Genomic DNA, 57,671 nt, shown 5'->3' on the forward strand with positions numbered 1-57,671 from the left:
AGATTCCGCTTCTAGACTTAAAGGGCAAAGCATACGGTCTTATTGGTATGAGTATGGATATCACCCATATAAAACAAAAAGAAGATCAACTACAGGATTTAATCAATGTAACCGCAATACAGAACAAAAAGCTCATAAACTTTGCGCACATTGTTTCTCACAATTTAAGATCCCACACTGCCAATTTTTCTATGCTTTTAGAATTTCTTGTTAAAGAAAAAGAAGAACAGGAGAAAAAGAGAATCATGAAAATGTTGTCTCATGCTTCTGATAATCTCTTAGATACATTGGAAAATTTAAATGAAGTTGTGGACATAAGTACCAACGTCAACCTAGATAAGAAATCTTTAAATCTTAATGACAACATTCTTAAGGTTCAGCAAAACTTAGCCGGTTTCTTAGTAAAACATAAAGTAGAATTCAATAATTCTGTTCCAAAAAAATTATCAGTAATGAGTGTTCCTGCTTACTTGGAAAGTATTATTCTAAACTTAATTACCAATGCCGTAAAGTATAGCAAGCCAAAAGAAAATCCCACCATCACTCTAAGTGCTCAAAAACAAGAAAAAAGTGTTGTTTTCAGCATAAGTGATAGTGGAATGGGTATAGATCTAAATAGATACGGAGGTAAAATTTTTGGAATGTATAAAACCTTTCATAAAAACAAAGATGCTAGAGGTCTCGGTCTATATATTATAAAGAATCAGGTAGAGGCGATGGGTGGCAATATAACCGTAACTAGTGAAATAAATAAAGGTACTACATTCAATGTTTATTTTAATGAAGAAGATTAATAGCATATTTATTATAGATGATGATCCTATAACTATTTTCGGTATAAAAAAAATGCTGAAAACCACTGTCATTTGTAAAGACATTAAGGACTTTGAAAATGGAAAAACAGCATTGGAAGGGTTAAAAGAAAGGATTAAAAAAGGAGCTTCCATACCAGAAGTTATTTTTTTAGATATTAACATGCCGATTATGGATGGATGGGAGTTCTTGGAGGAATTTGTGGAAATGGATATTAAGGAAAAAATAATCATTAATGTAATTACATCTTCCATTGATCCATTAGATTACAAGAGATGGAATGACTTTAGGTTAAAATCCTTGCACTATCTTAATTTCAAAAACAAACCCATCTACAAGATTGAAGCTACAGACCTAAATAGAATCAATATGGCATCATAATTATTTTATTGTCTATTTTTATGGTAGGAAAGAAATTTTCGCAAAGTTATTTTCAATTAGCATTCCACAACCTTGAAGTATTTTATTTTTCTGATAGTACCAATGTTCTTTTTATCCTGTGAAACCCAAACACAAGATAAAATTGCCTCCTACCAAACATTTTATGAAACTTCGCAAGGAAAAGAGACTCCCACGTACCAAGAAACAATTGCGTTTTATATAAAGTTGGCTAAAGATTTTCCTGAAATCAATATCCAGACTTTAGGACAAACGGATAGTGGGTATCCCTTGCATATGGTCACCTTTAATCCTGATGGAGATTTTAATTTTGAGAACGTACGTAAGGAAAAGGCCATTGTCCTAATTAATAATGGTATCCATCCTGGAGAAAGTGATGGTATTGATGCTACCATGCTCCTTTACCGTGATTTAGCCACAAAAAAACTATCACATCCTAAAAACACAGTTTTAGTAACTATTCCTATTTATAATATTGGTGGAGCCTTGTATAGAAATTCTACCACTAGAGCAAATCAAAATGGACCATCTGAATACGGTTTTCGCGGAAATGCGCTAAACTATGACCTGAACAGGGATTTTGTAAAAATGGATACTAAAAACGCAAAAACCTTTACGCAGATTTTTCATTTAGTAAAACCTGATGTTTTTATTGACAACCATGTAAGCAACGGGGCAGATTATCAATACACATTAACACATCTTTTTACACAACATAATAAGATGGGCGGAAAGCTAGGCAACTATCTTCATAAAGAATTCATGCCGCAAGTGGAAAAATCATTAGCAGAAAAAGATTTGGACATAACACCTTACGTAAATGTGTTCAACAGGCCACCAGAATTCGGTTTTAGCCAATTTATGGATCATCCCAGATATTCAACAGGGTATACCACTCTTTGGAGCACTTTAGGTTTAATGGTGGAAACCCACATGCTAAAACCTTATAAAAATAGGGTTGAAGGTACTTATGAGCTTATGCAAAGTATGATATCCGTTGCTGAAAAGGAATATGAAACCATAAAAACGATGCGCAAAGAGACTTTGGAGGAGAATCCGAAGGCTTCAGAATATTATTTTAATTGGCAAGTGGATACTACCCAAACATCAACATTGAATTTTAAAGGGTATGAAGCTGAACGAATACAAAGCGAAGTAACAGGTTTGTGGAGGTTAAAATATGACCAAACCAAGCCTTTTACCAAAGAGACTACTTATTACAACTACTACTTTCCACAAGACACAGTTTCCGTTCCTGCCGCTTACCTAATAAAACAAAGTTGGCAAAAAATAATGGATAGGCTGGATGCTAATAAAATTCAATATTTTAAGATAGAGAAAGATACGGTTCTGACGGTGGAATCCTATAAAATTTTGGATTACAATACCAGAGAAAACCCGTATGAAGGACACTACCTTCATTACAATACCGAAGTTGGGGAAAGTATGATTAAGGTTGCCTTCAGAGCTGGGGATTTTGTAGTTCCAACAAATCAAGAGGGTATCCGGTATATTTTGGAAACACTTGAACCCCAAGGAGCAGATTCCTTTTTTAATTGGAATTTCTTTGACACCGTTCTTCAACAAAAAGAAGGGTTTTCCCCGTATGTTTTTGAAGATGTGGCTTTGGATATGCTGAAAAAGGATTCCGTACTTCGTGGTAACTTTCTACTTAAAAAGGAGGTTGACCCAGAGTTTTCCAAAGACTGGTACGCCCAATTAGATTGGATTTATCAACGCTCAAAATACAAAGAAGAACCTTATTTAAGATACCCCGTATATCGTGTTGTAAAAGGTAGTAGGGCTTCTACTATTCTTGGTCAGTAATAGACCATCCCTCAAATAATACTTTAATATTGAAGTATGAGTTTTTCAAAGCCTTTTTAGCTTTTTTGGGACCTTTCCATTTCACTTTCATAATACCTTCCTCTTTCTGCCCAACCAATTTGCCATCATAAGTGGTATACATAGCAAACCAATGTACCTGCTTTAAACGATATTCTCCGTTCCTTCTAAAAACATGGTATGTGGTTCGTAAGAACTTGTCAATAACCAAGTCTCGCACACCTGTTTCCTCTTCTACCTCTCTAATAGCAGCCTTTTCAATAGATTCACCCTTATCAACTTTGCCTTTAGGCAAGTCCCATTTATCATTTCTATAAATGAATAGAATCTTGCCTTTTGGATTTGTTACAAATCCTCCGCCAGCTACCACCACCGGAAGCTTATGCATAAAAACATCAAGCATTTTTTCTTCATCGGGGTGGTATATGTAAGCCTCTTTCAACCTGCCCTTTGACAAGGAATCAATAGCCATTAGTATAGAATCACCATCCAAAGAAAAGAGGTTCCCATTAGAATTCTCTTGACGCTCATTTGTTAAAATCAGTGGGGACTCATTAACAAAAACTTTATACATTTGCGCAATGGTTTTAAACAAGGACACTGCAAAGAAAACAGCCGAACTTCTGCTACAAATTAATGCAATTAAGTTGGAACCAGAAAATCCATTTACTTGGGCTTCTGGTTGGAAATCCCCTATCTATTGCGATAATAGAGTCATGCTCTCTTATCCTAAAATAAGAAGTTATGTTGGTGAAGAGATGGCAAAACAAGTGGAAACATTGTATGGAAAACCAGATGTTATTGCTGGAGTTGCTACCGGAGCTATAGGCATTGGCGTTTTAGTTGCCGAGGCAATGGGACTGCCATTTATCTATGTTCGCCCAGAACCAAAATCACACGGAAGACAGAATCAGATTGAAGGTTATTTGGAACCAGGACAAAGTGTGGTGGTCATTGAGGACTTAATAAGTACCGGAAAAAGCAGTCTAAATGCAGTAAAAGCATTAAAGGCCCAGCAAGCCAACGTGCTGGGTATGATTGCTATTTTTACTTATGGATTTGCAACTGCGACCGACAATTTTTCAAATGAAAATGTTGAGCTCCACACCTTATCAGATTATGATCATTTGATTGAACAAGCTTCTGAAACCAATTATATAAAAGAATCTCATCTACAAACCTTATTGCAGTGGAAATCAAATCCTCAGCAATGGAAATAATCTTACACTATGCATATTGAAGTCCCCAAAAAGAAAGTGGCCAAAAGTGATAAAGAAGTTTTTGATTTTTTAAGTGACATCAAGAATTTTAAAACCTTAATGCCTGATAATATTGACAAATTTGAGGTTTTAGATGAAAAGACCTTCAAATTTGCTTTAAAGGGCATGCCAGAAATAATTCTAAGATTAAAAGAACAGTTTCCTAACGAGAAGGTTGTACTTGGTGCAGCCAGTGATAAGTTACCATTTACATTGACTGGAAACATAGAAGCTTTAAGTGATAATGAAAGTGAAGTAGGTCTTAGTTTTGAAGGGGAATTTAACGCCATGATGGCCATGATGATAAAAACTCCCATTACCAATTTCATGGAGACGCTCTCGTCGAATTTGGATAAAATAAGCTAGTATAACAGCGATACTTCTTTTAACCCGAACTCCTTAAATATTTTATCTTCTAACTCTAAGACCAGTTTTCCCTCTGGTGAGATACCACGGATAAACCCCATGAACAATTGTCCTTCCATATTCTTAAAAGTTGAAGGCTTATCCTTTCTAAAAAGTAACGCTAAATAAGAGGGCAATAGTTGTGAAACTGATTTTCCTTCAATTTCGATAAGATAGTATTTCAACCTTTCCAAAATTTTGTTTAGCAGTTCATCAAGGTCAAAATACTTTCCGGTTAAAGACTTCAGTGATGCGACTTTTTCCAAGTTTTCGTAATATGTTTGATTCACATTTAGACCTATTCCAATAATGGAATTTTGAATCAACTGCCCTTTAAGAACATTTTCTATTAAAATGCCACAAATTTTAGAAGAACCTGACATAATGTCGTTGGGCCATTTCACCTTTAAATCTGGTATGGACAACTCCCTCAAAACATCACATATTGCAAGAGAAATACAAATATTTAAGCTGAACTGATGAATAACCTCAAAGGATTTAAACTTCTTCAACACACTAAAAGTCAAGTTTTTACCATCTTCAGACTGCCAGGTAGTTCCCATTTGCCCCCTACCTTTTAACTGGCTTTTGGCCACAACCACGGTAAAATCACCCAAGGTTTTAGACTGTATCAAATCTTTTAAATAGAGATTTGTAGAGTCCGTGGCATCAAGTTTGATTATTTGTGATAGTTCTCCCAAAGTGGTGCGTCCAATGTTATGTTAAAAACTAGGGCTAAGAAAACAAAAAAAATATAACTTTGTAGAAATTAAAATTTTTGAATGCAGAAAACGAAAGCTAGCGCAGATGAACTGATTGCCTTAATATTACATGGAATAGAAGAAGTTAAAGGAGTTGACATAAATCTACTTGATCTTAGGGAAATTGAAAATACAGTTTGTGACTATTTTATTATCTGCAATGGTACTTCTAACACGCATGTAAACGCAATTGTTTCTTCCATCCAAAAAACTGTCAGTAAAGCTATACAAGATAAGCCCTGGCATGTTGAAGGTTCTGAAAACGCAGAATGGATTTTGATGGACTATGTAAATGTTGTTGTTCATGTATTTCAAAAACACATTAGGGAATTCTACGACATAGAAGGGCTTTGGGGTGACGCTAAAGTAACAATGGTGGAGAGCAGCTACAATTCTTAAAAAAAATGGCAAAAGACAACAACAATTCTAATACCCCTAAGAAACCTCGTTTTAGTTCCTGGTGGATTTACGGTGTGGTAATCGCATTAATTATTGGTTTTCAATTCTTTGGAGGCAACAGTTTCTCCAGTACAGAAAAAACCACGACCTCGGAACTACAGGAGTATTTAAGAAATGGGGACATTTCTGAAATCCTGATTATAACCAACGCAAGACAGGCTAAAGTTTTCTTAACTGAGGAAGCACTGCAAAAAGATGTGCACAAAAATGTTTCTGAGAAACCTTTTAATTTTTCGGCAGGAAAAATTCCCCAGTACACTTTGGATTATGGAGACCTTCAGAATTTTGAAGATGAAATAAAAAGTATCAAAAAAGAAAATAATCTTGATACGATTGTTGATTTTGATACAGAGTCAAACGTTTTAGGAGAGTTATTGCTCTCATTACTTCCATTTGCACTAATTATAGGTATTTGGATCTACCTGATGCGAAGAATGTCTGGCGGCGCCGGTGGTGGTGCCGGAGGTCAGATTTTCAATATTGGAAAATCAAAAGCAAAACTGTTTGATGAAAAAACAGATACTAGAACCTCGTTCAAAGATGTTGCTGGGCTTGAAGGAGCAAAAGAAGAGGTGCAAGAAATTGTGGAATTCCTTAAGCACCCAGATAAATACACATCACTTGGAGGAAAAATACCTAAAGGAGCCTTATTGGTAGGACCTCCAGGTACAGGTAAAACTCTACTGGCCAAAGCAGTGGCTGGGGAGGCAAAAGTTCCATTTTTCTCTCTATCTGGTTCAGATTTTGTTGAGATGTTTGTGGGTGTAGGTGCATCACGTGTACGAGACCTTTTTAAGCAAGCCAAGGATAAATCACCTGCCATTATTTTTATTGATGAAATTGATGCCATAGGTCGTGCCAGGGGTAAAAACAACTTTACAGGTTCCAATGATGAACGCGAAAACACGCTCAATCAATTATTAACCGAAATGGATGGTTTTGGCACCAATACCAATGTCATTGTCCTGGCTGCCACCAACCGTGCTGATGTATTGGACAAGGCATTAATGCGTGCAGGTCGTTTTGACCGTCAAATCTATGTAGACCTTCCAGACATAAGAGAACGAAAGGAAATCTTTGAGGTTCACCTGCGTCCTATTAAAACTGCGGAGACGCTTGATTTGGATTTTCTTGCCAAACAAACACCTGGTTTCTCTGGGGCCGATATCGCAAATGTTTGTAATGAAGCAGCATTGATTGCAGCTAGAAAAGAGAAAAAAGCGGTAAACAAACAAGATTTCCTAGATGCTGTTGATAGAATTGTAGGTGGTCTTGAAAAGAAAAATAAAATCATAACGGTTGAAGAGAAAAAGACCATTGCATATCATGAAGCTGGCCATGCTACGGTAAGCTGGATGTTAGAGCATGCGGCCCCATTGGTAAAGGTGACAATTGTTCCTAGAGGCCAATCTCTTGGAGCCGCTTGGTACTTGCCAGAAGAACGTTTAATTGTTCGTCCAGAGCAAATGTTAGACGAGATGTGCGCAACCATGGGAGGACGAGCTGCGGAACGTGTTATTTTCGACAAAATATCTACAGGTGCCCTTAGTGATTTGGAAAAAGTAACCAAACAAGCAAGAGCTATGGTTACCATATATGGGCTTAATGAGCAACTTGGAAACATTACCTATTATGATTCTTCCGGGAACAATGAATATGGTTTTACAAAGCCATATAGTGAGGAAACAGCCCAGAAAATAGATGAAGAAATATCAAAAATCATAGAAGAGCAATACCAGCGGGCCATAAAATTATTAGCTGATAACAAGGATAAACTTACAGAGCTTGCCGATAGACTTTTAGAAAAAGAAGTTATCTTTAAAGATGATTTAGAAAAGATTTTTGGAAAAAGACCATTCGAAAAAGAAGAATTGGAAACTGCTGATTAAATTCAAATTCCAAAAATAACTTCGAATGACTAAATGTTGCTGATAGCGTAAATGGGAGTTTTTGATAAACTTTTTGGAGGTGGTAAAAAGGTTTCCAAGGAAACAGTGGAAACCCGTGGAGATCATATGCCTGACTTAAAGATTCCCGTTGATGAAAAATTCACCATATACTTCAAAAAAAATGGAGGTAAGTTCATTTATTGCGAAGATGATGCCGAAATTTCTGAAGCCTTAAAGAGCATAGTTTCTGAGAACGATTGGCAAAGTCATTTGTTCTATACTCTTGACCAACGACTACAAAGTCGTTTTTCTTCTGAAAAAATCGAGTTTACAGAAAACCGAAAAGAGAGTGATATTTTCTTTACGACCTGCGAACATTTGATTGCTCATAATGGTTCTATTTTGGTATGTTCAAATCAAATCAAAGAAAAAAAGCTTGATGAACTCCCTTCCAATCTAATCGTCTTTGCCACTACCAGTCAATTAGTGGATTCTATTAGTGAAGCATTAAAGGTCATCAAAGAGAAATATCGAAAAAATATCCCTAATAATATTACAACCCTAAAACACTTCCAACCTACCCCAGAAAACAAAAATGATTTCCTATCCTACGGAAGTGCTTCAAAAAATGTATATCTTTTACTCCTAGAAGATTACTAACCACATGAAAGAAATTCTAAGGCGCTCTATTACAGGGGTCATCTATGTGATGCTACTGATGGGAGCTGTTTTTTTAAACTCAGATGCTTTTGATTTTCTTTTTATGACCTTTGGTTTGGCTTGTTTATATGAGTTCAAAAAAATTGTTCGCCTAAAAGGGTATTACATATTTGTTGCTTATTTGGCTCTTTGGTGGGCTTTCATATACCTAGTTCATGATACCACCATTATCACCATACTCATGATACTGACCATCACAGTAGATTTAGCTCTTTTGGCCTTTTTATTCTCTAAAAAAGCAAAGCAGTTTACTGAGTTTCAAAAGTTTATTATTGCTGTTTTTTACATTGGTGGCGGGTGTATATTTTTAACGATGATTCCCTACAAGCAAAATGATTTTGCCAAATTTCTTATTATGGGCATTTTTATTTTGATATGGGTAAATGACACTTTTGCCTATTTGGTTGGGCGATCTATTGGACAGACAAAATTATATTCTGCAGTTTCTCCTAAAAAAACCATTGAAGGTTCTTTAGGAGGTCTTATTTTTGCATTGGTAGCAGCATATATTTTGTCCCAATATGAAACTACGAACCTTAAAACACTGGAATGGTTAATTCTGGCGGTTGTAATTGTAATTGCAGGTAGCCTAGGAGATTTATTGGAATCCAAGTTTAAAAGAATTGCAGGTGTAAAGGATAGTGGTGCAATATTGCCGGGACATGGCGGTATTTGGGATAGATTGGACAGTTTGGTATTTGCAGCTCCTTTTGCATATTTGGTACTTAATATATTTTCGTATGTTTCATAAAGAGGGTCAAAAAATTATAATCACAGCCTTTTTCATAGTGGTTGCCATTATCCTTGCTGCACATTTTTATGTAGCTATTGAATGGGTAAAGTTGGCAGTACAAATTGTCTCACTTGTAGCGTTGATTTTAATATTACAGTTCTTTAGAAATCCCAAAAGACCGGTAACCCCCACTTTTGATGAAATACTTGCCCCTGTTGATGGCAAAGTTGTTGTAATAGAAGAGGTAGAAGAACCTGAATATTTTAAGGACAAGCGTAAACAAGTTTCTATATTCATGTCCCCCCTAAATGTCCATGTTACGCGTTATGCCGCAAGTGGAACGGTCACCTATTCAAAATATCACCCGGGTAAATATTTGGTTGCTTGGCATCCAAAATCTAGTACCGAAAATGAGCGTACTACCGTAATATTGCACACTCCAAAATTTGGAGAGATAGGCTATAGGCAAATTGCCGGTGCAGTTGCACGTCGTATTGTAAATTACGCCGAGGAAGGTGAACAAGTTTCCCAAGGACAAGATGCCGGTTTTATTAAATTTGGCTCTAGAGTAGATTTGTTTTTACCATTGGATTGCGATATCGCTGTAAAATTGGACCAAAAAGTGGTCGGAGCAAAAACCTGTATAGCATCTATTCGGAAAAAAGATGACTGACGGGGCCAAATTACATAAACAGTTTGAAGAAGCAGTTGCATACGTAAATAGCTACACAGAACCTTTACCCGCAGATCTCTTGCTAAAATTATACGCATATTTTAAGGTAGCCAACAAGAATTTTGGAAATCCTGGCAGCAAAACCCCACTAATCAATGCATTTAAGGCCAACGCCATGATTCAAGCCCAAAATATCAGTATTGAAGAGGCTATGCAAGGTTATATTGATCTAGTAAATAAAGAGGTAAGAAAATTAAAATAACCTTTTCTCTCTAGATAATTTATAGTCATAAAAAAGCTGGAAGAAAAATCTTCCAGCTTAATCCAACCTAACCTAATTTATGGAATAGACACTATTGAGGTTGAATCTCAACTGTGATAATATTATACCCTCCTCTTGGATCTCCAACATAAACAACACCTGCTGGGTTATTATATGCTCCTTTACCAAATTGCACATCGGTAAGGAAAGTTCCATCACTAGGGCCTACTCTTCTAACAATGTTATTAGAATCGTCGGCACCTGTATCCGGTCCACCTTGTCTTGGGGCCTGATCAGTACCAAATCCAGTAATTTGATCAATTTCAGTTCCAGAGTCGAATAAATAAGACTTCTCACTTGCGCCAAAACCAGAAGCTGGAACACCATTATCATCCCATAATGGGTAACCGGCATTGTTATATGCTATAAACCAATCATTAGTATCAACAAACATCGTTGCAAAACCAAATTTAAAATCTTGACCTTCAGGCACTGTTAAGCTAAAAGTTAAGCTTTCTCCCGGACCTACATTAGAAGTTTGATCACTAGCTGCTACTGGAATTCCAAGATTAGTTAAATACTCGAGAGCTACAGCATTGTTACCATCTTCAGCGATTTCTTCAAGACCGTTTGAAGGATTGTTTACTTCTCCTTGCAATACAAAAGGATCTCTTTCACCATTAAAAGCATATACTACACCTGGAGAGAATACTGTACGAGTCGAAGTTAAACGTAATGGACCACTACTTCCTTCTTCCTTATAAAAACTGTACAATGCTGTTGGATCACCATCTTCGGCAATTCCCTCAAGACCTTCACCTCTATCAACTTCGCCTAAAGCGAACAAAGGAGCATCATTTGCATGTAATGCAACGATACCAGGAGTTACCACAAAATTAGCCGCATTAATTGCTGTAATGGTCAATGTAAATGTACCCGCTGACTGTCCATCACCACTAGCATATGTTAAGTATGCAGTCAAGTAGTCGCTACCTCTCATTCCACCGCGATCAACAAGGCGAATTAAGTTATTAGAATCTGCAGGACCTACATTGGCACCAGCTGGAGGGAAATACGTAGGTTCATTATCAACCTCAGTACCTAAATCATACAGCACTAGTTGATCCGCAATATCCACGCCATTTAGAGCAGTTCCATTTTCCCATAGGTTGATTCCTGCTAAATCCTCCGGAGCCAAAAACCAATCATTACTATTACCCATCATGGTCACTGGGGTAATTTTTGTGCCAGGTACAGCTGGAAATGAAATTTGATAAAAGTCGTTATCTTGAGTCAATGGCACTCCATCAGTAAGTATTCCTCCGCTATTTCTTTCTGTAAAAGTATGTACATTAAATATTTTGGCAGCATTGGTGATCGTTACATTAAATGTAGTTGTTCTAGCAGCCGCATCATTAGATTCACCCAAAGAAGGAATAGTTTCTTCTGTCCAATCTGTAGAAGCATCTCCTTCGCCATCATACTCAATACTAGCAGACTCACCTACGGTAGGCACGAAATCACTAGCCGTCCAAATACCAGCTTCAACAGCTACATTTTCTCTTGGACTACCAGCTTCTCCCCACTGTACGAAATCCACAATAGCATCTGAACTACCAAAACTATCGTTAGAGTATAAACCAAGGCCATCAGCGTCATCCATATCAAATGGTAACACTAAAAATTCACCAGCAGGTAATTCAACTGTACCGCTTACTGGAGTAAGGTTTCCTATTTGTGCATATCTACCAGGACCTAAGCATAACCAATAAGAGCTTAAATCTACGGCTACATTGCCGTTATTGTACACCTCTACTTGATCAAGGTTACCATACTGCACCTCATTAAGCACAATAGATCTTTTCATTGCATCTGGCATGCTCAAAACATTCTCAGCTCCAATAGTCACTGTAGTAGTTTCTGCCCAGTTGGCAACACCATTACCAGTACCATCATAAATAATGCTGTAGTTTTCATTGCCCATTACTGGCACAAAGTCACCTGCAGTCCATAGATTGGCTTCAACTGCTACATTCTCGCGGGCATTGCCTCCAGCACCCCATTGAACAAAATCAACAATTGCGCTTGCGCTACCAAATTCATTTGTGGAATAAAGACCTAATCCACCTGTTCCTTGTGGCATTTCATAAGAAACACTCAAGTATTCGCCTGCGTCAAGGTTAACGTTTCCTACAGTTACAAGGTCGCTAATTTGTGCATATTGACCAGGACCTAAGCATAACCAATACGAACCTAAGTCAACAGCTGCGTTGCTGTTGTTAAAAATTTCAACACGGTCTCCCAAGTACTCTACTTCATTGAGAACTACCGTGCCTTCAACATTGTTTCCACCACCATCCGGTACATCCGGGGTATCTGGAACACTGACGATTGTATCGTCTTCTGAACATGCTGCTATCAACAAGGATAGTGCGATGATCTTAAAAAAATTCTTTTTCATAACATTTTTAGATTTTATATATGATGATTATATTTTGATGCCGCAAATGAACGACGCACACCAACCTTATTTCAAAAAAAACTACCTAAAACGGAAAATAGCGTCTTAAAACGGAAAAACCATTCCATTCGGGAGCCCTTATTATATCTATGTTTGGTTAAAAATCATCATATATAACATGTGTCTATGGACAAACAGGTCAATCATACGCATAGCAACTTAAAACATGTGGCCAACAACTCTATCTGACCTTTAAATCATATATTGCACTGTTTTTTTGAAGAGCTTTTTATCCTTGATTTGGATTATGCGCAAAGACCGACTTTATTTTTATACATTTTTAGCAATTGCCACCATTTTTGTAATTATTGGTGGTATTACTGCACAATACTTTGTGCGTATCAGTACAGATCAGATGTTAGGCACTCAACTGGAGTCAAGCAAACGCGAAGCCAAAGAAGTTGCTGTATTTATAAGTCATCAACTTGAGAACGATATTTCAAAAGAAAAAGTTATTGGTAATGTGCAAAAAGCCATTCAAAATACCAATATAGAATCTGGTTTTATAAGTATTATAGACTGGGCGGGAAAAAATATTTGCCATCCAGATAGAACACAAGCAGGTTCTCAAATAGGGTCTAGCCAATCTCTTGCAATGGCCATGGATAGTGAAATAAGCACTGAAGATTTTTACAATTTGCTTACCAATGGAGAAAACAATGATTTGAGAACTAATGAACAACAATCTGAAATACTCTACATTTATCCAGTACAAAATTCTGATTGGATTGTTGCCGCCCACGCTAACTTTGCTAAAATATCGGCGCAGATAAAAAATCTTCGCAATCGATTTTACGCCCTTTATAGTATTATGGGTTTTGCTGTCATATTAGCTTCTGTCTTTACAGTAAGGTTTATTGGAAGTTTCTATGAGAAGAAATTAGAAGTCAAAAACCAGGAGTTGGAAAGTGAAGTTATCAATTTAGCTAAATTGAATAGCGATTTAGGTAAATACCAAAGGCGAGTTGTTGAAGAAGGGCCTAAACAACAAATTAGTGAGGATGAAAAAAGTTCCCCTGAAAAAAGCAAAAAACAGACGGATGGTGGCAAAAAACGTATTTTAACCTACTTGCGAAATGAGTTATTGCCTATTGCCATTGATGACATCGCCTACATTTATACAGAAAATACAATTACCTATGTTGTTGACATGCATGGTAAAAAAGCAACTACAAACAGTAGTCTGGATGAACTATATTCCGGTTTGGACAGTAGTTTTTTTTACCGGGCCAATAGACAATTCATCATTGCCATATCTTCTATTGAAAAAATAATTAGGTACAGCAATAGTCAATTGAAGATTTTAGTGAACCCAAATTCTGAAGTGGACATTATTATTGGGAAGAACAAGGCAGCTGAGTTTAAACAATGGCTCAATCTATAGCAATCAGGTTCTAACTCTTATCACTTTTTGGATTTAATATTTGCTCGCTTTTTTTGATTGAAATGCAGTACGTAAGTAGCATTTACCCCTATATGTAAGCGACCGGCATTAACATTAAAGTTGTTGGGTATCAAAGTATAATTGGCAACATCGTCAAAACTTTTGGAATTTGTCATGGAAAACTGAAGTATTACATCACTGATTTCCCAATTTACACCTAATGAAAAGAGATTAAAGCCCTCTGGTCCCTCTTCTCTTCCAAATGTATAATAGTATTCAGAAACTAAAGATACATGGTTGCTCAATTTATATCGTCCTCCAAAACCCAAAGAGAAAAAATCTTGGTTTCCATCAAGTGATGGTTGTTCGCTTCCCATATGAATATAGGTAGGTGCAATCTGCAAGGAAAGATTACGATCAAATTTTCTTGCTATAATGGCTTGTGATACAAATGAGAGTCTATTTGATGATTCATTAGGCAATTGAAAGCCAAGAAAATTACGTGTAAAATAAGAGGTCCCTTGGACGAGCGTAATGCCCAATTGTGATTTTCCATTGTCTTGCTGTCTTAGTAAACGGTATTTGGCAAAACTATTTACAATACCATCCCAGGTAGTAATTCCTGCACCAAAAGTAAATCGGTCGGTAAATGCATATTGTGCTCCAAAATGTGCTGAAAACCGGTCGGCCGCAAAACTTTGGCCATTTTCATTGTTGGGAATGTTCCAATATCGTGTACCCAAAACAAATTCCAAGACCCCTTTCTTCCTCGTCTCCACAGATTGGCCCAATAAAACACGATTAGCCTTAAAAGTGGCTTGGGTATAAAATTTTTGCCCTGAAAGTTCTTTATCCAATATATCGAGAATATCCTGGGCGCTTACCGAAACAATGCCGAAACAAAGGGTAAATATTAGTAAAATGTTGTTCTTATTCTTCATAGGGTTCGTATTCAAATCTGAACATTACCTGTATTACTTTCGCTATATTGGGCGCTAATAAAGGTGGGACTTTAATGTTAAAGTCAGCTACTGGAACTTCAAAATCCCCAGTTAACACCAAATTACTGCCCAAATTTTCAATCTTGACTTTTATATCAATTTCTTTTTGCACTCCGTGTAATTCTAGATTTCCCTTTAAAAAAACTATACCATCATTGAAAGAATCTGCATTGAAATCAACTATTTTACCTGAAAAATTTGTTTTCGGGTAAATATCAGATTCCACATAGCTTTCATTAAAATGTTCTTCCATCAAGGATTTTTTGAATATGAAAGCTCTCAATAACATACTAACCCCAATAGCACCATTACTTTTATCCACAATACTATGGACTTGATTGTTGGTAGCCTCTATATCCTCTACCGAGGTGTACGAGAAAAAGGAAACCTGACCTTGTCTTGTAATGATCCTATTAGAGGTTTGACAAAAAGCCCCAAAGTGCAAAAAGAAAAATAAGATGACTAATTTATTCACTTGTTATAATCAATTGGTATACAATTTAGCATTATTACATCTAAAAGAAAGCCTTTACAGACTCCCTTCAAAATAATAGTATCACCGACGCTTAGTTTTTCAACCTGGTTTTCTCCAAAGGGCATCATATCACATACTATAAAATTTTTGGTGAACTGTTTACTTTTCAACAAAATCGTCCGCCTATCATTCATACTACTTATACCCTTGATTATACCCTTAACTTCTATTGTTTTTTCAACATAAATGGTGTTAGCTAACTTTTCATCATGGGTAAACATAGAAATTAGGTCATCAGCGCTTAACTTATCATCAGAAATACTATTAAGAACGTCAACTCTTGAAGGTCTTTGAAATTCAAAATACACATAAGTCAATATGGATAACACTGTAAAGATTACCATGAAAATGATTAAGTATACTTTTTTTCTCATTCCTAACAATCCAATCTTAGAAAAACAAATTCTGAATAATTAAAAAAGGAAAGGCCATTCGAAAATGGCCCAACCTCTTTCTCAAAACAATTTTCTTCACCTGTCTTTTTATAGACATTAAAGACATGTACAAAGCAATGTATTCCATTGGAATTAATAACCTTAAATCTTGTTGAAAGTGAAAATCAAGCCTTAAAAGTGAAATCATACTAAAAGAATGTTTGTCGGTGTAATACCAACATATATCAAAAAGCAGTTATTCTTTGCTATGTTACATGATAATGATGATATATTACAATAAAAACCAAGCACTAAAAAAACCAAAAAGGATTATATTATTTTATCATTTTTTTCAAAAAATGAGAAGTAAATACCTCCAAAAATTGTAACTACAAAATAAAGACCTACCAAGTAGCTCCCTATTGGCAAGTAACTGTTCAAACCAAACCAATCATTGGTTACAAAAATCAGAGCCAGTCCGGCGATACTCCTAAAAATTTCAATCCAAACAGCGTAGGTTTCCTTATCCATTAGAGTGGAATATCCATAAATTCCTATAAATATGTATGCCCCAAACAAAAGGAGACTACTGAAACCTATTTCAGAATAATTATAAAACATAAACAACATTAATCTGGTGTTTGCCAATAGTTGAAAAATGGCATATGCCTTCAGTTCTTTAGAAGCTTTAGGCTTATATTTTTTGAAGTTATAGACATCCTCAATAATTTGAATTGGATACTTTTCCTTGACATCTTCTGGCCTCCATCCTGTTGGCATAAACCAAATTCTAAGTTTATCCCAATAGCTATTGGTTCGCCATGCATCTTTTACCAATCTCCAAATATGTTGAAAATTAATAAGTATGGGATTCCATGTTCCGGCGGGCTTTAACACACCATATTGAGGCGGAACTTCTGGTAATTCTTCTTGAAAAGTACCGAACATTCTATCCCAAAAACTAAAAATCTGCCCTAGGTTCTTGTCTATATATTCTGGGTTGATTGCATGATGCACCCTATGTTGTGACGGTGTTATAATAATGTACTCCAACCATCCCATCTTACCAATGTGTCTTGTATGATACCAGAATTGGGCGAATAAATGAATGGGGGCCAAAATAGCGATTACTTTATGCGGAACACCCAACAAAGCAGCGGGAATCAATAATAATGGAAAATATCCCAACAAATTAGATATGGATTGCCTAAGCGCACAGGCCAAATTAAATTCTTCACTACTATGATGTATTACATGCTGATTCCAAAAAAAGTTGATGCTATGACTTAAACGATGGTTCCAATAGCCTGCAAAATCAAGGGCAAAAAAACCAATAATCCAGATCAACCAAGTCTCTTTTATTTCAGTTAAGGCAAAAAAATCCAATAGAAAAGGGTACGTAACAATAATAATCCCAAGGCCTAATGAATCTTTGACCACATTGGTAAGTCCTGAACTTAAACTGCTTATGGTGTCCATTACATTGTGCATCTGTTTTTTTGCAAAATGCCCATATAGAACCTCAAAAAGAACAAGCCCTATGAAAAATGGAATAGCGTATAATAAAGCTGTGGCATAGGTTTCCATGCTTTAAATATAGAAAACATTAAAGAATAAGAGGTTTTGCGGCTAATTATAAAAAATATGAGTTTTCTACAATAGACATATCTAGCTTTTACAACTAAGACTAGCTTGCCTGTATCTTTACGATAACTGATTTGCTAACAGGAGTATTACTTTTATCCGCGTATAAATCTATGGGAACAAGAACATTTGTTTCAGGAAAATATGCACATAAATTTCCAGAAGGAATATCATACGGAATTAGCTTGAATTTTTCCGCTCGTCGTTCTTTTCCATCATAACAACTTACCAAATCTATCACTTGCTGTGGTTGTAACTGTCGTTTTTTCATATCACTTGGATTCATAAAAACAACTCGTCGTTCCCCATAAATGCCACGGTACCTATCATTCATTCCATAAATAGTGGTATTGAATTGATCATGACTACGAACGGTCATCAAAACAAATTCGTCTTTTTCTAAATGATGCTGCGGAAGTTCACATACTGAAAACTGGGCTTTGCCTCCTGGTAATTTTGAAAAATCCCCTACTCTTGTATTATTGGGCAAGTAAAACCCTGAACCCTTTGATCTATTGGAGTATTCTTGGTATCCATTTAATACAAGAGAAATCTTTTCCCTAATTAAATCATAATCGGTCCCTAAAGAGTTCCAATCAATCTGAGCATCATCACCAAAGTAAGCTTGGGCAATATTCCCGATAATTTCTGGTTCGCTTTTCAAATGCTCACTAACAGGTTTTAACCTACCTTCGCTCTGGTGTACCTTTCCCATACTGTTCTCAACAGTTACAAAGCGCTTTTTGTCTTTCTCAGTTCTACCCAAAGTAGGTAAAATCAAAGCTGTTTTACCAGCAGTAAGGTGCGTTCGATTTAGTTTTGTACTGACTGAAACGGTTAAATCACAAGATTGGAGTGCATCTGAGGTATATATGGTATCTGAAGCAGCGGAAACAAAATTTCCTCCTAATGCAATAAAAACCTTGGCTTTTCCTTTATGCATTGCCTGAATGGCGTTTACCGTATCTAATCCTTCTTTGTTTGGTGGTTGAAAACCAAATACATTCTGAATGGATTTGTTCAAAGATTCTGAAACATGGTGCATAATACCCACACTTCTATCTCCTTGAACATTGCTGTGCCCGCGCACAGGGCAGGTACCAGCTCCTTTTTTACCGATACTTCCTTTTAACAATAAAAGATTGACACATTCTTTTATGTTTTCCACTCCATTTTTATGTTGCGTAAGGCCCATAGCCCAGCAAATGATGATTTTTGATTTTTTAGCCAGTAGTTCAACTGCTAAATCTATTTGTTTGGAATCCACCCCACATAATTGGAGTAATTCGTCCTCATTGTGGTGCTCCAAATCATCCAACAGTTCTTGATATCCACTTGTTTTCTTTGAGATAAACTCAAGATCAAACACCTTTTCTCCCCCATTATGACGTTTTGCCAAACGTTTCATGATAAGTTTTAGCAAAGAAACATCCTGATTTATCTTCACTTGAAGAAAAATATCGGTCAAGGCAGTTCCAGAACCTAAAATTCCACTAAGCTGTTGCGGGTTTTTAAACCTGTTCAATCCGCTTTCCGAAAGGGGATTAATGGTAATGAGCTTACCTCCATTTTCCTTACATTTTTGCAAGGCGGTCAACATTCTAGGATGATTAGTGCCTGGGTTTTGTCCGATCACGATAACAACTTCGGCTTCTGGAAAGTCTTCCAAAACCACAGATCCTTTGCCTATTCCCAAGGTTTCAGAAAGTGCCACTCCACTAGATTCGTGACACATATTGGAACAATCTGGCATATTATTGGTACCAAAAGCGCGCACAAAAAGACCGTATAAAAAAGCAGCTTCATTACTAGAACGTCCAGATGTATAAAAAATAGCCTCATCCGGAGAATCAAGAGCATGTAGACTTTCTCCTATTATTTTGAAAGACTCCGCCCAGGAAATAGGTTCATAATGAATAGCTCCCGGTCTTAGAATGAAGGGTTCAGTAATTCTCCCACTTTTTCCTATGTGATAATCTGTCCATGTAGAAATTTCCTCAACGGAGTGTTTCTCAAAAAAGCTCCTATCCGCTCGTTCCAATGTGGCTTCCTCTGCAATGGCTTTAGCTCCGTTTTCGCAGTATTCACCTAATTTGGAAGGCTTTTCTGGATCTGGCCATGCGCAGCCAGGGCAGTCAAACCCCTCCTTTTGATTCATGCGGGAAAGTGTTTTCAAAGACCTAAACAAGCCAGCTTCCTTACTAACATGCTCCAAAGCTGCTTTTATTCCAGGTATCCCAGCAGCATATTCCGAAGGTTCGGTAACTTTTAAATTGGAAAACTCTATGGTTCCCGTTGCTGAAATATTACGTTTTGGAGCGTCTGACATAAATTGGAAATATTATTATAAAGATACAGATTGCAAGAAACATTATACTCCTCAATCCATTCTCCAAATATCATTTAACCTCGGGTCACTTTCAAAACGTCCTCCTATTACCCATAAACTTGAGTCGAACATAGCAGATGCATGAAAGGCTCTTGGCGAAAAATAATTTCCGTCCACAATCTCTTTTTTCCAGTTGGTCCCATCCACTGTGGACCAAACATCATTCTCATACTCTTCACCAATACCACCTATCAACCACATCTTGTCGCCAAAAACCACAACTTGATGTAGTGACCTTGGGAAAAATTTACTTTTTTCTGATGTTTCCAAATCCCAATTAGTACCATCGGAGCTGGACCATACTTCATTGTTTGTTCCCAAACTACCTCTTCGACCTCCTATCACGTATATTTTATCATTGAAAACAGCAACCTGAAAACTTTGTAATCCTCCAAATGTGGTGCCTGAGGTAACTACCTCTGACCAGTTTGTTCCATCAGAACTTGACCAAACTCCAGAAGTATCAGTAGTTTGACCCCCGATCAGCCATAGCTTGTTTTGGAAAACAAAAATCTCATGTCCATTCCTGCCGGGGAAAACATCACCGATTAGGGTTTCTTCTTGCCAATTTGTTCCATCTGAACTGGACCAAACTTCCGAAGGAATTGCTGCCCCAGAAGTAACTATCCATAACTTACTGTTAAATTCTGCCACCCTCACCTGATTTCCATCCGTCTCTCTGGTAGAATTTTTAACTCCAAAATTTCCTAACAATTCCCATGTAGCGCCATCCTCCGTTGACCAAACTTCCCGCACATTTCCTCCATTCCAACCTCCTAGCAACAATAATTTATTATTAAATTCGATAGCCCGCATTCCTGTTCTTCCAGAAAAATGGGTTCCGTTAATCATAATTTGGGTAAATGAAATTGGAGTTTCTACTATATCATTAAGGTTTACAGTTACATTCGCAGTATTCGTAACACCATCATTTTGCGTAGATACAACTGCAGTAATTACTGGGTTTTGTTCAAAATCAAACAAATCGGCATTGCCAACTATGATTTCGCCAGTAGAAGAATCTATTTGCAATGCTCCCTCAGGGATTACGGAATTAATTGAAAATGTAATCTCGCCAATGTTGGTAGAAGCATCAATAATCCCCAAAACCTGATTGGGGTCGGGGTTTTCATCAATGGTGACTTCAAAATCGCTTAGCGAAACTGTAATTTCTTCTTCCACCTCATTCAAAGTGATTGTTATTGTAATATCCTTAGTTACATCACTGTTTTTTAGCTGAACTATGGCTGTTATAGTCGGATTAACATCAAATTCAAAATGAGAAATGTTGGCAACCGAAATTTCACCAGTAGTTGTATTAATTTGAAGAGCACCTGCAGGGTCAACAGAAACTAACACATAACTAAGAGTTCCGCTATTTGTAGTTCCTCCTACAGCTCCCAATATCGTTCCAAGAGATGGGTTTTCATCAACTTGTAGTGATACATTCTCTGCGTTTATGACAATTTCATCCTCATTGGTATCGTCGTTTGAGGTACTGCAAGCATTTAAAACAAATAATGCCAGCAAAGTAGATAAAACTAATCTCATAATAATCTAATAACTATTCTAGTATAAAAAACATTTGTGGGCATTTACCCCAAACTCGCCAAACTTTTCTCCAATGTCTCAATTTTGGCTTCTGCATCTGAAGCTTTCTTTTTTTCAATGGCCACAACTTTTTCTGGGGCATTGCTTACAAAGCGTTCGTTACTAAGTTTCTTTTGGACAGATTGCAAAAATCCCTTGGTATAATTAAGCTCTTCTGTAATCTTTTTGATTTCTGTTTCAACATCAATTGCACCGCCCATGGGAATAAAGTATTCATTGCTTTTTACTCTAAAGCTCAAAGCACCATCTAACCCTTTATCTACCGTTTCTATATGAGTAATATTACCCAATTTGGTGATAACGGCATCCATTTGGGTACTTGTATTACCGCTATTTAAGATTGAAAGTTCCAAACCTTCTTTTTGAGCAATGTTTTTCTCCTTTCTAATTGTGCGTATACCTGAGATTACTTCAGAAGCAAAATCAAAATCAGAAATTAGATTGGTCTTTACCTCGGCTATTTTTGGCCAATTGGAAATAATTAATGCTTCTTCCGGAGTACGTTCTGCTATATGTTGCCAAACTTCTTCAGTTAAAAATGGCATAAACGGATGCAACAGTTTTAAGTTTTCTTCAAATAAGTGTATTACCGCACTTAAAGTAGTTTTATCAATAGGTTGTTGATAAGCAGGCTTAACAATTTCCAATAACCAAGAGCAGAAATCGTCCCAAACTAGTTTGTATATGGCCATTAAAGCATCTGAAATACGATATTTTGAGAAATGGTCCTCAATCTCTGCAAGGGTTTGGTTAAACTTGGCAGTATACCAATCAATTCCAATCTTTGAGGCCTCGGGCTGAGGCAAATTAGCAATCTCCCAACCTTTTACCAATCTAAAGGCGTTCCAAATCTTATTTGCAAAGTTTTTTCCTTGTTGGCATAGTGCTTCATCAAACATTAAATCGTTTCCTGCTGCCGAACTCAACAAAAGTCCAACACGAACTCCATCAGCACCAAAATCCTTCATAAGTTTGAGAGCATCTGGAGAATTCCCCAATTGTTTGGACATTTTTCTGCGCTGCTTGTCACGTACCAATCCTGTAAAATATACATTTTCAAATGGTCGTTTCCCTTGATATTCATAGCCAGAAACAATCATTCTTGCCACCCAGAAGAACAAAATATCCGGCCCTGTGACCAAATCACTTGTTGGGTAATAGTAGTTTATCTCCTCGTTATCAGGGTTTAAAATTCCATCAAAAACACTTATAGGCCACAACCATGAAGAGAACCAAGTGTCTAAGGCATCTGGATCCTGGCGTAAATCTGACTCTTGAATTTTTGGATTCTTGGCTTGCGCTTTTTTAAGTGCTTCTTCTTTGCTTTCAGCTACAACAAAGTCGTTTTTATCATCTCCATAGTAGTAAGCAGGAATCTGCTGTCCCCACCATAATTGGCGCGAAATGTTCCAATCCCTAATGTTTTCCATCCAATGACGGTATGTATTTTCAAACTTTTTAGGATATAGCTTAACCTCACCATTTTTTAGTACCGCGTCTAGAGCTGGCTTGGCCAAGTCTTCCATTTTAAGGAACCATTGGTCTGACAGTCGAGGCTCAATAACCGCTTTGGTACGCTCAGAAGTACCCACTTTATTGATATGTTGCTCGGTTTTCACCAAAAAACCATTTTTTTCTAGCTCTTTTGAGATTTCCTTTCGGACTACAAAACGGTCTTTCCCTTGATATTGAAGTCCATAAGAATTAAGTGTGGCATCTTCATTAAAGATATCTATAACCTCCAGACCATGCTTATCCCCTAAATTCTTATCATTTTCATCATGTGCTGGGGTCACTTTTAAGCAACCTGTACCAAATTCAATATCTACATATTCATCCTCAATAATGGGAATAACCCTATTGCAAATGGGAACGATGGCCTTTTTTCCTTTTAAATGACGATATCTTTCATCCTTAGGATTAATACAAATAGCGGTATCACCTAAAATAGTCTCAGGACGCGTTGTTGCTATGGTAACTTTTTCATCTGAGCCATCAATTTGGTAAGCCAAGTAATATAGGGTGCCTTGACGTTCCTCATGCACTACTTCTTCATCAGACAAGGTAGTTTTAGCTTCTGGATCCCAATTTACCATTCGATACCCCCTGTAAATCAGGTCTTTTTCGTATAAATCCACAAAAACTTTAATAACGGATGCTGACATATCGTCATCCATTGTGAACTTTTTACGCTTCCAATCCAAGGAACACCCAAGTTTTTCCAACTGTTTAAAAATAACTCCCCCGTATTCATTGGTCCAGTCCCAAACATGTTTTAAAAACTCTTCCCGAGTTAAATCCGACTTTTCAATACTATCCTCCTTTAATTTAGCGACTACTTTTGCCTCAGTGGCAATTGCCGCATGATCAGCCCCCGGAACCCAACAAGCATTCTTCCCCATAAGCCTTGCCCTTCTAATGAGCACATCTTGAATGGTATTGTTGAGCATATGTCCCATATGCAACACTCCTGTTACGTTAGGCGGTGGTATTACTATGGTATAAGGCTCCCTATCATCTGGTTTTGAACTAAAAAAGTCATGTTTCATCCAGTAGGTGTACCAGTGCTCTTCTACCCTATTTGGGTCGTATTTTGATGGAATTTCCATTTTTCGGTATAGTTTTTGTCCTTTTGGTACTCAGATTGGGTTTTTGAAGGAGAGTAGTAATGTTAATTTAACGCTATTCTTCAACCGAGAACCAATCTCGAAATACGAAACAAAAATAAGTAACGTTATTACATAACAAAAGAATTTTGGATGCAGGTGTGAAAACATTTAAATTTGAAGTTCACCCAAAACTAGAAATGATGAAAAAAACTGTACTCATGTTGTTTGTTGGACTTTTGTCTTTAGGCGTTTATGCTCAAGAGTCAACAGCAAAGATTGAATTTAAAAGTGAGACCGTAGATTACGGTGAAATTGCAAAAGGCAGTGATGGAGTTCGAGTTTTCGAGTTTACCAATACTGGAAGTGTTCCATTGGTAATCAGTAATGTTAAATCCAGTTGTGGATGTACTATTCCAAAAAAGCCGGAAGGACCTATTTTACCCGGTAAAACTGGTCAGATTCAGGTGAAATATGACACCAAAAGAGTTGGTCCAATCAGAAAAGCAATTACAGTAACCTCTAACGCGGATACTCCTACTAAAGTTCTTAAAATTAAAGGAAACGTTAAGGCTGAAGGAGCCAAATAGAGAAGAAAACAATATTGAAACTAAAAGTCCCATGAATAAAAATTCATGGGATTTTTTATTTAGAATACCTTTTTAAGCACGAACGAGAACAGCAAATCTTTGTTATAGCGCTCTATTAAAACACGTATACGCTTTCCTTCTTTGTCATTCAACATTTTTAGGACTTCTTGTAATTTATAACGATGTATTTTTTTTCCGTTAACCGCCAATATAACATCACCAGCTTGCAATCCAGCCTCTGCTGCGGGACTTCCAGCCCTAATACCAGAAACAATGATTTCTGGAACTAGACTAAGTCTGGTCTTATTTTCCAAAAGAATCTGAACATTTCCGAAGGAGCCTTCTTCACTTTGCACCACTCCATTAAAACCTGCTATACTCTCCGCTATGTACCTAAGTCCATTGTGCTGTAATTCTATACCCGCCATGTTATATTGAAATGGGGCCCTAAAATTTCCATTCTTTTTAAAGGTGACCTGTCCTCTGGCATAATCAAAAATGATATTAAACCGTTTTAAAATCTCACCACCCACACTTCCGTTGCGATCTCCTAAGTTTTTAATGAACCCGAAAGATTCTCTGTAAGGAAAGGCCGCTTTTGCATCTTTTAATTCAAAATCTCCAATTTTAATACCGCTTACCTTCGTTCGTTTACCAAAAATATCTCCGCTTAATCCTCGTCCTAAATAGTCTTCATAATGCTTCTCAGGTATCTCTAACCCCTTTTCCGGTTCTCTAAAAAGCCAAAGAGCATCACTACTTCCTGTATCCACTAATAGCTTAACAGGAATATCCTCCTCGTTTTCCATTAAAACAGTGCCTTCAACATAGGCTTTCCTTCTTTCTATGGATAAGCGTAGCGTTTGAGATTTGTTATGGGGGTTATGCTCGTACAGATCAGGATTATGTAGTTTAATGTTTCTAGAATGATAGTTGATCTCTACCTTGAAGTCCCTAAACAAGTCATACCCCAAAATACCATGCACGGGAATTCCCAAAGACGTGGAGAAATTAATTTCTTTATCCAAAACCACATATAAATCTTGGTTGTAGTTCTTTACTTTTCCCAGTTTAAAAACATTTCCTTTGGAGCTCAAGGCCTTCATGGGTTCACCATCCCCTAGCCCTCTAATTGTAACCTCCGAAACATTGTTAATTTGAAGTGAATCTCTATCAGAAAGATTAAAAAGAATAGGCTTGCTCACTCCTGAATCCAATACAAAAGTGAGTTCCTCCCCATTAATTTCAATAGGAATTATGATAAGGTTGTTAATAAGCTCAAAATTGATCTTTTGAAACTTTTGGTCCTTGGGTAACTTGAAGCCTTGTGCCGAAATCAAAAAAGGAAGTGACACAAAAAGAAGTGTAAAAAGATGTAGGTTTTTTTTCAATTTGCTTACTTCTACAAGGTTATGCTATTCAATATACAAAATAATAACTGACTCTAACTTTAATTTAACATTCCTATAACCGCTCAAATAATGTAATAATGTGTTGTTTCCAAGAGTTGGTTTTACCATTTTTGCTTAAAATTTAAAGCATGCCAGGTATATCTAAAAAAGGGCTACAAATGCCGGCCTCTCCTATACGTAAATTGGTTCCCTATGCTGAAGAAGCGAAAAAAAGAGGCACCCATGTAATTCATTTAAATATTGGGCAACCCGATATTAAGACCCCAAAAATAGCGTTGGATGCCGTAAGAAACCACACCATTGAAGTTCTTGCGTATAGCATGACAGAAGGTTCCGAGCAATACAGAGAAAAAATCGCTGCTTATTATTCCAAAAAACACATAAATGTCTCGGCCCAGGATATAATTGTAACCACGGGAGGGTCTGAGGCCCTTTCTTTTGTAATGGGAACCATTATGGATGGTGATGATGAAATTATTATCCCTGAACCTTTTTATGCCAACTATAACGGTTTTGCAACTGCTTCTGGGGTAAACGTTGTTCCAATCGCATCCTCTTTTGAGAGTAATTTTGCATTGCCTCCAATTGCTGATTTTGAAAAACTAATAACTCCTAAAACAAAGGCTATTCTTATCTGTAATCCCGGAAACCCTACGGGATATCTGTACAGTAAAGAGGAGATTAAACAGCTAGCAAATCTGGTCAAAAAGCATAATTTGTTTTTAGTTGCAGATGAAGTGTATAGAGAGTTTACTTATGAAGGGCGTGAACATCACTCTATTTTACAAGAATCAGGGCTTGAAGAGCATGCCATTATAGTAGATTCTGTATCCAAAAGGTATAGTATGTGCGGGGCACGTATTGGCTGTTTGGTTTCTAAAAACAAGGAAGTTATACAAACTGCAATGAAATTTGCACAAGCACGTTTATCTCCACCAACATTTGCTCAAATTGCCAGTGAAGCTGCTTTAGAAACCCCTGAAAGCTATTTTGATGATGTCATTGAAGAATATGTAGAACGAAGAAATATTCTTATTTCAGAATTACAAAAGTTGGAAGGTGTCAGGATTGCAGTACCCCAGGGAGCATTCTATTGTGTTGTTGAACTACCTGTTTCCAACTCTGATGATTTTGCCCAATGGCTTTTAGAAAAGTTTGAAATGCACGGGAGCACTGTAATGGTGGCTCCAGCTGGCGGATTCTATGCAACAGAGGGCCTAGGTGAAAATCAAATTAGAATTGCGTATGTTCTTGAAAAGGAACAACTTGTGAAAGCTGTTCAAATATTAGGAGAAGCTTTGAAAATTTATACCACCAAGTGAACATTCAAGAAAACATATCGTTAAAAAGCTACAATACTTTTGGTATTGATGTGAAAGCCCGCTTTTTTATTGAAATAAATGGCCTTGCACAGCTTCAAAAGGTACTTGAACTTGAAGCATATCCAAAAAAATTCATCATAAGTGGTGGCAGTAATATGCTGCTTACCAAGGATATTGATGCTTTGGTAATGCACATCAACTTAAAAGGGATAACGGTTGTTGAAGAAGATGAAGATGAAGTTGTGGTTAAGGCAATGGCAGGAGAAAACTGGCATGAACTGGTACTTTGGAGTTTGGACAATGGTTATGGCGGATTAGAAAACCTTTCGCTTATTCCCGGAAATACTGGAACAGCACCCATTCAGAACATTGGCGCGTATGGTGTGGAACTCAAAGATGTGTTTGTAAGTTGTTCCGCTATGGAAATAGAAAGCGGCAATTTAATTGCCTTTGATGCAAAAGATTGTGAATTTGGTTATAGAGATTCTATTTTCAAGAATGATGCTAAAGATAAGTACATTATAACCTCGGTAAACTTAAAACTTACCAAGAAAAACCATGATTTAAATACGGGCTATGGCGCCATTGAAGGTGAACTAAAGCAAAAAGGCATTGTTTATCCCACCATTCAAGATGTATCCAATGCTGTAATAGCGATTAGGCAAAGTAAATTGCCGGACCCCAAAGAGCTTGGGAATAGCGGTAGTTTCTTCAAAAATCCGGTAATCTCCAAAAAAAACTTAGAGAAACTTAAAAAAGTACATCCTAATATTCCCTCTTATAGCATGGATAAGGATCAATTCAAAGTTCCGGCAGGTTGGTTAATAGAGCAATGTGGATTTAAAGGGAAACGATATGGCGACGCTGGTGTTCATGAAAAACAGGCCTTGGTGCTTGTAAATTATGGAAATGCCACTGGTGGAGAAATACTTGAGTTGGCACAATTAATTCATCAAGAAGTGGATAGTAAATTCAAAATTCGCATTCATCCAGAGGTTAATATAATAAAATAACCCCTGCATTGAATCAATCGCAGGGGTTATACCAAACCAAACTAACCAAAATTGTATATACTTAACTATGTATTCTTTCTTTATCTTGCATTTAGACGCTAACAAATAATCCTTTTCCTATTTTAGCGTTGTTCTATATACGATATAAACGTTATTTTAGATTTTAGCCCCCTAAAATTTTACCCTAACGACCCATAAATGAGTACACTAATTGAGAAACATATTGTTTCATTGCTTGCTGAAAGAGATGATAAAGCAATATCATTGCTATATGACAACTATGGGGATACCCTTTTTGGTGTAGCTTATAAAGTTGTAAGAGATGAGGATTTGGCGCAAGATGTTCTTCAGGAAAGTTTTATAAAAATCTGGAAAAAGGCAGATTCGTATGATCCATCCAAAGCAAAACTTTTCACTTGGCTGTTTCGTATTACCAGAAACACTGCCATAGATAAGTTAAGAAGTGTTAACAATAAATCTGACAAAGAAGTCCAAATAGACGTTTCAGACGTATATAATTTAGGAGTAAACGGCATAAGGCCAGAATTTATGGATGTCCAAGACAACTTGGAAAAAATAGAGACCAAATATCAGGTTGTTTTGGAGGCTCTTTTTTTTCAAGGGATGACGCAGCAAGAAGCAAGTGAAGAGTTGGATATTCCTCTGGGAACAATTAAATCAAGATTGAAAATTGGTTTAAGGGAACTCGGTAAAATTTACGGTACAACTATGACCATTCTCCTACTGATAATCTTATTACCATGAAAGAAAAAGTAAAAATATTCTTGGATTCCGATATACTGGAAAAATATCTTTTGGGAGATACTTCTAAAGAAGAGAACCTTAAGGCAGAAAGATACATCACCATGTATCCTGAAGTAAGGGAAATCTACAACGAGCTCCAGGATAACTTGGAAGCTTATGCTAAAGCATATGCTAGAAAAACACCGGAAGGGCTTAAAGAAATTATTCTTCACAGTGCTAGAAAAGAGCAAGTTGCAAGTAAAAAATTCTTCCGTTATGCTATTGCGGCCAGTGTGGCGATAATGATATTTGCCGGCTCTTCTTATTTTTTCTGGAATCAGAACAAAAACCTTCAAGAAGAAAATACATTGGTTACCAACCAAATGAAGTCTTTGGAAGAAAACATGAAAAATCAACTGGAAGATGTCAGAAACCAGTTTATCGTTCTTAACAACCCTGATACCAAAAGATATAATGTGAGGGGCAAAATGGAAGCAAAAGAGCTTAAAGCCGTAGCTTACATAAATCCTGTTAAAAAATTATCCTATATCAACGTGAGCAACGTGCCCAATCTTCCTGAAAACAAATGTTTCCAAATGTGGGCAGAAGTAAATGGGGAATTGGTCAACTTGGGCGTCATCAAACAATTTGATGATAAAAACAAACTTTTGGCCATTCCATATGCAAAAAATGCAATAGGATATATTACTATTGAACCAGAAGGAGGCAATACCTCACCTACAGTTCAAAATATAGTGGCCAATATCACTTATTAAACACTACCTCTAAAGTATCCTTAAACTTCAGTTCCTTTAGGCAGGTATTTTGTAACTTTGTCCAAAAGTTGGAATATGAAGTTAGTATTGTTGACCATAGCTCTTTTAGGACTTGCCGTTGCTGGAATTGCAATTAAAATATGGTCAAAAAAAGATGGCAAATTCGCGGGCACCTGCGCAAGTCAGAACCCTTACCTAAACAATGATGGAGAGGCTTGTGGATTCTGTGGAAAACTGCCATCTGAACAAGACTGTAAAAAAGATACTGTCCTAGAATTGCAATAGCATATTTTAAAATCCACCCTGCAAAATAAAGTTTTTGAACAAAGTTGAGCAGTCCATTCAGGAGAACATAAAAAAGGCAATAGATGGAAATCAAATTGCCTTTAGCATACTTTTGGACACTTTCTGGAATGATGTATATGGGTTTCAACTCACGAGGACAAAAAATGAAAATGATGCTGAGGATATTACTATCAGGACATTTTCAAAAGCTTTTGACAAACTAAGCTCTTATGATGATTCCTATGAATTTAAGACATGGCTCATCACTATCTCCAAGAACCTTCATGTAGACCTCATCAGAAAAAGGAAAAGAAGTCTTTTGGATGAAATGGACAATCATGGGGATGCAGTAAAAAAAGTTCTGGACGAAACACCCTCTGTAGAGGATCAATTGATCATAGAACAAAATCTTGCCAATCTTTTGCAGGACATTAAAAAATTAAAACCCCATTATCAAAAAGTAATCAACCTTAGATATTTCAACGAATTGAGTTATGCAGAAATAGCAAAAGAACTTAATGAGCCTGTAAACAATATCAAAGTAAAACTGCTGCGCGCCAAAAAACTTTTAGCCGAAATCATCAAAAAAAAGTGAGGTAATCGCAGGAACTTCTTTCCTTGCCAGTTTTGTACCTTTGTAAATCAAATTTCTTTTATGAGCACAGCTGTTATAGACAATGTTCTACCTCCAAAAGGAAAGCCAAAATGGCTTAGGGTAAAACTCCCAACTGGTAAAAAATATACGCAGTTAAGAGGTCTTGTAGATAAGTATGACCTACATACCATTTGTACCTCGGGAAGTTGTCCCAATATGGGAGAATGCTGGGGTGAAGGAACGGCTACTTTTATGATTCTAGGTAATGTTTGCACTCGTTCTTGCGGATTCTGCGGTGTTAAGACCGGTAGGCCAGAAAGTGTGGACTGGGCGGAACCGGAAAAAGTGGCAAGATCCATAAAAATTATGGGGATTAAGCATGCTGTTGTTACTTCGGTTGATAGGGATGATCTAAAAGATATGGGGTCTATCATATGGGCAGAAACAGTTAAGTCCATTAGAAGAATGAACGCAGAAACCACACTGGAAACACTTATTCCTGACTTTCAAGGAATTGAAACCCATTTAGATAGAATCCTTGAGGTTTCTCCAGAGGTAATCTCCCACAACATGGAAACCGTAAAACGGCTGACCAGAGAGGTTCGTATTCAAGCTAAATACGAAAGAAGTTTAGGTGTATTGGATTATCTCAAGAAAAATGGGGCCAACAGAACCAAATCTGGTATTATGCTGGGGCTTGGCGAAATGGAAGAAGAGGTCATCAATACCATGGAAGACTTAAGAAAGGTTAATGTTGATGTAGTTACTATTGGGCAATATCTTCAACCATCAAAAAAACACCTACCCGTAAAGGAATTTATACTTCCTGAGCAGTTTAAAAAATATGAGGAAATAGGTTTAGAAATGGGCTTTAGGCATGTAGAAAGTGGAGCTTTGGTCCGCTCCTCGTACAAAGCTCATAAACATATTCACTAGCCTCCATACTTTACCTATTCTTATCACATGAAACATGTTAACATTGGCATAAACGGCTTTGGGCGCATTGGAAGGACACTATTTAGGTTACTTCAAAACCATTCTAACATAAATGTAGTGGCCATTAATGATTTAAGTGATGCCAAAACCTTGGCTCATCTCTTAAAATATGATAGCATTCATGGTACTCTAAATGCCAATATAGATTCCAGTGAGAGTGACATCATTGTTGATGGCAAAAAAGTAAAGGTATTAAATCATAATACTCCACAAGAGATTGACTGGAAAGCACACCGTGTGGATATTGTAATTGAAGCTTCGGGAAAATTTAAAAAGAAAGAACATCTGACCCAGCATCTAGAAAATGGTGCTAAAAAGGTTATCCTGTCTGTTCCACCAGAAGATGATGATATTAAAATGGTGGTGATTGGAGTAAATGAAACCCAGATTGACGCGGACGATCATATCGTTTCCAATGCTTCATGCACGACCAACAATGCAGCTCCCATGATAAAAGTAATAGATGAGCTATGCGGTATTGAACAAGCCTATATTACTACGATTCATTCCTATACGTCCGATCAGAGCTTGCATGACAGGCCTCATAGAGATTTAAGAAGGTCTAGAGCCGCCGGACAGTCCATTATACCCACAACTACAGGTGCCGCAAAAGCGCTAACAAGGGTTTTTCCGCAACTATCAGATGTCATTGGAGGATGTGGCATTCGTGTTCCCGTGCCAAACGGCTCATTGACGGACATAACGTTCAATGTTAAAAAAGAAACCTCAATTGAAGAAATAAACCATACTTTTGAGTATTACGCCAATAATCAACTGAATAATATACTTCAGTATACCGAAGACCCCATTGTTTCCATTGATATAAACAATAGTTGTTATTCTTGTACGTTTGATTCATTAATGACCTCCGTTATTGGAAAAATGGTGAAAATCATTGGATGGTATGATAATGAGACTGGATATTGCTCCAGAATTGTTGATTTAATAGCTTTATTTATAAAGAAAAACTACGTTTGACATCGAATACAATATATAAGTGTATTTGCAGCATAAAGTTAATTGTCCTGTACATTTTCCTTTGCGCCGAAGTCTCCTATGGGCAAAAGGATATCAGTTCCACAACAAAAGTACAGTCCATCTTTGATCAATTTATGGTCTACAGGCATCAAAACAAAGTGGATAAAGCTCTTGAAACTTTAGATGAAGCCGCCAAAATTGCTGAAAATAATGAAGATGCAAAGCTTCTTTTAGATACGTACCATCAATACGCAAGGCTATTTTTGGAAGAAGGAGATCGAGAAACCACCATATTTTATTGGGATAGGGCAAGTATCTTGTTAAAAGACCTTTCCTATTCATTTGGACAAGCTTTTCATAATTATTTGGAAGCAGCTGTACGTTTTGATGAAGGAAACAATTTTCAATCCTTAAAGCTCTTAGAGGAATCCAGAAAATTGAGTAACAATAGAAATTTGAGTAACAATATCCTATTGCTGGAGGCTTATATCTATACCAATATTGAAAAATATGAGGATGCCATTAAGAATTTACACGCTCTTATTGTTAATTCAGACGATAAGGAAAGACCATATCTGGCAACAAAGGCAAATTTACAGCTTGCAAAAATCAGTATTGATTTAAACGATCTAGAAGAGGGGATCATTCACGCTAAAGCGGCTCTTGAACTTGCCCAGAAGCATAATTATTCCAAGGAAATAAGGATAGCAAATGAAAGACTTTCCATTATTTACGAGAAAACTGGCAGCTTTGATGAATCATTACGCTATAAGAAGAGCCTAGAACAAATCAAGGATTCCATTTTTAACATTGAGAAAGTGAAATTAGAAGCCACTACCGCAGATAGAATTAGGTTTGAGCATCAAATGACCGAAATAAACAAGCTTACCGCCAAAAACGAAGAGCTAAGCGAGTCTAAAAATCGTTCTGAGATCACTGCCATACTTACATCTGCTTTTTTAACCATTATCTCGTTATTGGCAGTATCTCTTTTCAGGAACAATCAAATTAAGCTTAAAACGAACGATTTACTATATACAAAAAACAAAGAGTTGGAGCTGGCTAGGGACTCCGCAGTTTCCGCCATGGAGGCTAAAACCAATTTTTTGTCTACAGTTACACATGAATTGCGTACCCCACTGTACGCAGTGACTGGTCTAACGCACTTACTATTAGATGAAAATCCGGCAGAACATCAAAAAGAACATTTAAAATCCTTGAAGTTTTCAGGAGATTACCTTTTAAATTTTATCAACGATATTCTTCAAATCAACAAAATAGATGCTGATAAACTCGAACCTCTGAATATTGAGTTTAAACTACAGAAAGTACTTGCAGATGTGGTCGATTCGCTGAGACAAAACGCAAATGAAAATAATACCAGTTTAGTTCTGGATTATGATCCGAATATTCCCCAACACCTTCTGGGTGACCCCATAAAATTATCTCAAATATTTATGAACCTTATGGGTAATGCCCTAAAGTTCACTAAAGACGGAAAAGTAGAAGTTATAGCCAAACTCTTGAAAAAAGATGAAGAAAACGTAAGGCTCTATTTTGAAGTAAAAGATAATGGTATTGGCATTTCCGAGGACCAGCAAAAAAATATTTTTGACAGTTTTGAACAAGGCTCTGTTCAAATAAATAGGGAATATGGCGGAACAGGTTTAGGGTTGACCATTGTAAAAAGTCTGTTAGGTCTTTTTAATAGTAAAATAAACCTGGAAAGTGAACTTGGGCACGGAAGTTCTTTTTTCTTTGAGATGGACATTAAATGTGATGCCAATGCATTGAATGAGATTTCCTTTGAATTAAATCCTGAAGAATTTGAATTTAAAGGATTACATATTCTGATAGTTGAGGACAACAAAATAAACCAGGTAATCACCAAGAAAATGTTGACCAAAAAGGAGATTACTTGCGACATTGCCAACAACGGTAATGAAGCTATTGATATGGCCAAAGCAAATACCTATAATGCCATTCTAATGGATATCCATATGCCTGGAATAAGCGGAGAAGAAGCTACACGCCAGATAAGAAAATTTGATGAAGAAATTCCCATTATTGCCTTAACAGCTATTTCTTTGGACGACAGTTTGGACAGTTTTTACGAAGCTGGCTGTAATGATGTAGTAACCAAACCCTTTAAACCAGAGGTCTTCTACCAGAAAATAGGAGAGAATATTTTTAGAAAAAAGATGGAGGGCCAAGTTTAAATCAATTCTAGCACAGCCTGCTCCAATATGTTATGATCTTCATCAGAAAAATGATGAGCCACTTCCAAATAATAAATATTTTCAACCTTACCCTCTAATCTAACAAAGTCCTTTTCTGTAGTCAGTACTGCATCATAGTCTTTAAATTGATTTATTTCTTGATCGGAAAAATAGTGATGGTCATTATACTCAAAATGCTTGAATTCAATTCCAAGGTCCAAAAGATGTGAAACCAAAGGTTTTGGAGAAGCTATTCCGGTTACCAATGCAATCTTCTTCCCATTTAACTCAGAAGCCTTAATACTTCTATTCTTATTTTTAAAGCTATGGCCATACTTCAAACTACAAAAAAGTATTTTCTGGTTAGTTGATGGCTTCAATTTTTTCGAAATGGAGATTTTCCTATCCTTCAACAAAGGCTCAGGACATTTGGTGACAATTATAATATTGGCCCGTCTTGATTCTAATTTACTGTCCCTAAGATTTCCCGTTGGTAAATACCAATCATTAAAAAACAAATTGTCATATGCGGTTAACAAAATAGAAAAACTAGGTTTTACCTTTCTATGCTGAAAAGCATCATCTAAAAGAATGACTTCTGGCTTAACCAGACTTTGAAGTTTGGCAATACCATTTCTTCTATCAGCATCAACAGCAATAACAGTCCGAGGAAATTTTTTAAATAGCTGAAAGGGTTCATCACCCAAATCTTCTACTGAACATTTTTTCTCAGCAAGTAAAAACCCTTTAGATTTTCTTTTATAACCCCTACTTAAAACTGCTACTTTTTTATCACCAATTAGTCGAATTAAATATTCTATCATCGGTGTTTTACCGGTACCTCCAACACTAAGATTACCCACACATATTGTAGGCGTTTTATAGGCTATCGATTTAAAGAATCCAATATTATAAAGAAGATTCCTTGTATAAACGACCAATGCATAAATAAAAGAAAATGGAAATGCTATTTTCCGAAGCAGTTGCAGCATTTAGCGAAAATATAATATTTTATCTTTAGCAACATTAAGAAACATTAAATGACCGTAAAGGATATTACAAAAATACTGGAAGAACTTGCTCCATTGTCCCATGCAGAAGAATTTGATAACGTGGGATTACTTGTTGGCAACTATGACATGAATGTAAAAGGCATCTTAGTTACTTTGGACACACTTGAGAACGTTGTGGATGAAGCTATTAAGAAGGACTGTAATTTGATTGTAAGTTTTCACCCCATTATTTTTATGGGGCTTAAAAAACTAACTGGAGTCAATTATGTGGAAAGGGTAGTTTTAAAAGCTATAGCCAATAATATTGCAATCTACAGCATGCATACGGCTTTGGATAACAGTAACATGGGTGTAAACGCCAAAATCTGTGAGGTCTTGGGCATTAACAACCCAAAAATTCTCATACCCAAAAAAGGGACAATTAAAAAATTGACCACTTATGCTCCTTTAGCCAATGCCGATGCTGTTAAGTCTGCCCTGTTCAAGGCTGGCGCTGGAGAAATTGGCAAATACAGCAATTGTAGCTTTAGTACGGATGGTGACGGCAGTTTTAAGGCCGGGGTTGATGCCAACCCAACAATTGGTAAAATAGGGGAAACTCATTTTGAAAAGGAAGTTCAAATCAATATGATTTTTTCATTTGAAAAAGAGAAATCCATAATATCAAGTCTTTTTGAAAACCACCCTTATGAAGAAATAGCATATGAAATTGCCACGTTAGAAAATACCAACCAAAATATTGGTATGGGAATGTTTGGAATTCTTGATGTTGAAATGGATGAAAGTGCTTTTCTTCAAATGGTTAAGAAAAGAATGAACGCTTCGGTTGTTAGGCACTCCAATTTACTTGGTAAAAAAGTAAAAAAAGTAGCTGTACTAGGCGGTAGCGGTGCATTCGCAATTTCCGCGGCCAAAAAAGCAGATGTAGATGTTTTTATAACTTCGGACCTAAAATATCATCAGTTTTACGAAGCAGAGGATCAATTGGTACTTGCAGATATTGGGCACTTTGAAACTGAGCAGTTTACAAAAGACTTATTAGTTGATTATCTTATCAAAAAAATTCCTAATTTTGCAATCTCGTTATCGGAAAGTATAACAAATCCCATCAAGTATTTATAATTTATGGCGAAAAAAAAGGAAAACACCGTGGAGGAGAAATTAAGAGCGCTGTATGATTTACAGTTAATTGATTCCCGGGTTGATGAAATACGCAATGTTAGAGGGGAATTACCTCTAGAAGTTCAAGATTTGGAAGATGAGGTATTAGGTCTTAAAACCCGTATGGACAAATTAAAAACAGACGTAGAGACTGTTAATTTTGAAATTGCGGCTAAGAAGAATCTTATTGAAGAGTCCAAGACACTTATTAAGAAATATGCTGAACAGCAGAAGAATGTAAGAAATAGTCGTGAATTTAATTCTTTAAGCAAAGAAGTTGAGTTCCAAGAATTGGAAATTCAATTAGCTGAAAAAAATATAAAGGAGTTCAAAGCTCAAATAGATCAGAAAAAAGAAGTTATCTCTGATACCAAAGAGAAATTATCAGAAAGAGATGGACACCTAAAGCACAAGAAAAGTGAATTGGATGCTATTCTTGCCGAAACTGAAAAAGAGGAAAAGGCTCTTTTGAAAAAATCTGAGGAGTTTGAAGAAAAAATCGAAGAACGTCTAATACAGGCTTACAAGAGAATTCGCCATAACGTAAAAAATGGTTTGGCTGTTGTTCCTGTTGAGAGAGGAGCATCTGGTGGTTCTTTCTTTACCATACCTCCTCAAGTGCAGGTAGAGATTGCTTCAAGAAAGAAAATCATAACCGATGAGCATAGTGGAAGGATTTTAGTAGATCCTCAGCTTGCAGAAGAAGAACAAGAAAGAATGCAAGGAATGTTCGCAAAAATTTGAGCAACATCCTTCCTAAATTTTAAAACCACCCATTTGGGTGGTTTTTTTGTTTCCAACCACAAAAATCACTTCTCCTTCCGTTAACAAGTAAGCTCTACTTTTCATTGAATACCCTAAGATGTTCTATCGTTTACAAACCCCTGTTGAACGATAGTTATCTTACAATCAACCCATTCGCTCCAAAAATCCCAAGATTTGATGTTAATTTGATTGGTGACAAATCTTAAAAAATTATCACCATGAAAAAAGAATACACCACCTACTACGTTTTTTTGGGAATGTTCTCCTTAATGATTTTGGCTTCTTTGTACAAACACTTATTTACCTATGATGTAATGGTACAAGAGTATGCCCAACTTGGTTATCCGGAACATTTGATCAAACCATTGGCAATAGCTCAATGCATAGGTCTCTTCTTGTTATTTTATAACAAGAGCAAAAGACTTTTGGAATGGGCCTACGCCGGATTTATCCTAAACCTGGTATTTGCCATTATTGCACATTACGTATCCAAATACGGCAATGGCGCCCCCGCCGTTATTTGTTTGGCCCTTCTATTTTCTACATATTTTCTGGGAAAAAAAAGAAAGCCGTCCGAAGAGAAAGAAAACCTTGCCATTCCAGCGCGGGGAGCATGACTAAAAGATTTACACAAAAAGCGGTCTAAAATTGGCCGCTTTTTATAAAAGTGATAATATTTTTTGCTCAACTTCTTCCGAATCCCATTTGGCTTCAATATTGGGTAACACCATAATCTGTTTCATAATCTCCTCTTGCGCATCACCTATTGCCAATGCTTCCGAGTATGGTTTATCCGAAAAGGTTACCCTGCTGTAAACAGGTATCCATTTTTCCGGATGTTTTTCCGCAAACCTCTTCTCTATTTTCTTTTGCAACAAAAACTTTGGGTTGGCCGTCTTACTGCTCATTTCAATAAAATTCCTATAACTGAGCTCCGCTATTGCATCAGCATTAGGTTTACGTATTTTTTGATATTCGCTAAATATGGTTTCCCAATCATCTCCATAGGTATCCATTAACTCAGCCAATTCAGAAATGTCCTCAAAACCTGCATTCATACCTTGTCCATAAAAAGGAACAATGGCATGTGCGGAATCTCCCACTAAAGCTACTTTGTCCCAGTAGCTCCAAGGATAACATTTCATGGTTACCATAGCACTGGTTGGATTATTGAAGAAATCTTTGGATAAGTTTTCAATTTCCTTTCTGACATTAGGAAAATGGGTCTTAAAAAATCCTCTGGCCTCCTTTTCATTGGTGATGTTCTCAAAAGATACTTCTCCTTCAAAAGGCAAAAACAATGTACAGGTAAAGCTACCATCAATATTAGGCATGGCAATGAGCATAAATTTTCCTCGGGGCCAAATATGAAATGAATTCTTGTCCAGTTTATGAGTTCCATCCTCGTTTGGAGGGATAGTGAGTTCCTTATACCCTACATCAATAAAATCTTGGGAATAATCAAATCTACTACGACGTTGCATCTTGTGCCTAACCCTAGAAAAAGCCCCGTCGCATCCAAAAACCAAATCATATTGATATTCCTTCCATTCGCTTTTTTCAGACTCTCCTGTAAATATTTTGGCTTCAGGCAAGTCAATATCCCATACCTTTTCATTAAAGCGAAAAATAGTTCCAGCTTGTTCCGCCAAATCAATCATTTTCCTATTCAATATTCCTCTGGAGATAGACCAAATAGCCTCTCCTTCCTTTCCATACTTTTGAAAATAAACTGGTTTTTCATTTACATGCATGGCACGTTTGTCCAAAGGAATGGCAATTTCTTTAATACTATCTTCCAGTCCAACCTTACGAAGCGATTTCCATCCCCTATTGCTCATAGCTAAATTGATGGAACGACCTGAAAACTGTACTGTCCTGATATCCGGTCTTCTATCAAAAACCGTTACTGCATGTCCTTTCCGTTTTAAATAAATGGCTAAAAGTGATCCCACCAATCCAGAACCGATGATGGCTATGTTTTTAGAAATTTGTGTCATATGCGCCCGCAGGCCGATTCTCATTAAACTATAAAAATACGGAATTCACAGCGTTTTTCTAACCTTTGATTTTTCTTGAAAAATGGAACCGTATATCATTTTTATCGTCTTAAACTATTTGTTTTACGGCCATAAGTTCATTTTTAGCATTTTTTAACACAAACCTGTAAGCTTTTGGTATTATAGTTGACGTATATATTATAGAATATTCCGCTCCGGCGTCCATATATATAAAAAGTCCTTCACAATACATTGCGAAGGACTTTTTCCTTTTTATAATATACGGTTATCCGTTATTCTAAAATTCCGTCTACAATACCATATTTAACGGATTCTTCTGCTCCCATCCAATAGTCACGATCAAAATCTTTCATTACTTTATCATAATCTTGTCCGCAGTTATCAGCCAATATCTTTGCACCAAGTTCTTTGGTTTTAATAATTTCCTTGGCTTGAATTTCAATATTGGAAGCTTGTCCCCTTGCACCGCCACTTGGTTGATGAATCATGACACGAGCATGCGGTTGTATAAACCTTCTACCCTTTTCACCTACTGACAACAAAATAGAACCCATAGATGCTGCCAAACCAGAACAAACTGTGGACACTGGACTCTTAATCTGTTTTATAGTATCATAAATAGCAAAACCAGAGGTTACATATCCTCCCGGGCTATTGATAATCAACTGAATTTCCTTGTTATTTTGTAAATCCAAATAGAGCAAACGATCGATAACGTGTTTTGCGGAATCATCATCTACCATACCCCATAAAAACACTTTGCGTTCCTCTAATAATTTTTCTTGGACTAACTCTTGAACCTTGCCTTTCTTTGAACTCATTTTTTATTTTGTTGAAAGTTTCAAAATTAATCAAATTATACATACCGATTTACACAATTAAACCTATACAAAAACCTTTTCTTAAACCCATAGCAACAAGAATGAAAACTAAAATTATGGTACTTCATCGAGATTACTGTGCAGCTAATCCGCAAAAACAACATTTTAAGCCACTGATTAACAGTAATCTATGAAATTATCCCTTCACCGATAAATAGGTAGTATATCGATTTATGAAGCACATATATCGTGTAACTTTTAAGAAGTATTAAGCGTAACCTTCCTTTGATCTCGAATTATTGACCCAAAACAATCAATTCAAATTAAAAACTTGATCTACGTTACTTACCCTTCGGATTTTATTATCCTGGTTGAATCAGCTACGATCTCTTTTTTAAAACAATCAAAACCAAAGTTTTAAGTTATGGGATTGACCGGAAACAAAAAGATTACCAATCTACCAGTAAAACAAAACCACTTTCTAAGTTTTGTTCTTCTTCTAATTATTTCAGGGTTGAACATTGTTTCAACAAATGCTCAAGTAACCGGAATAGCTAGTGGAGCTACATTTAATTGGCAAGCCCCTCAGAACAGTGTAAACGATCCTGCAGTTCTTGAGAGTATTGTTATAAACGGAAGGGTTTATAACACTTTTGTGGTTCCATCAAGTTATGATTTGGTCAGATTGGGTCCTGGAGGCCATAATGCAAATACTATTTTTCAAGATGGTACTCAAATAGTTTCCAGTAGTAGCAATACAAATTGGGATAGCGAAGCATTGAATGCTTTTCAGTCATTAAACCTTAATCATTACTTTCAATCTAATGGCAATGGTCGAAACATTTGTGGAGATCAAAACGCCTTGGCAACTACTGATGCGCAGATTCAAAGCATATACTACAATCCTGGAATACCATCAAACCAAAATGGTGTTTTAGCAGTTACAGAAAGAAATGCCAACAATTGTATCCATATTTCAGTTTATGGATATCCATCGGGAGGTAACACGATTGAAGAGCTCGGTGCAACTTTTATTCTTCCAAACTCTGCACAATCTGGCCCGCATAATAATGAACCACCAAGTAACGGATCTGATTATTGGTTAACAAATAAAGTAAATCAAAACAACGGAACAATAGGAATTGCATTGTTTGAATTGTCCCAACTAGCACCTGTTGGTTCTACAATTACCGAAGTCCGTTTTACTGCGGCCACTGTGGATGTAGCGGATGGTAAATTCTTTATCATGCAGGAGTATGCGGTTGATGATATTTTTGATACGGAATTCAATACTGCTTTCAATGGAGATGTAGGAGCCAATGATAATGTTCCTGATAATTCAGCATATACATATTTACCAAGCGTAGATCCTATTAATGGGTCCGTAGTAGTAAATCTAGACGGTACATTTACTTATACCCCAAACCCTGGCTTCGTAGGTACAGATGTATTTGAAGTCCAAGTATGTTTACCAGCACCTAACCAAGCCGTATGTAATACATCTTCTGTCACTTTAACAGTGAATGCTGATAATTTACCAACAGCTGTAGATGACAGTTATACTATTCAAGAAGATCAAGTAAATAATGTGTTTAATGTTCTTGCAAATGATGATTTTGGATTAGATGGACCTGCAACAAGTAATGCCCTCATGATTACCAACAACCCAACCAATGGAACAGCTACCATTAATAATAATGGTACTCCCTCCAATCAATTGGATGATTTTATAAACTATACACCTAATCCTTATTTCAACGGAAGTGATAGTTTTATATATCAAATTACAGATGGTAATGGGACCGTTACATCAGCTACAGTAAACATTACTGTTAATGATGGAAATAAGAATATTACGCTAACCAATACAAACACAACTGTTTCTGAAGGTTCTGGTGTTGCTTTGGTTACAATAACTATTTATGGAAACTATCAAGTTCCTCCTACAATTACATACAGCACTAGTGATAATACTGCAAATAGTGGTCAGGATTATACAGCCATTTCAAACAATCATACCTTTTTAGGTAATGATGGAGAAGAGTTTGAAATATCAATCCCTATTATAGACGATTTGATTATTGAAAACACAGAACTCTTTAATATTTCCGTAAGTTCATCTTCGTATAATTCTCCCGTAAATTTAAATTCTGTAGTTTCAATTTTGGATAACGATGGCAATGCCGCGAACGGGATATCAGTGTCCGACTTCAACGTCAACGAGGATGCCGGGACCGCCAACTTTACCGTTACCCTGAACGCGAACGTACAGGGCGGATTCAATGTCGACTACGCCATAACCGATGGTACGGCCACAGCAGGGGACGACTACACCGTAGCTTCGGCCACGGGCAACATCGCATTTACTGGGAACGCAGGCGAACAGCACAACGTGTCCGTTGCCATTCTTGACGATGCACTTATCGAGAGCACCGAGGACCTGTCCTTCGCACTGTCCAACCTATCCACCAACCTTATAAACATCATCGATGGTGCCGCTACAGGTACCATAAACGATAACGACGGCAATGCCGCGAACGGGATATCAGTGTCCGACTTCAACGTCAACGAGGATGCCGGGACCGCCAACTTTACCGTTACCCTGAACGCGAACGTACAGGGCGGATTCAATGTCGATTACGCCATTACAGATGGGTCGGCGACCGCAGGGGACGACTACACCGTAGCTTCGGCCACGGGCAACATCGCATTTACTGGGAACGCAGGCGAACAGCACAACGTGTCCGTTGCCATTCTTGACGATGCACTTATCGAGAGCACCGAGGACCTGTCCTTCGCACTGTCCAACCTATCCACCAACCTTATAAACATCATCGACGGTGCCGCTACAGGTACCATAAACGATAACGACGGCAATGCCTCGAACGGGATATCAGTGTCCGACTTCAACGTCAACGAGGATGCCGGGACCGCCAACTTTACCGTTACCCTGAACGCGAACGTACAGGGGGGATTCAATGTCGATTACGCCATTACAGATGGGTCGGCGACCGCAGGGGACGACTACACCGTAGCTTCGGCCACGGGCAACATCGCATTTACTGGGAACGCAGGCGAACAGCACAACGTGTCCGTTGCCATTCTTGACGATGCACTTATCGAGAGCACCGAGGACCTGTCCTTCGCACTGTCCAACCTATCCACCAACCTTATAAACATCATCGATGGTGCCGCTACAGGTACCATAAACGATAACGACGGCAATGCCGCGAACGGGGTTCAGTTTGACGTAACCAACATCGATATAGATGAAGACGCAGGAACAGTTTCTGTAGGAGTAAGTCTAAATGTAGATGTACAAAATGAGTTCACTGTTTCATTTTACACTACTGACGGAACAGCTACAAACGCATTGGATTATATAGGTATTCCTCGAAATACGCAGACATTGACTTTTGGAGGAACCAACAATAACAATCAGACTATCACCGTCTCGATTATTGATGACATCATCATCGAAAACTCAGAGAATTTCCAAGTAATCCTTACTGATATTTCAACCAATTTGGTGAACATTTTAAGCAATGACACTGCAACCGTTAATATCATTGACAACGATGGAAATGAAGGTTATCCAATCGATATTACCATAGAAGCTTGTGATGTAATTCTAGCAGCAGAAGTTATTACAGTAACTAGCACTTGTGCATCAACAGTTGATTTTGTTGAAGCCATTAGTGGTCAAAATGATGGATGTGCTGCAGAATACACCATTACAAGGACGTGGACTTTTACCGATTGTGTAAGTAATGTTAGAGAGCATGTTCAGGTTATCACTATTGAGGATACACAGGCTCCTATTTTTGTAGAAACTTTACCAGCGGATACCACAGTATCATGCGACAACGTTCCAACGGCGTCCATCTTAACTGCTTCAGACAGTTGTGATACCAATGTTGCTGTTATATTTGACGAACTGATTACGGATACGGATTCGTGTGGTTCTAACTATATAATCACTAGAACATGGTCTGCAAGCGATTGTGCTGGTAATCCAGTGAGTCATACACAAGTAATCACTGTTGAGGACACAACGGCTCCAACTTTTGTTGAAGTGTTGCCAACTGACACAACCGTTTCTTGCGACAATGTACCTACTGCCACTATATTAACTGCTACTGACAATTGTGATCCCAATGTCGCTGTGGTATTTAACGAACAGATTACGGATAATGATTCGTGTGGTTCAAATTATACCATCACAAGAACATGGTCTGCAAGTGATTGTGCTGGTAATCCAGTTAACCACACACAGATAATCACGGTTGAGGACACAACGGCTCCAACTTTTGTTGAAGTGTTGCCAATGGACGTAACGGTTTCTTGTGACAATGTGCCTACCGCTGCAATATTAACTGCTGCCGATAATTGTGACACTAATATCACCGTGTTATTAGATGAGCAGATTACAGATATGGATTCGTGTGGTTCAAATTATACCATCACAAGAACATGGTCTATGAGCGATTGCGCTGGCAATCCAACAACACATACTCAGGTAATCACGGTTGAGGATACAACGGCTCCAACTTTTGTGGAAGCTTTACCTCAAAGTGCAATTGTATCGTGTAATATGATTCCTGAGGCGGTGACTTTAACTGCTGTAGATAATTGTGATGCTGATGTTACTTTAAATTTTGAAGAAACTATTACAAATGATTCAAATTGCGCAACGGGTTACACTGTTACTAGAGTTTGGACAGCAACTGATTGCGCTGGAAACCCAACTACGCATACACAAATACTAACAGTTGAGCCTACTGGTCCAATTACTGCTAGTCCATATGATGATGAAATCACCATAATATGTGGCGATGAAATTCCAATTGTTCCGGCACTTGAATTTATGGGTGGCTGTGGTGACTACCAAGTTGAGTTTAACGAAGAGACCAGTTCAACCAATGATACAGATGATTATATGATCGTTCGTACATGGGATGTTACTGACTCTTGTGGCAATACAGCCTCTTTTGAGCAAATCATTTTTGTGATGCAGCCTCAACTGGAAGAAATATTTATTGAAATCTGCGTTGAGGATGAGCCTATAGATTTAATCAATTATTTACCAGAATCTTTTGATACTAACGGTACTTTTGAAATCATCAGTGGAAACACCAATATAATGGGAAGTACGTTCACCCCAGAAAATCTGGAGGTTGGTGAGTATCTAATTGCATACAGCTCTACTGAAGGAACTTGTAAATATTATGCCGATTTTACGATAACGGTCAATAGTGATTGTGTTCCTTGTGGAAGAGATGAGATTATTGTATCCACTGCAGTAACTGCAAACGGAGATAACATCAACGACCTGTTTACCATTACAGGTGTTGAATATTGTAACTATTCTTTTGAACTTATGATCTTCAACAGATGGGGAGACAAGGTTTATGAATCTATGGACTATCAAAATGATTGGGGAGGTTTTGCGCCAAACAATTCTTTCGGTAATGCAGGAATGCTGCCATCTGGAACTTACTATTATATCATCAATATAAAAAATCAGGATATAAAGCCGCTTAATGGATACATCTATATAGGTGCAAACTAATTAAAACATACTCCAGTTTAGAAAGGCCATCTTAATTAAGTTGGCCTTTTTTTTTATCGTTTATAGCGCAAAATCATAGACCAAAAACGCCTAAGAACAAAGCTTTTAAAAAGCATTCAACCTAGTAAAATAACAGTTCATCGAACCAAAGGTTTCAGGCCGATTTTTCAAGCTCCTTTAACGGCTATATTGCTCATTAACATTGATTTCCATTTGCTTTGTATTTGAATTCGAATCCAATTCCAAATCTGAAAAATCAGATAAAACTTAACCAGTATAACATGAAAACATTTCACAAGTATACGCTATATCTATTTTTACTTGTAGGCTTTTATTCAAACGCACAACAATTGCCTCAGTTTACACAGTATATGTTTAATACCATCTCAGTAAATCCAGCATATGCAGGTAGTAGGGAAAGTATTAACATGACCGCTTTACATAGAAACCAGTGGGCCGGACTTGATGGTAATCCAACCACGAGTACTTTTTCATTTCATACACCTTTGAAAAATGAAAGAATAGGTTTGGGACTATCTTATATTACAGATCAATTGGGGTTTGAAGATACCAACTATGTATACGGGGATTTTTCATATACCATTCCCGTTTCTTTTGAAGCTAAACTTTCTTTTGGATTAAAAGCTGGGTTTACCAATTATAGATTACAGAACCCAGATCTTAACGATCCTTTTTTCAATGCCAATTTCAATAGTTGGAAACCAAACTTTGGTGCAGGAGTTTATTTAAGTACAGACAGATGGTACGCTGGTATTTCATCTCCGCGAATTTTAAACACGGATTTGAATGATGGCGAATTTGTAGCCTTAGAAAGAAATAGTTACTATGCTATTGCCGGTTTGGTATTGGATTTAACACTAGACATTAAATTTCGACCTGCTGTAATAACAAAATTCACTAACGGAGCACCTTCTACCTATGACTTAACCTCCAGCTTTTTATTTTACGAAAAAGTGTGGTTAGGTGGTTCTTATCGCTTTAATGATGCTTCCAACTTCGGTGCTTTCTTAGATTATCAAGTTTCCAACAACATTAGAATTGGTTATGCGTATGATCTTCCAACTTCAACTATTAGACCCTACACGGGAGGCACCCATGAAGTCATTTTAGTTTTTGAACCTAGACTTTCAAAAAAGACCAACCTATATAAATCACCGAGGTATTTCTAAAAAACGAGCTATATGAAATCTTCCAAAACCATTATCAACTTATTTTTAGCACTTTTTTCGGTAGCCCTGCTTACAGCACAGTCTACAACGCAAAAGAAAGCGGACCAGTTGTTCTCTAAATTTGCCTATGCCAAGGCCATTCCGGAATATGAAAAACTGGTAGTTTCTGGCAGAAATACAAACCACGCCTATCAACGTTTGGCAGAATGTTATCTACTGTTAAGGGATTTTGAAAAGGCCCTCCCCTATTTTAAAAGATTTATAGACGACACCTCTACGCCCACAAACTTCTATTTTAAATATGCCATGGCCCTTAAAAGCTCCGGACAGGAAAAGGAGGCCTTAAAGTGGTTTAAGCAGTACAAAAAATTTCACAAAAATGATTCTAGGCTTAAACAATTCTTAAAAGATGGTAATCTGGCATCTGTTGTTTTTAATAGCAAAGAACGGTACGAAATTGAAAAAGTTCATTTTAATACGGAGTATAGTGAATTTGGAGCTTTTGTGCATGACGGACAACTTTACTTTAGTTCTAGCAGAAAAACTGAAGACTCCGATAATGTATATGACTGGAACAATGAATCATGGTTAGATATTTACCACATAACCGAAGGTGATAATTATGACAAACCCAAGAAATTTAAAGGTGAAATCAATTCAAAATTCCATGAAAGTTCTATGGTTTTTTCTACTGATTATAAGAATGATACTATAATCTATTTTACCAGAAACAATTATTTCCAAAACAAAGAAAGTTTCTACACTACAAAAGAAGATAAGAATATTGAAAAATTAAATAACCTAAAAATCTACAAGGCAGAAAAAATTAATAATGAGTGGAAGGTGACCAGAAACCTAAATATGAACGCCGACCATTATTCCTCAGGACATCCATCTGTAAATACCAACAGAACTCGATTATATTTTGCTTCAGATAAGCCTGGAGGTTTTGGGGGAACGGATATTTATTATTGCAAAATTCACCCACGAGGTGGTCTTAGCAAAGCAATAAATGCAGGACCTATAGTAAATACTCCAGGAAACGAACTATTTCCTTACGTAAATAATGAAGGACAGCTTTTCTTTTCTTCTGATGGTCATGTAGGTTTTGGTCAATTGGATGTTTTTGCAACAATTATTGCTGAAGATGGAGCTATTAAAGACGTTATCAACTTGGGGAAACCCATAAATAGCGAAAAAGATGATTTTGGCTATTATGCTTTGGATAATGGTGTGGATGGATATGTAAGTTCCAACAGAAAAGGAGGAAAAGGAGGAGATGATATGTATAAATTCAAATTTATACCTTCTCTAACCTTGGAAGGGGTTGTAACGGATGCAATTAACCTGCAAGCCCTAGATAGTGTTCAAATTTCGTTGTACGATCAAAAAACAGGAGATTTAGTGAATCAAACTATTACTGATGAAAATGGTGAGTACAAAATGTTCATCAATAGAAAACAAAACTACCTTATTGAGGCTGTTCGAAAAACACATCCTCATAAACATGTTTATTTCAATACAGCATCTACGCTTAGAACAACAAAAACAATTACAAGGGATATCCAGTTAGAGCCTATTGTTGATTTAAAGATTCTTGCAGATTTAAATAAGATTTATTTTGATTATGGTAAAAGTGACATTAGGCCAGATGCTTCTAAAGAATTGGACAAGGTCGTTAAGGTCATGATGGAAACTTATACAGACATGGTCATTCAGCTTGAAGCACATACAGATCCAGTGGGAAGTCACGGTTATAATGATCGATTATCCGAAGCCAGAGCAAAATCAACTTATGAATATTTAATAGCCAGCGGTGTTCCAAAAAAACGTATTCTATCTTATAAGGGATACGGAAAACGTAGACTGATAAATGATTGTACGGGAAAAGAGAATTGTTCTCAAGAACAACTAGAATTGAACCGAAGGACGGAGTTCCCTATTGTTCAGTTCAAAAAAGAAGATCGGACATCATTGGCCAAGTCAAAATAAAAAAGCACCCAATTGGGTGCTTTTTTTATTTAAATTTTTAAGACTTTACCTCCACCTTTTTTGACACCACTTCTTTTATCGGTATTACAAATTTTCCTGTTTTGGTAATCAACGTGAGGGTATTGTTTTCTATAGCTTCAATAGTACCTTCATTTTTTCCAATTACAACTTTATCACCCACTGCATAGGTTCGTCTGGTATAAAAAGAACGCAACAGGTCAGTAATAATATCTCTTGAACCCAATCCCAACCCTAAAGCAAAAGCTAAAAGGAATGAGCCCAAAATTAAAGTGATGTTATTGGTAATAATTGTGGTATCAATGCCTGCCTGATTTAAAGCTGTAATTGAAATAAAGATTACAATGATGTAAAACAGCATGTTGCTTACCAAGTTGGACCCTCCAAATTCTAAGGAATCGAACAGCTTCTTGACCGTTGTCTTAATGAAATTTCCAATGTACAAACCTATCATCATTAAAGCGAGTGCGCTGAACAACCTAGGTAGATAACGCAGAAGGTTTCCTATTTCTGTGGAAATGATTTCCCAACTTAAAATATCCGCAGCAACGATTAAGAAGACAAGGAGCAATAACCATTTTACAAAACCGAGTATTACTTTTATGATATCAATTTTAAAATCACCCTTTCCAAAAAGGTCCATCTCATTTATTTTATCGCTGAGTTTATCCAGTTTGGCCAATTTTAAAATTTTACCCAATACAAAAAGTACAATTTTAGTGACCAACCATCCTATCAAAAGAATGATTAGTGCACCAATAATTTTAGGCAGTGCCAATGCTACATCCCTGCCCATGGCGGCCAAAGAATCAAAGGTCAAGTTCTTCCATTCGTTAATTGTTTCCATATCTATAGTTTAATAGTGTTATTGTTAATTGTTTCCTGATGTTCTAAAAAGTTTTCGCAAGGCCGAACCAATATTGAAAGAGAACAGAGAAGCTAGGTCCATAATCAACTTTGCCGCTGCTATATCGTTCATTACTTTTTTCTTCATTCCAGGAGGCACTTCTCTCAGTGAGGCCTCTAACTCCCTAAACGGATTTCTTTTTTGCTTTGCCATCTATTATAAAGTATTATAGATTTCCATTAGTTTCTCCTTTGCTCTCTTTAAGCGCATTTTCACTGCACTTTCTCCAAGTTCCATCAATGCTACAAGGTCTTTTATTGATGCTCCATCTTGATATTTTAACAACAAAATGGATTTATCTTCAGCAGACACCAGTTCCAATGCCTCCTTAAGTTTGGTTGCCTTCATTTCATAAAGGCTTTCATCTGGCACTTCAACGATTAACTTGTGTTCTGAATTCTCAACTGGAACAGATTTATCACTCATTTTGCGCTGCTTGTTTCTGTTTACATAATTCACGCAAAAGTTATAGGTAAAGGAATATAGCCAAGTTGAAAACTTGGATTTCCCTTTGAACATTTTCAACTTAATGAACAATTGCAAAAAAACATCTTGAGTTAAATCCTCTGCCTCGTCCTGTGATCTAGCAAATCCGTAGCACTTGTTATAGACCATTTTTCCGTAACGATCATACAACTTGCCAAATAGCATAGGGTTGTTGTTTGCAACAATTCTCTCTACCAATTCCTCATCAGATAAATGAGCATATGGGTCATCTGCTTCCAAAGATTTCTTATCTAGGTTATTTATAAGAATTAGAAACAGCCTTTTTAGAAAAGTCACTTTAAACGTTTTTTTAGGTCCTATTAAATTCTTTGTGGAATCGTTGAACAAGATAATTTAAAATGCGAGTATATTTGAACTAAAATTTATTATGAAAGTCACTTCCCTTTTTACCATCTTATCCTTTTTCATCTTTTTATCTTGTAAGACTGAACCAAAAAAGACAATATCTGAAGAAAAACCAGAGCAAACCGTTCTTGAAAAAATAGCATTTGCGCATGGTTACGAAAGTTGGAAATCGGTAAAAGAGTTTACCTTCACATTTAACGTGGACAGGGATAGCTCTCATTTTGAACGTACTTGGATTTGGAAGCCAAAGTCAAATCATATTACATCTATTTCAGAAAATGATACCCTTACGTATAGTAGAAAATCCATGGATAGTATTGCTGTCAAAAGAAATGGTGGTTTTATTAATGATAGGTATTGGGTATTAGCTCCTTTTAATCTTATATGGGATGCTGAAAATTTCACCTATGAGCATATTGAAGAAGAAAAATCTCCCGTTAGCGGTGAGCCTATGCAAAAACTGACCATAGTATATTCAAACGAAGGAGGGTATACTCCAGGTGACGCTTATGATTTTTACTTTAAGGATGATTTTATTCTTCGCGAGTGGGTTTTCAGGAAAACAAATCAAGTGGAACCATCAATGACAACAACATGGGAGAATTATGTAGATATCGGTGGTTTAAAACTTGCACAAGATCATAAAAAACCAGAGGGAGGGTTTAATCTTAATTTTACCGATTTAGCGGTAATCAAAAACTAAATAATCAACATCTTATTTATTTTTCTTCAACAAGAGTGTTGTTGCCAAAACAAGTAGGATGCAGCCCAATAATGCATAAAAGCTATGGGTTAAGGAGGCGCTTTCCGCTATAAATCCCAAAATCACTGGTCCCAATAAAAAACCTGCATACCCTGTACCCGCTATAAAAGAAATGCCTTGAGCAGAATCCACTCCCTTGACATTTCCTCCAATGCGAAAAAGCTCGGGTACAATCACGGAGAAACCAAGACCGTTTAGGGCAAAACCCGTAATGGCCAACAGCGTATTTCCTGAAAGTACAAGCAAGTATCCTAAAAGCGCTATTACTGAGCCTAACGCCACAATTTTTATGGATCCAATTTTAGCGCTTATCCCATCTCCTAAAAATCGACCTAGGGTCATTGCCACAGAAAATGCAAGAAACCCCGCTCCAATAAATGCTTCTGGAGCAAGTGTTATTTCTTTTAGATATAGCCCGCTCCAATCTACAATAGCACCTTCACTTCCCATAGCAACAAAACCAATGATGCCCAGTAACAAAAGTGGTTTAAACAGTTTTAAACTAAAGGGTTCTTTATCCATTGGAGTCGCAACAATATGGATGTAGTTTCTGTAAAGAAAAAGGTTTCCAATAAGCACCAAAACCACCATTATCCCCATATGCAAAGCTGGATTTTCAATCATTGGTATGAAAAAACTTCCAAGCCCAGCTATTACTCCCCCTAAACTAAAAAAACCATGGACGGCTGACATAAAATTTTCTTTATCCTCTTTTTCAATTTCTGTCACCAACGTATTCATAGAAATATCTGTTAGTCCAGTACATGCTCCAAAAACAAAGAGGCTCGCCATCAATGTGTAATAGTTTGGCACCAAAAGTGGAAAAAGCGCCATGATACTGGTTAAGACAACGCTATACCAAGTAGCTCTACCTACACCCAATTTATTTATGATTTTGGATGCAATTGGGAATATGGTAAAAACGCCAAGGGAAAGACAAAATAGGGCAATCCCCAAGTCAGCTTTATCAATTTCCAACTTTTCTTTTACCGTTGGAATATAGATGGCCCAGGTACCAAACCAAATATTAAGGCTGGCAAATACCCATGCAGGGGCAAAATATCTTGGATTGGAAAAAATTAGTTGAAGTGATTTCATAGCTATACGTATGCGTGTAGTTTTTGTATTTTGAATGTTATTGTTCTTAGTCTTAATTGGGCCTATTCAATATGGGACAAATCTTCCCCTAATCGTCTATCTTTATTTAGTGCTTCAATAATATCCATTTCCTCGGAAGATAGCTCAAAATCAAATATTTTAAAGTTTTCCTTTATTCTCAATGGGTTTACCGACTTAGGGATAACAGCTACTCCTCTTTGGATTAGCCACCTCAACGTAATTTGTACAGCAGACTTATTATGCGCCTTTCCTATTTGAATGAGTTCGGGAAAATTTAAAACCTCTCCCATCATAATGGGTCTCCATGCTTCCAGTTGTATGTTATGTTTGATTGCAAAATCTCTTAACTGGTTTTGGCTAAGATGTGGATGCATTTCTATTTGATTAAGCGTTGGAACACATTCAGAATATTCCATTAAATCTTCTAATTGAGGAATACTAAAATTACATACCCCTATCGCTCTTGCCCTACCACTTTTATAAATTCTTTCCATAGCTTTATATGTCTCTTTATACTTGGACTTTACAGGCCAATGCATTAAATACATATCAATATAATTGGTTTGTAAGCGCTCTAAACTCCTATCAAAGGCAAGTAAGGTTTGATCGTAGCCCTGTTCGTTATTCCATATTTTGGTTGTTAGAAAAATCTCTTTTCTTGCAATTCCACTTTTCTTTATTGCTCTTCCGACACTCTGTTCGTTTTGGTAGGCCGATGCTGTATCAATCTTACGATAGCCTGTTTGCAAAGCAGAAATAACCGCATTCTCCACCTCTCCATCATTCTTCGCAAAGAGAACTCCTAAACCTATTTGTGGCATTTTCACCTTATTATTAAGTACAAAAAAATCTTTCCTGACCATGATGAGCTTTTTTAAGCTTAGTTAAATGCAACACAATATCTACACACAAAATAACTATGATATTTAGGTTATACTTTGGATAAATCATTCAAACAATACGACGTTTTATTCTTTTTTATATATTTAATTTTCATTTTTAGATAGTTTTACCTTATGAAACCAATGTTAGAGGCTATAAATGTAAATGTCAATTCTTCTTTTAAAGTTGAATCATATAACGCATCCACACATTGCGAATCTACAGGTTGGCATGTTCATCCAGAGTTTGAACTGGTCTATGTAAAAAATGGTTCCGGCCTTCTCAATATTGGCTCTAAAAAGAAAAAATATAATGATGGAGTGCTTGTTTTCTTAGGTGGCAACATTCCGCATGCAGACTTTGGAAATAAAGATTATGAAGATAGTCTAGAGATAGTCATTCAATTTAAAAAAGAGTTTCTAGACGAAAAACTCAAAGTATTCCCAGAATTAAGAAGAATAAAACAACTTATTGAAAAATCAAGGCAAGTTTTAATTTTTGATCAAGAAAGCAAAAATGTACTCTGGGATAGTTTCAAAAATTTTGAGCATATGGACAATCAAGGTAAACTGATAAACTTGTTATCCATTCTTGATTACCTATCCAAAAAGGCAACCTATGAAAACCTATTTGATAGCATTTCGTTGAGCAATTACAAAAAAGATGAGATTTGGAGATTAGAACAAACCTTTGAATACGTTAATACCAATTATCATAAAAACATTTCAGTAACTGAAATCTCCAAGCAGCTTGGTTTTACACCCAACTCTTTTTGCCGATTCTTCAAAAAAATGACCAGTCAGAAATTTATCAGTTTTGTGAATGAATTTCGAATTGGCAAAGCGCTTGAATTCTTTAATGAGAACAATACGGTTGTTGCAGAGGTAATGTACAAATCTGGCTTCAATGATCCTTCCTACTTTACCAGACAATTCAAAAAGTATCAAGGTACAACGCCATCCGCCTATTTAAAATTAAAATATAATGAATCAGATTTACAAGATTCTTTGTATTGACACCTTTTTAGAAGTATACCTAACGGAGAGATAGAACATATAAATGTCTAGCATATTCTTTAAAAAAGACCGTTCCGAAGAACGGTCTTCGTTTTTACAACTAAACAAGTTGTCCATGTATTAATCCCTGTTGTTATTAATTACATCTTGTGATAAAATTCCATCTGGTAAAATCCCTCTCGTATAAACTTCCACGATAAGTCACACGTTCTCCAACAGCATATCTCCTAAATCGAGACCATTCTTCAACACCATCACATGGACCGGTTTCTCCTCCAGTGTCTGGGTTGCCATCTGTGGATGGGTATAAGGAATTTGTTCCCTCTATATCCAGTGCCGATATTCTCGCCTGCCTTTGGGGTAAAAGGTTCCCATTTAAGTCCGTAATTGTAGGTCTTCCATTTTTACTAAAAGTAAAGCTACCATACATCATGGTAGAGTTGATATCAAACTGGCCCGTTAACAAAGTTGCCGAGTTACTTTTATAAAACTGATCTTGTGCTCCATTCTGGATATTCTCAAAATTGATTCTGATGAAATTATCTCTATCAGAACGATTTTGCTCATGGATATATCCTAAGGTATGTCCTAACTCATGGATGATGACCACAGCCGTAGCTCGAGTACCTAAACGAATAAAGCCTCTGGAGCCATTCATGCCAAGTGTTGCCACTCCAGAATTGCTATTGGATCCTGAGGAAGAAATAGTAACATAATTAGACTGATTGGTCCGCTCCTTAAATGTTACATTGGTTTTGCTCGTCCATTCATCAAAAGATTTCTGAAGTTCGGAACGCACCGATGCACTAAGCCCGCTAATTACATAATAGACAACACCATTGGTCCATTTGCGAGCACCACCTCCCAATCCAAGATTTGTTTGACCTGCATCTGGAACAGGGTTTTCAACAAAAGAATCAGAAGTATCCGACAATTGTTCTTCAAACAATCTGGTGTCGCTACCAGCTAAACTATAGGTACCATCTTTTTCAAGCCTTACTTTTACAGGTTCTCCTAAAAAGTATTTGGTAATAAATGAAGTATCCTGATCTTCTATGGATACTTCTTCATCCGGGGTTATCCCATTTTGATCGTCAACATCATTCTTCTCGCAAGAAGCGAAGCATACAACCACAGCCATTGTTAAAATCAGCAGTTTCTTAATACCGATTTTGGGGTTCATTTTTTCATTTTTACGTTTCATGTTCATTTTAATTTTGGGGTTAAAACTTAAATATGTACGTAAGAAAAACTGAGATAGTAAGTGATTACTGTATCTTTTCGATGAACGGAAGGCAAATAGAACGATACTTGTAAAATCAATGAAAATTTGGAAAACGGAACTGGGAAATAAAAATCATTATCCCCCTATAGCTTCTTCTTGGAAAGAATGCCCTGCTTTAAAATTTGTCCAAAATTATACATATCCGAATAAGAGCAATAGAATGGCGCTGGAGCCAGCCGTATAACGTTAGGCTCTCTCCAATCTGTAATTACCCCGTTCTTCATAAGATAATGGAACAAAGTCTTGCCCTCTCCGTGCAAAAGAACGGAGAGTTGACAACCTCGTTCATTTGGGGTAATAATTTCAAAAGAACTCTCTACTTCTTTATCAATCTCCTTTAAAACAAATTCGAGATAGGCAACGATTTTTTTCTGCTTTTCAATGAGGGCGTTCATTCCAACTTCATCAAAAAGCTCCAAAGAAGCCAGATATGGGGCAATGGACAATATGGGAGGATTGCTTAGTTGCCAGGCATCAGCAGTATCAATTGGGTCAAATTCGGGCTGCATTAAAAAACGAGTTTCCTTTTTTGTACCCCACCAGCCCTCAAAACGAGGAATATCTTTTTTGGCCAAGTGTTTTTCATTCACAAAAACACCCGAAGCATTTCCTGGGCCACTGTTCATATATTTATAACTGCACCAAGCCGCAAAATCAGCACTCCAATCATGTAGTTTAAGTTCCACATTACCAACAGCATGTGCCAAATCCCAACCTACAAAAGCACCAGCAGATTTTCCTGCATTGGTTATGGTTTGCATGTCTAGAACTTGTCCGTTATAATAGTTGACTCCTCCTATAAGTACCAAAGCAAGCTCATCCCCTACCTCCTTAATTTTTTCAATTATGTCTTCTGTTCTCCAATAATGTTCTCCATCTCTCTTTTTGACCTCAACAATGGCTTCGTTTGGATCAAGACCATGGAACCTCACCTGGCTTTGCAGCATGTACTGGTCTGAAGGAAATGCTTTTTCTTCACACAGGATTTTGAAGCGTTTAGCATCAGGCCGGTAAAAGGACACCATCAATAAATGTAGATTTACGGTAAGTGTATTCATTACCGATATTTCTTGAGGGCTGG

51 protein-coding genes (2 of these 51 cut by a window edge) are annotated in these 57,671 nt (G+C 36.9%); 30 read left to right on the top strand and 21 right to left on the bottom strand.

Going from position 1 to position 57,671, the window contains the following annotated elements; translation table 11 throughout:
- From LV704_RS03265 to LV704_RS03275, 3 genes are all read left to right on the top strand, one after another.
- A protein-coding gene (locus LV704_RS03265) for a PAS domain-containing protein (RefSeq protein ID WP_233782133.1) crosses the window boundary here: on the top strand, nucleotides 1–794 show its final stretch. The gene continues 1,048 nt to the left of window position 1, outside the view; 794 of the gene's 1,842 nt are visible here — the last part of the coding sequence; its start codon lies off the left edge, out of view; the stop codon is at nucleotides 792–794.
- A complete protein-coding gene (locus LV704_RS03270; protein ID WP_163421761.1) occupies nucleotides 781–1,194 on the top strand; it encodes a two-component system response regulator in 414 nt (137 codons plus the stop codon). The genes LV704_RS03265 and LV704_RS03270 overlap by 14 nt, the downstream gene beginning before the upstream one ends.
- 102 nt (nucleotides 1,195–1,296) lie before the next feature.
- The gene (locus LV704_RS03275) at nucleotides 1,297–3,039 is read left to right on the top strand and encodes a M14 family metallopeptidase (RefSeq protein ID WP_163421760.1); all 1,743 of its coding nucleotides are present in this window, start codon (nucleotides 1,297–1,299) and stop codon (nucleotides 3,037–3,039) included.
- Here LV704_RS03275 and LV704_RS03280 read toward each other — a convergent pair.
- Nucleotides 3,023–3,631, bottom strand: a complete 609-nt coding sequence (locus tag LV704_RS03280) for an NUDIX hydrolase (RefSeq protein WP_163421759.1) — start codon at nucleotides 3,629–3,631, stop codon at nucleotides 3,023–3,025. The genes LV704_RS03275 and LV704_RS03280 overlap by 17 nt on opposite strands.
- A gap of 7 nt (nucleotides 3,632–3,638) precedes the next feature.
- Here LV704_RS03280 and pyrE point away from each other — a divergent pair, with 7 nt between their 5' ends.
- Both pyrE and LV704_RS03290 read left to right on the top strand, forming a co-directional pair.
- A complete protein-coding gene (pyrE, locus tag LV704_RS03285; protein ID WP_163421758.1) occupies nucleotides 3,639–4,277 on the top strand; it encodes an orotate phosphoribosyltransferase in 639 nt (212 codons plus the stop codon).
- Nucleotides 4,278–4,286: 9 nt separating this feature from the next.
- Complete coding sequence (locus LV704_RS03290; RefSeq protein WP_163421757.1) at nucleotides 4,287–4,682, top strand: SRPBCC family protein; 396 nt, start codon at nucleotides 4,287–4,289, stop codon at nucleotides 4,680–4,682.
- Here LV704_RS03290 and LV704_RS03295 read toward each other — a convergent pair.
- On the bottom strand, nucleotides 4,679–5,422 hold the full coding sequence (locus LV704_RS03295; protein ID WP_163421756.1) for a biotin--[acetyl-CoA-carboxylase] ligase: 744 nt from the start codon (nucleotides 5,420–5,422) through the stop codon (nucleotides 4,679–4,681). The two genes, LV704_RS03290 and LV704_RS03295, sit on opposite strands and share 4 nt — an antisense overlap.
- Before the next feature lie 81 nt (nucleotides 5,423–5,503).
- Here LV704_RS03295 and rsfS point away from each other — a divergent pair, with 81 nt between their 5' ends.
- From rsfS to LV704_RS03325, 6 genes are read left to right on the top strand one after another with little or no spacing between them, the layout of a single operon-like run.
- Nucleotides 5,504–5,881 (top strand): ribosome silencing factor, encoded by a 378-nt coding sequence (gene rsfS, locus LV704_RS03300; protein WP_109665181.1) that lies wholly within the window; start codon nucleotides 5,504–5,506, stop codon nucleotides 5,879–5,881.
- A 5-nt stretch (nucleotides 5,882–5,886) separates the two neighbouring features.
- The gene (gene ftsH, locus LV704_RS03305) at nucleotides 5,887–7,830 is read left to right on the top strand and encodes an ATP-dependent zinc metalloprotease FtsH (RefSeq protein WP_163421755.1); all 1,944 of its coding nucleotides are present in this window, start codon (nucleotides 5,887–5,889) and stop codon (nucleotides 7,828–7,830) included.
- Between the two features lie 51 nt (nucleotides 7,831–7,881).
- The gene (locus LV704_RS03310) at nucleotides 7,882–8,490 is read left to right on the top strand and encodes an LUD domain-containing protein (RefSeq protein ID WP_163421754.1); all 609 of its coding nucleotides are present in this window, start codon (nucleotides 7,882–7,884) and stop codon (nucleotides 8,488–8,490) included.
- A gap of 4 nt (nucleotides 8,491–8,494) precedes the next feature.
- Nucleotides 8,495–9,301, top strand: coding sequence for a phosphatidate cytidylyltransferase (locus LV704_RS03315; RefSeq protein ID WP_163421753.1), 807 nt, complete (start codon nucleotides 8,495–8,497; stop codon nucleotides 9,299–9,301).
- Nucleotides 9,291–9,956 (top strand): phosphatidylserine decarboxylase family protein, encoded by a 666-nt coding sequence (locus tag LV704_RS03320; protein WP_163421752.1) that lies wholly within the window; start codon nucleotides 9,291–9,293, stop codon nucleotides 9,954–9,956. Before LV704_RS03315 ends, LV704_RS03320 begins: the two co-directional genes overlap by 11 nt.
- Nucleotides 9,949–10,218, top strand: coding sequence for an acyl-CoA-binding protein (locus LV704_RS03325; RefSeq protein WP_163421751.1), 270 nt, complete (start codon nucleotides 9,949–9,951; stop codon nucleotides 10,216–10,218). Before LV704_RS03320 ends, LV704_RS03325 begins: the two co-directional genes overlap by 8 nt.
- A gap of 91 nt (nucleotides 10,219–10,309) precedes the next feature.
- Here the strand turns inward: LV704_RS03325 and LV704_RS03330 are convergent, their stop codons facing one another.
- Nucleotides 10,310–12,679 carry a spondin domain-containing protein gene (locus tag LV704_RS03330; RefSeq protein WP_163421750.1) on the bottom strand — a complete coding sequence of 790 codons (2,370 nt, stop codon included), beginning with the start codon at nucleotides 12,677–12,679 and terminating at the stop codon, nucleotides 10,310–10,312.
- 307 nt (nucleotides 12,680–12,986) lie between these two features.
- Here LV704_RS03330 and LV704_RS03335 point away from each other — a divergent pair, with 307 nt between their 5' ends.
- Nucleotides 12,987–14,123, top strand: coding sequence for a LytTR family DNA-binding domain-containing protein (locus LV704_RS03335; protein WP_163421749.1), 1,137 nt, complete (start codon nucleotides 12,987–12,989; stop codon nucleotides 14,121–14,123).
- 20 nt (nucleotides 14,124–14,143) lie between these two features.
- On the opposite strand, the gene LV704_RS03340 is transcribed toward LV704_RS03335, so the two are convergent.
- The 7 genes from LV704_RS03340 to LV704_RS03370 form a co-directional block, all read right to left on the bottom strand.
- The gene (locus tag LV704_RS03340) at nucleotides 14,144–15,064 is read right to left on the bottom strand and encodes a DUF5777 family beta-barrel protein (RefSeq protein WP_163421748.1); all 921 of its coding nucleotides are present in this window, start codon (nucleotides 15,062–15,064) and stop codon (nucleotides 14,144–14,146) included.
- Nucleotides 15,054–15,599: a YceI family protein gene (locus LV704_RS03345; RefSeq protein ID WP_163421747.1), complete on the bottom strand. Its 546-nt coding sequence runs from the start codon at nucleotides 15,597–15,599 to the stop codon at nucleotides 15,054–15,056. The genes LV704_RS03340 and LV704_RS03345 overlap by 11 nt, the downstream gene beginning before the upstream one ends.
- Nucleotides 15,596–16,033 (bottom strand): hypothetical protein, encoded by a 438-nt coding sequence (locus LV704_RS03350; RefSeq protein WP_163421746.1) that lies wholly within the window; start codon nucleotides 16,031–16,033, stop codon nucleotides 15,596–15,598. The genes LV704_RS03345 and LV704_RS03350 overlap by 4 nt, the downstream gene beginning before the upstream one ends.
- A gap of 330 nt (nucleotides 16,034–16,363) precedes the next feature.
- Nucleotides 16,364–17,620, bottom strand: a complete 1,257-nt coding sequence (locus tag LV704_RS03355) for a sterol desaturase family protein (RefSeq protein WP_163421745.1) — start codon at nucleotides 17,618–17,620, stop codon at nucleotides 16,364–16,366.
- A 100-nt stretch (nucleotides 17,621–17,720) separates the two neighbouring features.
- Nucleotides 17,721–20,006, bottom strand: a complete 2,286-nt coding sequence (locus LV704_RS03360; protein WP_163421744.1) for an FdhF/YdeP family oxidoreductase — start codon at nucleotides 20,004–20,006, stop codon at nucleotides 17,721–17,723.
- Between the two features lie 51 nt (nucleotides 20,007–20,057).
- Nucleotides 20,058–21,617, bottom strand: a complete 1,560-nt coding sequence (locus LV704_RS03365; RefSeq protein WP_163421743.1) for a kelch repeat-containing protein — start codon at nucleotides 21,615–21,617, stop codon at nucleotides 20,058–20,060.
- Between the two features lie 44 nt (nucleotides 21,618–21,661).
- A complete protein-coding gene (locus tag LV704_RS03370; RefSeq protein ID WP_163421742.1) occupies nucleotides 21,662–24,286 on the bottom strand; it encodes a valine--tRNA ligase in 2,625 nt (874 codons plus the stop codon).
- 197 nt (nucleotides 24,287–24,483) lie between these two features.
- On the opposite strand from LV704_RS03370, the gene LV704_RS03375 reads away from it, so the two are divergent.
- The gene (locus LV704_RS03375; protein WP_370636046.1) at nucleotides 24,484–24,873 is read left to right on the top strand and encodes a DUF1573 domain-containing protein; all 390 of its coding nucleotides are present in this window, start codon (nucleotides 24,484–24,486) and stop codon (nucleotides 24,871–24,873) included.
- Nucleotides 24,874–24,932: 59 nt separating this feature from the next.
- Here LV704_RS03375 and LV704_RS03380 read toward each other — a convergent pair whose 3' ends face one another.
- The gene (locus tag LV704_RS03380) at nucleotides 24,933–26,264 is read right to left on the bottom strand and encodes an aspartyl protease family protein (RefSeq protein WP_163421741.1); all 1,332 of its coding nucleotides are present in this window, start codon (nucleotides 26,262–26,264) and stop codon (nucleotides 24,933–24,935) included.
- Between the two features lie 149 nt (nucleotides 26,265–26,413).
- Here LV704_RS03380 and LV704_RS03385 point away from each other — a divergent pair, with 149 nt between their 5' ends.
- The 9 genes from LV704_RS03385 to LV704_RS03425 all read left to right on the top strand — a co-directional run bounded on the left by LV704_RS03385 (nucleotide 26,414) and on the right by LV704_RS03425 (nucleotide 35,213).
- The gene (locus tag LV704_RS03385; RefSeq protein WP_163421740.1) at nucleotides 26,414–27,607 is read left to right on the top strand and encodes a pyridoxal phosphate-dependent aminotransferase; all 1,194 of its coding nucleotides are present in this window, start codon (nucleotides 26,414–26,416) and stop codon (nucleotides 27,605–27,607) included.
- Nucleotides 27,604–28,620 carry a UDP-N-acetylmuramate dehydrogenase gene (gene murB / locus LV704_RS03390; RefSeq protein ID WP_163421739.1) on the top strand — a complete coding sequence of 339 codons (1,017 nt, stop codon included), beginning with the start codon at nucleotides 27,604–27,606 and terminating at the stop codon, nucleotides 28,618–28,620. Before LV704_RS03385 ends, murB begins: the two co-directional genes overlap by 4 nt.
- 198 nt (nucleotides 28,621–28,818) lie before the next feature.
- Complete coding sequence (locus tag LV704_RS03395; RefSeq protein ID WP_163421738.1) at nucleotides 28,819–29,385, top strand: RNA polymerase sigma factor; 567 nt, start codon at nucleotides 28,819–28,821, stop codon at nucleotides 29,383–29,385.
- Nucleotides 29,382–30,140 carry an anti-sigma factor gene (locus tag LV704_RS03400; protein WP_163421737.1) on the top strand — a complete coding sequence of 253 codons (759 nt, stop codon included), beginning with the start codon at nucleotides 29,382–29,384 and terminating at the stop codon, nucleotides 30,138–30,140. Before LV704_RS03395 ends, LV704_RS03400 begins: the two co-directional genes overlap by 4 nt.
- A 75-nt stretch (nucleotides 30,141–30,215) precedes the next feature.
- Nucleotides 30,216–30,425 carry a membrane or secreted protein gene (locus LV704_RS03405; RefSeq protein ID WP_163421736.1) on the top strand — a complete coding sequence of 70 codons (210 nt, stop codon included), beginning with the start codon at nucleotides 30,216–30,218 and terminating at the stop codon, nucleotides 30,423–30,425.
- Nucleotides 30,426–30,459: 34 nt separating this feature from the next.
- Nucleotides 30,460–31,020, top strand: coding sequence for an RNA polymerase sigma factor (locus LV704_RS03410; protein ID WP_163421735.1), 561 nt, complete (start codon nucleotides 30,460–30,462; stop codon nucleotides 31,018–31,020).
- A 60-nt stretch (nucleotides 31,021–31,080) separates the two neighbouring features.
- A complete protein-coding gene (gene lipA, locus LV704_RS03415; protein ID WP_163421734.1) occupies nucleotides 31,081–31,956 on the top strand; it encodes a lipoyl synthase in 876 nt (291 codons plus the stop codon).
- A 27-nt stretch (nucleotides 31,957–31,983) separates the two neighbouring features.
- Nucleotides 31,984–32,994, top strand: coding sequence for a type I glyceraldehyde-3-phosphate dehydrogenase (gap, locus tag LV704_RS03420; protein ID WP_163421733.1), 1,011 nt, complete (start codon nucleotides 31,984–31,986; stop codon nucleotides 32,992–32,994).
- Entirely contained in the window at nucleotides 32,991–35,213 is a 2,223-nt protein-coding gene (locus LV704_RS03425; protein WP_317164633.1) for a response regulator, read from the top strand. The genes gap and LV704_RS03425 overlap by 4 nt, the downstream gene beginning before the upstream one ends.
- Here LV704_RS03425 and lpxK read toward each other — a convergent pair.
- Nucleotides 35,210–36,205 (bottom strand): tetraacyldisaccharide 4'-kinase, encoded by a 996-nt coding sequence (gene lpxK, locus LV704_RS03430; protein WP_163421732.1) that lies wholly within the window; start codon nucleotides 36,203–36,205, stop codon nucleotides 35,210–35,212. The two genes, LV704_RS03425 and lpxK, sit on opposite strands and share 4 nt — an antisense overlap.
- A 48-nt stretch (nucleotides 36,206–36,253) precedes the next feature.
- Here lpxK and LV704_RS03435 point away from each other — a divergent pair, with 48 nt between their 5' ends.
- From LV704_RS03435 to LV704_RS03445, 3 genes are all read left to right on the top strand, one after another.
- A complete protein-coding gene (locus LV704_RS03435; protein WP_163421731.1) occupies nucleotides 36,254–37,348 on the top strand; it encodes a Nif3-like dinuclear metal center hexameric protein in 1,095 nt (364 codons plus the stop codon).
- 3 nt (nucleotides 37,349–37,351) lie between these two features.
- Nucleotides 37,352–38,131, top strand: coding sequence for a zinc ribbon domain-containing protein (locus tag LV704_RS03440; protein WP_163421730.1), 780 nt, complete (start codon nucleotides 37,352–37,354; stop codon nucleotides 38,129–38,131).
- 239 nt (nucleotides 38,132–38,370) lie between these two features.
- Complete coding sequence (locus tag LV704_RS03445; protein WP_163421729.1) at nucleotides 38,371–38,769, top strand: DoxX family protein; 399 nt, start codon at nucleotides 38,371–38,373, stop codon at nucleotides 38,767–38,769.
- 42 nt (nucleotides 38,770–38,811) lie between these two features.
- Here the strand turns inward: LV704_RS03445 and LV704_RS03450 are convergent, their stop codons facing one another.
- Both LV704_RS03450 and LV704_RS03455 read right to left on the bottom strand, forming a co-directional pair.
- Entirely contained in the window at nucleotides 38,812–40,152 is a 1,341-nt protein-coding gene (locus LV704_RS03450; RefSeq protein WP_163421728.1) for an NAD(P)/FAD-dependent oxidoreductase, read from the bottom strand.
- Between the two features lie 293 nt (nucleotides 40,153–40,445).
- A complete protein-coding gene (locus tag LV704_RS03455; RefSeq protein ID WP_147740630.1) occupies nucleotides 40,446–40,994 on the bottom strand; it encodes a ClpP family protease in 549 nt (182 codons plus the stop codon).
- A gap of 424 nt (nucleotides 40,995–41,418) precedes the next feature.
- Here LV704_RS03455 and LV704_RS03460 point away from each other — a divergent pair, with 424 nt between their 5' ends.
- From LV704_RS03460 to LV704_RS03470, 3 genes are all read left to right on the top strand, one after another.
- Nucleotides 41,419–46,566 carry a Calx-beta domain-containing protein gene (locus LV704_RS03460; RefSeq protein ID WP_233782134.1) on the top strand — a complete coding sequence of 1,716 codons (5,148 nt, stop codon included), beginning with the start codon at nucleotides 41,419–41,421 and terminating at the stop codon, nucleotides 46,564–46,566.
- A gap of 281 nt (nucleotides 46,567–46,847) precedes the next feature.
- Complete coding sequence (locus tag LV704_RS03465) at nucleotides 46,848–47,756, top strand: type IX secretion system membrane protein PorP/SprF (RefSeq protein ID WP_163421726.1); 909 nt, start codon at nucleotides 46,848–46,850, stop codon at nucleotides 47,754–47,756.
- A 12-nt stretch (nucleotides 47,757–47,768) separates the two neighbouring features.
- Nucleotides 47,769–49,748: an OmpA family protein gene (locus LV704_RS03470; protein WP_163421725.1), complete on the top strand. Its 1,980-nt coding sequence runs from the start codon at nucleotides 47,769–47,771 to the stop codon at nucleotides 49,746–49,748.
- Nucleotides 49,749–49,785: 37 nt separating this feature from the next.
- Here LV704_RS03470 and LV704_RS03475 read toward each other — a convergent pair whose 3' ends face one another.
- From LV704_RS03475 to LV704_RS03485, 3 genes are read right to left on the bottom strand one after another with little or no spacing between them, the layout of a single operon-like run.
- The gene (locus LV704_RS03475; protein WP_163421724.1) at nucleotides 49,786–50,613 is read right to left on the bottom strand and encodes a mechanosensitive ion channel domain-containing protein; all 828 of its coding nucleotides are present in this window, start codon (nucleotides 50,611–50,613) and stop codon (nucleotides 49,786–49,788) included.
- Between the two features lie 24 nt (nucleotides 50,614–50,637).
- Entirely contained in the window at nucleotides 50,638–50,826 is a 189-nt protein-coding gene (locus LV704_RS03480; protein WP_163421723.1) for a hypothetical protein, read from the bottom strand.
- A gap of 3 nt (nucleotides 50,827–50,829) precedes the next feature.
- Nucleotides 50,830–51,456 (bottom strand): RNA polymerase sigma factor, encoded by a 627-nt coding sequence (locus LV704_RS03485; RefSeq protein WP_163421722.1) that lies wholly within the window; start codon nucleotides 51,454–51,456, stop codon nucleotides 50,830–50,832.
- A 91-nt stretch (nucleotides 51,457–51,547) separates the two neighbouring features.
- Here LV704_RS03485 and LV704_RS03490 point away from each other — a divergent pair, with 91 nt between their 5' ends.
- Complete coding sequence (locus LV704_RS03490; RefSeq protein WP_163421721.1) at nucleotides 51,548–52,228, top strand: hypothetical protein; 681 nt, start codon at nucleotides 51,548–51,550, stop codon at nucleotides 52,226–52,228.
- 12 nt (nucleotides 52,229–52,240) lie between these two features.
- Here the strand turns inward: LV704_RS03490 and LV704_RS03495 are convergent, their stop codons facing one another.
- Nucleotides 52,241–53,386, bottom strand: a complete 1,146-nt coding sequence (locus tag LV704_RS03495) for an MFS transporter (RefSeq protein ID WP_163421720.1) — start codon at nucleotides 53,384–53,386, stop codon at nucleotides 52,241–52,243.
- Nucleotides 53,387–53,448: 62 nt separating this feature from the next.
- On the bottom strand, nucleotides 53,449–54,270 hold the full coding sequence (locus LV704_RS03500; protein ID WP_163421719.1) for an aldo/keto reductase: 822 nt from the start codon (nucleotides 54,268–54,270) through the stop codon (nucleotides 53,449–53,451).
- A 153-nt stretch (nucleotides 54,271–54,423) separates the two neighbouring features.
- Here LV704_RS03500 and LV704_RS03505 point away from each other — a divergent pair, with 153 nt between their 5' ends.
- Nucleotides 54,424–55,305 (top strand): AraC family transcriptional regulator, encoded by an 882-nt coding sequence (locus tag LV704_RS03505; protein ID WP_163421718.1) that lies wholly within the window; start codon nucleotides 54,424–54,426, stop codon nucleotides 55,303–55,305.
- A gap of 136 nt (nucleotides 55,306–55,441) precedes the next feature.
- Here LV704_RS03505 and LV704_RS03510 read toward each other — a convergent pair whose 3' ends face one another.
- Entirely contained in the window at nucleotides 55,442–56,509 is a 1,068-nt protein-coding gene (locus LV704_RS03510; protein WP_163421717.1) for a M12 family metallopeptidase, read from the bottom strand.
- 164 nt (nucleotides 56,510–56,673) lie between these two features.
- Nucleotides 56,674–57,671, bottom strand: partial view of a kynureninase gene (gene kynU, locus LV704_RS03515; protein ID WP_163421716.1) — the 3' portion only. It continues 280 nt past the right edge of the window; only the last 998 of its 1,278 coding nucleotides appear in the window; the start codon falls outside the window, past its right edge; the stop codon is at nucleotides 56,674–56,676.

The sequence above is a fragment of the Flagellimonas sp. CMM7 genome, from assembly GCF_021390195.1.
Classification (GTDB): domain Bacteria; phylum Bacteroidota; class Bacteroidia; order Flavobacteriales; family Flavobacteriaceae; genus Flagellimonas.

Bases quoted from the DNA above. Each gene is read 5' to 3' on its own strand.
- LV704_RS03275 (WP_163421760.1), top strand. From the start codon at position 1,297: ATGTTCTTTTTATCCTGTGAAACCCAAACACAAGATAAAATTGCCTCC.
- LV704_RS03505 (WP_163421718.1), top strand. From the start codon at position 54,424: ATGAAACCAATGTTAGAGGCTATAAATGTAAATGTCAATTCTTCTTTT.
- LV704_RS03375 (WP_370636046.1), top strand. From the start codon at position 24,484: ATGATGAAAAAAACTGTACTCATGTTGTTTGTTGGACTTTTGTCTTTA.
- LV704_RS03365 (WP_163421743.1), bottom strand. From the start codon at position 21,617: ATGAGATTAGTTTTATCTACTTTGCTGGCATTATTTGTTTTAAATGCT.
- LV704_RS03465 (WP_163421726.1), top strand. From the start codon at position 46,848: ATGAAAACATTTCACAAGTATACGCTATATCTATTTTTACTTGTAGGC.
- LV704_RS03310 (WP_163421754.1), top strand. From the start codon at position 7,882: ATGGGAGTTTTTGATAAACTTTTTGGAGGTGGTAAAAAGGTTTCCAAG.
- LV704_RS03385 (WP_163421740.1), top strand. From the start codon at position 26,414: ATGCCAGGTATATCTAAAAAAGGGCTACAAATGCCGGCCTCTCCTATA.
- LV704_RS03460 (WP_233782134.1), top strand. From the start codon at position 41,419: ATGGGATTGACCGGAAACAAAAAGATTACCAATCTACCAGTAAAACAA.
- LV704_RS03475 (WP_163421724.1), bottom strand. From the start codon at position 50,613: ATGGAAACAATTAACGAATGGAAGAACTTGACCTTTGATTCTTTGGCC.
- lipA (WP_163421734.1), top strand. From the start codon at position 31,081: ATGAGCACAGCTGTTATAGACAATGTTCTACCTCCAAAAGGAAAGCCA.
- LV704_RS03405 (WP_163421736.1), top strand. From the start codon at position 30,216: ATGAAGTTAGTATTGTTGACCATAGCTCTTTTAGGACTTGCCGTTGCT.
- LV704_RS03400 (WP_163421737.1), top strand. From the start codon at position 29,382: ATGAAAGAAAAAGTAAAAATATTCTTGGATTCCGATATACTGGAAAAA.
- LV704_RS03455 (WP_147740630.1), bottom strand. From the start codon at position 40,994: ATGAGTTCAAAGAAAGGCAAGGTTCAAGAGTTAGTCCAAGAAAAATTA.
- LV704_RS03470 (WP_163421725.1), top strand. From the start codon at position 47,769: ATGAAATCTTCCAAAACCATTATCAACTTATTTTTAGCACTTTTTTCG.
- ftsH (WP_163421755.1), top strand. From the start codon at position 5,887: ATGGCAAAAGACAACAACAATTCTAATACCCCTAAGAAACCTCGTTTT.
- LV704_RS03330 (WP_163421750.1), bottom strand. From the start codon at position 12,679: ATGAAAAAGAATTTTTTTAAGATCATCGCACTATCCTTGTTGATAGCA.
- LV704_RS03290 (WP_163421757.1), top strand. From the start codon at position 4,287: ATGCATATTGAAGTCCCCAAAAAGAAAGTGGCCAAAAGTGATAAAGAA.
- LV704_RS03355 (WP_163421745.1), bottom strand. From the start codon at position 17,620: ATGGAAACCTATGCCACAGCTTTATTATACGCTATTCCATTTTTCATA.
- LV704_RS03510 (WP_163421717.1), bottom strand. From the start codon at position 56,509: ATGAAACGTAAAAATGAAAAAATGAACCCCAAAATCGGTATTAAGAAA.
- rsfS (WP_109665181.1), top strand. From the start codon at position 5,504: ATGCAGAAAACGAAAGCTAGCGCAGATGAACTGATTGCCTTAATATTA.
- LV704_RS03325 (WP_163421751.1), top strand. From the start codon at position 9,949: ATGACTGACGGGGCCAAATTACATAAACAGTTTGAAGAAGCAGTTGCA.
- LV704_RS03280 (WP_163421759.1), bottom strand. From the start codon at position 3,631: ATGTATAAAGTTTTTGTTAATGAGTCCCCACTGATTTTAACAAATGAG.
- LV704_RS03395 (WP_163421738.1), top strand. From the start codon at position 28,819: ATGAGTACACTAATTGAGAAACATATTGTTTCATTGCTTGCTGAAAGA.
- gap (WP_163421733.1), top strand. From the start codon at position 31,984: ATGAAACATGTTAACATTGGCATAAACGGCTTTGGGCGCATTGGAAGG.
- LV704_RS03435 (WP_163421731.1), top strand. From the start codon at position 36,254: ATGACCGTAAAGGATATTACAAAAATACTGGAAGAACTTGCTCCATTG.
- LV704_RS03445 (WP_163421729.1), top strand. From the start codon at position 38,371: ATGAAAAAAGAATACACCACCTACTACGTTTTTTTGGGAATGTTCTCC.
- LV704_RS03495 (WP_163421720.1), bottom strand. From the start codon at position 53,386: ATGAAATCACTTCAACTAATTTTTTCCAATCCAAGATATTTTGCCCCT.
- LV704_RS03500 (WP_163421719.1), bottom strand. From the start codon at position 54,270: ATGGTCAGGAAAGATTTTTTTGTACTTAATAATAAGGTGAAAATGCCA.
- LV704_RS03440 (WP_163421730.1), top strand. From the start codon at position 37,352: ATGGCGAAAAAAAAGGAAAACACCGTGGAGGAGAAATTAAGAGCGCTG.
- LV704_RS03360 (WP_163421744.1), bottom strand. From the start codon at position 20,006: ATGTCAGACGCTCCAAAACGTAATATTTCAGCAACGGGAACCATAGAG.
- LV704_RS03270 (WP_163421761.1), top strand. From the start codon at position 781: ATGAAGAAGATTAATAGCATATTTATTATAGATGATGATCCTATAACT.
- LV704_RS03350 (WP_163421746.1), bottom strand. From the start codon at position 16,033: ATGAGAAAAAAAGTATACTTAATCATTTTCATGGTAATCTTTACAGTG.
- pyrE (WP_163421758.1), top strand. From the start codon at position 3,639: ATGGTTTTAAACAAGGACACTGCAAAGAAAACAGCCGAACTTCTGCTA.
- LV704_RS03480 (WP_163421723.1), bottom strand. From the start codon at position 50,826: ATGGCAAAGCAAAAAAGAAATCCGTTTAGGGAGTTAGAGGCCTCACTG.
- LV704_RS03490 (WP_163421721.1), top strand. From the start codon at position 51,548: ATGAAAGTCACTTCCCTTTTTACCATCTTATCCTTTTTCATCTTTTTA.
- LV704_RS03335 (WP_163421749.1), top strand. From the start codon at position 12,987: ATGCGCAAAGACCGACTTTATTTTTATACATTTTTAGCAATTGCCACC.
- LV704_RS03315 (WP_163421753.1), top strand. From the start codon at position 8,495: ATGAAAGAAATTCTAAGGCGCTCTATTACAGGGGTCATCTATGTGATG.
- LV704_RS03370 (WP_163421742.1), bottom strand. From the start codon at position 24,286: ATGGAAATTCCATCAAAATACGACCCAAATAGGGTAGAAGAGCACTGG.
- lpxK (WP_163421732.1), bottom strand. From the start codon at position 36,205: ATGCTGCAACTGCTTCGGAAAATAGCATTTCCATTTTCTTTTATTTAT.
- LV704_RS03450 (WP_163421728.1), bottom strand. From the start codon at position 40,152: ATGACACAAATTTCTAAAAACATAGCCATCATCGGTTCTGGATTGGTG.
- LV704_RS03320 (WP_163421752.1), top strand. From the start codon at position 9,291: ATGTTTCATAAAGAGGGTCAAAAAATTATAATCACAGCCTTTTTCATA.
- LV704_RS03340 (WP_163421748.1), bottom strand. From the start codon at position 15,064: ATGAAGAATAAGAACAACATTTTACTAATATTTACCCTTTGTTTCGGC.